Below are 57671 nucleotides of genomic sequence, written 5' to 3'. Positions count from 1 at the left end.
GTCTCCTTATATACAGAACACCTTTGTATCAAATGATTAAAAAATATCAAGTAATAAATTTTGTTTTAGATAACTTTATCTTTCAACCATACACTTATTTCGTGTAACGCCTTACTGAAACCACTATAAGTTGACGCAGAAGGAATTGCTCGTAACGAACCATCCATTGATGACATGGCAATTAATTTAGAGTCTTTTCTTGGGCTGAAAATATCGTCTTCCCAATACACAGAATGCATGGGTACTGTACAGCGACGCCCCAGCAAACCTTGTTTTTTTAACGAATAACAACTCATTTCTGAGCGCAGACTCTCTTCATCGACATGAAAAATCCCCAAGCGGCTGGCAAGTACATCGATATACATTGACGGGATTTTCTGCTGCAATTTCTCATTATGCAGTAATTCATGCACAACCGGGCCTACCACCGATACCCCTTTAATGAGTTTTGGCTCCAGATAAGCAAGGCGGACAGCGATATTCGCACCAAAACGAAAACCAAACACGCCTATACGGGTATGGTCGATCCACGGTACGCTGTTCAATTGTTGCAGCACTTGTTGATGAAGCGAGCAAGTATCCTGCGTTAATGTGAATTTAGCAGAGTAACCAACAGAAGGCGCGTCAACGGTTAACATGGCAAAACCAAGAGGCGCAAGATACTCACGGAATAAACGCCAGCAATCGCTCTGTACACTATCAAGACTGGTACAGACTAATATCGTTGGATAAGGACCCTGAACATGGGAAGGAAGATGTAATAACCCAGTAACGCTTTTACCTCCTTCCAACTGAAATTCCAGTTTTTTCAATTCATAGTCGGAAAAACGTGCCGCTTTTTCATAGGCTTTATTGGCCAGAGCAGAGGCCTGATCGGCCAACTCATCACCGCGCAAATGAGGATAAGCCGCAATACTGTATAGCGTTGCCGCTTTTAACCAATATGCTCCGGCTTTCTCGGTCTCTTCAGTATGCAATGCTTTCTGCTGCCAATGCATAGCCTGCTGCGACCACTCAAATGCCCAGTTTCCTTTACGATAGCCGACCACAGTATCCAACAAATGGTCAGAACTGCGCTCGGCATCTGTCACGGCAATCCGGCTGAGAACATCTTGGATTTCCAGCGGATTTATTCCCCTCCAGATCCAAGTGAGCCAATTAATCATTCGATACCAATGCTCACGACGCTTCCCACCCAACATATTATCACTGGCAGCGATGGATTGCGGGCAGGTATATTTTACCAGCGTAGAGGTTTCCCGTTGTTTAAACTGGGGCTTAAACAACGATTCTGAAAGGTTTTTTTTAGTCATGACAAAAGAAAAATCTTACTGCTTATCACAAATAGGTGGAACAAACATTACGCCCATATCCCACGGCTGTTCAATCCATGTATTTTGCGGAATATCGACAACATAATCATCCACAAGAGGACGACCAGCGGGTTTTGCGAAAATTGTTACGAAATGGGCTTTTGGATACATTTCACGGATTGCCTGCGCAGTGCCTCCGGTATCAACCAGATCATCGACAACGATAAAACCTTCACCGTCCCCTTCTGCTTTTTTCAATACTGTCAGTTCGCGCTGATTATTGTGATCATAGCTGGAAATACAAACAGTATCGACATGGCGAATTCCCAATTCACGTGCCAATAATGCTCCCGGCACAAGACCACCACGGCTAACGGCGATAATGCCTTTCCACTGCTCTACGGGAAACAAACGTTGTGCCAATTTACGGGTATGTATTTGTAACATATCCCACGTAACAACATATTTTTCACTCATAAAATTTGATCCTGGAAACTTAGAAGACTTCAGAAAAGCGTTTTTGCGGAAAAAAGGTTGCGCAGGATTATAGTGATTTGAACAGACAAAAACCAGCAAAAACAAGGTAAGACCTCATTCAGACTGCACATTACGGATAATAAAATGGTATCCTCAAGCATGGCATGGGCATTGGGATAACGCTAGATGACAAAAGCGTCCCAATGCGTCAAACATTACCATTTTCATCTCACCAAGATGTCGTTACAGGAGATTCGCCGTGTCCGGATTATCAACATTATCCCCTCAGCCCCTATGGGATATTTTTGCCCAAATTTGTTCCATTCCTCATCCGTCCTATCACGAAGAAGCACTGGCATCTCATATCATTGAGTGGGCCAAAAACAAAGAATTCCATGTAGAACAAGATGAAGTCGGCAATATTCTGATCAGAAAACCGGCTTCAAAAGGTATGGAAAATCGTAAGGCCGTCGTACTTCAGGCGCACCTTGATATGGTTCCACAGAAAAACAATGATACCCAACACGATTTCACAAAAGATCCTATCCGTCCTTATATTGACGGTGACTGGGTTACTGCTGATGGCACAACTCTGGGTTCTGATAACGGTATCGGCATGGCTTCCGCCCTGGCAGTATTGGCCGATGAATCCGTTAAACATGGTCCATTGGAAGTTTTATTGACCATGACCGAAGAAGCAGGAATGGATGGCGCATTCGGGCTGAAATCCGGTTGGTTGCAAGCCGATATTCTGATTAATACCGATTCAGAAGAAGAGGGTGAAATCTATATGGGTTGTGCGGGTGGCATTGATTTTGTCACAACTTTGTCGCTTTCTCGCGAAGCCCTGCCAACTGGCTACAAAACGTTGCAGCTCACCATCAAGGGATTAAAAGGTGGTCACTCCGGTGGCGATATCCATCTGGGATTGGGCAATGCCAACAAATTATTGGCTCGTTTTCTGACTGTACATGCCGATGACCTGAACCTGAAATTGATTCATCTTCAGGGCGGAACTCTGCGTAATGCCATCCCTCGTGAAGGCTCTGCCATAATTGCAGTACCTGCTGATAAACTCGAAAAACTGCATCAACTGACAGATAGTTATCTGGAAACACTGAAAAACGAATATGCTGTCGTTGAAACCAATCTTACCCTTTCACTGGATGGAGTCGAGACATCATTGCAGGCGTTAACAGAAGATTGCCAAACTCGTTTCCTGTCCATGCTCAATACTATGCCTAACGGCGTTATCCGTATGAGTGATGTAGCCAAGGGTGTTGTTGAAACTTCGCTGAATGTCGGCGTAGTAACGATGAATGAAGAGAAAGTCGAAGTTATTTGCCTGATTCGCTCACTGATCGAAAGCGGCAAGACTTATGTTGTTGAAATGCTGCATTCCCTGGCAAAACTGTCTGGTGCAGAAATAGTAGCCAGTGGCAGCTATCCCGGCTGGCAGCCTGATGCCGATTCTCCTGTTATGCATTTAGTGCGTGAAACTTATCATCAACTCTTCGATAAAACACCAAATATCATGGTGATCCACGCAGGCTTAGAGTGCGGTCTGTTCAAAAAACCGTATCCTGATATGGACATGGTTTCCATCGGCCCGACTATCCGTGGTGCTCACTCCCCTGATGAAAAAGTTCACATTAAGAGTGTTGGTCAGTATTGGCAGTTACTCACCGCAATTCTGAAAGCTATTCCGGTGAAAGAATAAAAATAAAAAGCGAAATAAAGCACTATCCTCCCCTGCCATCCAACGTGGGGGAGATATTACCACTCCAATAAAAGCTGACGTTCTAGCTGTGGGTTTTGTAATGTTACATGCAGCCCAACCAACCGGACGCCCCGCCCTTCCCTGCGCATATCCCACGCTTGTTTTGCGACTTGAATCAGATCGGATTTATCCAATACCGGATGAATATGTTCCTGTGTCGTCAATTGAAAATCATCAAACTTCAATTTGATACCCTGACGGGCAATGCGAAGATCAGGTTTAACTTTTTCCAGCCTTTTTTCCAGCTCAGGGTAAAGTTTTTCAATAATTTCCTCACATTCGTGCCATTTATCAATATCATGAGCCAAAGTTTTTTCCACTCCAACTGATTTACGCAAACGCTCAGGCGTGATTTGTCGTTCATCAATACCGTGGCTGCGTTCCCAAAGCGACAGACCAAATTTGCCCAAATTTTTTATTAGCGCCAACTTATCGTAGTGCTGAACATCAGAACAGGTTTCCAATCCCATATCTGACAAACGTTTTGCCGTGACTTTTCCAACGCCGGGAATTTTGCGTAACGGTAGAGATTTGACAAAACTTTCTACATTTTCAGGGGAAATAACATATTGGCCGTTGGGTTTATTAATATCAGACGCAATTTTGGCCAAGAACCTGACAGATGCAATCCCAGCAGAAGCGGTCAATTGCAACTCATCAAAAATCACCTGACGAATTTCTTGGGCAATCAGTGTGGCTGAGCCGTGACAATGATGGCAATTCGTCACATCCAGATAAGCCTCATCCAACGAGAGAGGTTCAATCAATTCAGTGTAACGGGAAAAAATCTGCCGGATATGGCGGGACACTTCTTTATAAGCTGCCATTCGGCCAGGGATTACTTTTAATTGAGGACAAAGCTTTAACGCCATTGCCGTAGACATCGCACTATGTACCCCAAAACGACGGGCGGGATAATTAGCTGTACTGATTACTCCTCGTCGATCAGCACTCCCTCCCACTGCAATAGGAAGATCGCGGAGTGATGGATTATCCCGCATTTCAATGGCGGCAAAAAAGCAGTCCATATCAATATGAATAATTTTGCGCATCAGATCTCCCCATGCAAAGTACTGTATGAATATACATAAAGAGATCAGGAAACTCTAGTTAATTTTTCAGCAAAATTTCAATGAGATGATTTCCCTGAATGCAAACGTGCATCCACCAAAACCGGCACTAACGCTATCATACCAAGCAGTGCTCCGACCCAACCTATAGACGATAAACCGTACCCTGCCCCTATCGCAAACCCTCCCAATAGAGGCGCCAGAGTAATCCCCAGTTGAAATGCGGATACATTGGTTGCACCAGCCAAAGTAGGGGCATCCGCTGCTATGGTATAAACCCGGTTCATAACCGCTGGGTTAACAACAAATCCAAACAGGCCAAGCAAAAATACCAGACAAATGGTAGCAATCGCGTGTTCAGCCCAAAAAACCAGTGCGACAGAAATAATAATCATGCCAAGAATTCCGGCAAATAGTGTTTTGAATGGATATTTATCTGCTGTACGGCCGCCAATGCTCAGTCCAATAAAAGCGCCTATGCCAAACAGTGCCAAAACAGCAGGAACCCAGTTAACAGCCAGCTTACTGACATCAATCAGCAATGCACCCAGATAACCGAACGTTGCCATATAAGCTGCTGTTGTCAGTATTGTCGTCGTATAGGCAACCCATAGTTTCGGTTGTTTCATAACTTTCAATTCAGCGCCTAACACAGATACATCATCGTGATTCTGCGGCATCTCAGGCAGCATAAACCACAGGGCTACCGCCACGACCGATGTGGCTGCCGCCACAGCCCAAAATCCTGCGCGCCATCCAGCTATATCACTGATAACTGTCCCTAATGGCCCGCCTACTACCATCGCCATACTCAATCCACTCACCACAACCGCTAATGCTCTTGCGGTGCGATCCTGTGTCACCAGACTCACCGCCGTAGTAGCAGCAACAGCCCAGAATCCGGCATAAGCCACTCCACTGACAACTCGTGCAATCAACAATGGCCAGTATCCCGGAGAAAGCATACCAATGGCTGTCGCCGCAACAAAAAGAACCTGACTCACCAACAAAGTTGCCCGTCGCGGCCAGCGCAATGTCGCCACTGCCAATGGTGGAGCGCCAAACAAAACCCCAATAGCAAACGCGGAAATCAACATGCCAGCCGATGGCAAAGATACTTGCAGATCAACCGCAATCTTTGGCAACACCCCCGCGATCAAGAACTCCGAACTTCCCATCGCAAACAGACTTAAACCCAGCAAATATACCGAAATAGGTATTTTTGATTGCACGATATTTGAAACAGACATGGGTGAACTCCCAATTTCTAATCCATTGGTTATATAAGTAAATTACAACACAGTTAATCAATAAATCAATTGATTGTTTTTTTTGAGTAAAAGTGCCAGTAAAAAATATTGCGATAAACAACACACTTAAATTAAGCAGCATAAAATTTCTTTCTATTATTATTTTTTAGTTAAATATTCTATAGATTTTACAAAACACCAATGCAATCTATCAATAAGTTACACTATAAAAGTGACATAAATACATTTCACCTGTACCATTATAAAAATTTATCAATAAACACATTATTAATAAAAATAAGGGTAGTAATGAAAAATAATATTTCATTTTATTTATATCAAATATCCGATATTTTATTTACATCATCTACAAGAGCATTTGCCATGCTATTTTCATGGTGGATGATTGAAGTACTGAATCTAGACTTTCAACTTGGATGGTTCATTTTTTCATCTTGGGCACTCCAAGTCTTATTTTTGGTATTTATGAGTAACATTGGAGATAAATTCAACAAGAAAAAGATAGTACTACTTTGTATATTCCCCTCAATTTTACTTTTCATTCTTTCCAATTTCATTGATAGAAACCTATACATACCATTAGGAATCATATACATATTCGCTTCTATTTCTGCCATACTCATTCAGCCCATTGGTACAAGCATCCTTCCAGAAATAAGTGATAAAAATAAATTAGAATCAGCATTTAAGTTCAGGGGAATTGTGAATTCAGTCAATATCATCCTCGGCCCGGCAATATCCGGTATCGTAATCCATTATCTGAACATTGATGGCGCTTTGGTTTTCATATCGTTGATGTCTGTTTCATCCATCATTGGATTTTACTTTATAAAAAACCAGCATAAAGAAAAGCCATTACAACATCAAAAGAGTAGTATAGGAAGCATCAGAATTATTACTAAAAACCCGACAGAAGCTAGTTTGGTTATTGTTTCTTCCTTTTTCAACTTTACGATAGTTCCACTGGTAACCTATATCACTCCACTTATTATTATAAATGAATTCAAACTAAGTGCCTTACAGGTGGGTATAGCTGAAGCAACCTTTGGGTTAGGTATGATGATTGGCAGTGTCATTATTATTAGATACATGAACAGAATATTCTGCAAAGCACATGGTGCATTTATTGCAGCATTCACTATCGCTCTCTGTATCGCCGGAATATCCACTGCAACATCATTAACCGGATTATGTATTTATATGTTAATTAGCGGTATGGGCGTTATTATTTACAATATCAATACTACTTCGATTAGATGCCTTGCGACACCGGAAAATCATCGTAACACGATGGAATCTAAATTCCTTGCCATCTGCATTATATCCATACCGCTGGGAATGCTATCTGCAACCTATATTGTAGAAAGTTATGATATAAGAATTTTGTTATTAGTATTTTCTGCTTTAATGGGATTGATGTCCTTTTTTGTTCTATTTTCACCAAGATATATTGAAATATCAAAAATGACCGAATCTGAATTGAATGGTCATTACGGTAAAATATACCCTGATGCTTATCATTCATAACGTGGATAAATAAGCAGCATAATTAATTTTCTGTTTTGATAAAAAACCGCCTGCTATCTCATATGATGCAGGCGGTTTTTTCATCACCTGATTTTATCCTCCGCTCGGAAAAATCAATGTTTGCCCCGGAGCTTCACGGTTCAAGTGAATAAAATTCAGATGTTTTTCATAGTGATCAAGAATGTCACTGATGATTTGCTCTTTCGTGTACCCCATCAAATCATTACCCTGAGTTCCTTCCATCAGAAACGTCTCCAGCCGATAATAGTAAGACTTGCCTGATCTTGCCCGATAAGTGAATCCGGGTACGGAATAACGTTGGGGCCAAATCTGATAGACAAAGTTCTGTTCATCGCCCAAATCAACAACCAGCTCAAGTGGGTTAAGGCGTCTGTCATCTTTCGGGGGCAGAGTATTAAACTGGACTTTTGCTCCACGCATTACCAGTTCATTAGCAACTTCCAACATGGCAGGACGGCATACCCTATCTAGCATCCGTTGCGTATTTTTCGTGCCGGGAAAGTGCATCATGCGACTCAGACGCTGCTTCCAGTTCAATGAACCATTGTCATGAACGAGAGTGGGAGAGGTATTTTGCAACGAACTGGCTTTACGAAAATCTTCTACACGCAATGACTTATACAACCCAGCCATAACAAAGAAGATCACAAAGCTAAAAGGCAGTCCCATTATGACTGTGGTATTTTGCAAAGCAGAGATACCATTAGTCATGAGTATGCCTAATGTTAATACCCCAATCGCCACAGACCAGAAAACCCGCAGCCAATTCGGAGCATCATTGTTGATGTCACTGAGGTTAGACGTGAAATTCCCTAAAACCAGAGAACCAGAATCCGCCGATGTTACATAAAACAGCAGGCCGGTAATTGTGGCAACAGAAGCACTGAACGTGAAAGCGGGATAAAGTGCCAACAAACCATAAAAACCTTGTTCTGGGTGTTGTAGTACTGTTTCAGCTAATTGTCGATTGCCATGAAGGATTTCATATAACACACTGTTACCAAAAACCGATAACCATATCAGTGTGAAAACAAACGGAATGACTAATGTTCCCATAACGAACTGACGAATCGTTCTGCCACGGGAAATGCGCGCCAAGAATAAACCTACAAATGGCGACCATGCTACCCACCATGCCCAGAAAAATAGCGTCCAGCTATTCATCCACTCCGTCGGACGTTCAAATGCAAAACTGTTCAGCGTCATGCCCATGAAACGACTGATATAATCCCCGACATTCTGTACTAATCCATTAAGCAGAAATTCTGTATTGCCCACAAACAAGACAAACAAAACCAGACCCAATGCCAACAACACATTCAGTTCGGATAAAAATCGGATTCCTTTGTTCACTCCAGAGGTCACAGAAATGACTGCCATCACAACAGACAGCAGAATCAGGCCTCCCTGAACTATCAAACCTTGCGGTAAGCCAAAAAGTACTTTCAGGCCATAATTTAATTGTACTACCCCGATACCCAGAGTCGTCGCAATTCCAAAAATTGTCCCAATCACGGCTGCAATATCTACGGCATGCCCGATCGGGCCTTTTATCCGATTACCAAAGATAGGATAAAGTGCAGAACGAATAGTCAAAGGCAGGTTGTAACGATAGCTAAAATACCCCAATGCAATTCCCATCAAGGCATACATAGACCAGCCCGTCAGGCCATAGTGGAACAAAGTCCACACCATCGCCTGACGGGCTGCTTCAATCGTTTCCCCTTGACCCGTTGGTGGCTGCATATACTGCGTTACGGGTTCTGCCACCGAAAAAAACATCAAATCAATACCTATTCCGGCAGCAAACAACATCGAAGCCCAACTGAGCAGACTGAATTCAGGTTTGGATTGCTCTGGCCCCAATTTGATGGAACCAAAACGAGAAGTCGCAACAAAAATAACAAATACGATGTAAAGCGTAGCGGCAAGTAAATAGTACCATCCAAAAGTTTTGGAAACCCAATTCAGTGTGTTTTTTATCCAGATATTTGTTGCATCAGTAAAAAAGATCGTGAACAAAGAAAAAATGATAATCAATCCGGCAGAGACGAAAAAAACGACAGAGTTCAGTGTATCCTTCTGAGTGTTTTTTGGACTGTCTGGTGTGTTCATAGGCAGTTCCTGAAATTAATAAGTGTAGAAAGAAGAAAAAGAAAAATACCAATAAGATATTGAATTAAAAGTAAAATAAAAATTTAGACGAGTATTTTTCCTTACGAATTGTAAAAATATTGTAATAAAACATATTTAATTTTGATTGAACATTCAATTAAAAAAAAGTTTAATACTCGCCGAATGATTGATTTTCTGAGCATAAAATCATGCCAAAAATTGGAATGCAGTCGATAAGAAAACAGCAACTCATTGATGCAACATTAAGTGTCGTCAATGAAGTTGGAATGCAGGACGCAAGTATTGCGCAAATCGCCCGAAAAGCCGGTGTATCCAACGGTATTATCAGCCACTATTTCAAAGATAAAAACGGACTGCTGGAAGCCACCATGCGTTACTTATTGCAGCAACTAGGAATGGCTGTAGCACGTCGATTACGACTGCTCGACCACGCAACACCGTCTCAAAGGCTTAAGGCCATTGTTGAAGGAAATTTTGATCCCAGCCAAATCAGCAGCGCAGCAATGAAAACTTGGTTGGCATTCTGGGCAAGCAGTATTCATCAGCCTAACCTGTATCGGTTACAACAAGTCAATGAACGCCGTTTGTATTCCAATATCTGTGTCGAATTTAGGCGTGTACTGCCTAAAACAGAAGCACGACTGGCGGCACAAGGGCTTGCTGCATTGATTGACGGTATTTGGCTGAGAAGTGCATTGAGTAGTAACCCTTTTGATATAGAAAGTGCGTTAAAAATCACTATCGATTACATCGAACAGAAACTCGGGGCATCTGAGATCACCTGAGTTCTAATCGATAGATATCCTATATACCCGATGGATTTCTGGCCACAGATTGAGAGACAACGGGTATATACCGGCTCTTAAGGAGAATCCATGACCCATTTCGGATTACAGAAACTTTATATCCACGGTGCTTATGTTGATAGCACCAATCCCGATAAAAAAATTTTTGACGCAATTAATCCCGCCAATGGTGAGGTTATTGCTCAATTTCAATCCGCAACAGAGCAGGATGTTGATCTGGCCGTCGAAAGTGCTCAGCAAGGTCAAAAAATCTGGGCAGCAATGACAGCCACAGAACGCTCGCGGATTTTACACAAAACAGTCAATATCCTGCGCGAACGTAATGATGAACTCGCAGAATTAGAAACTCTGGATACCGGCAAACCACTTTCTGAAACCCAACAGGTTGATATTGTCACTGGCGCAGATGTACTGGAATATTATGCTGGTTTAATCCCTGCCCTTGAGGGCCAACAAATTCCACTACGGGAATCCTCTTTTGTCTATACACGTCGTGAGCCATTAGGTGTTGTGGCGGGTATCGGGGCATGGAACTATCCCATTCAGATTGCCCTCTGGAAATCAGCACCCGCTTTGGCCGCTGGCAATGCAATGATTTTCAAACCCAGTGAAGTCACTTCCCTCACCGCCCTGAAATTAGCCGAAATTTATACCGAAGCCGGTGTGCCTGATGGCGTATTTAACGTATTGACCGGGGCCGGACATGAGGTAGGACATTATCTGGCAATCCATCCTGATATCGCCAAAATGTCTTTTACCGGTGGCATTGTCACAGGCAAAAAAGTGATGGCCAATGCGTCTGGCTCAACGTTAAAAGAAGTCACAATGGAATTAGGGGGGAAATCTCCGCTAATCATATTTGATGATGCTGATCTGGATCGCGCCGCAGATATTGCCATGATGGCAAACTTTTTCAGCTCAGGTCAGGTGTGTACCAATGGAACACGGGTCTTTGTACCCAAAGATCTGCTCTCACAATTTGAAGCCAGAATTCTTGAGCGTGTTAAACGCATCCGCATCGGTTTGCCTCTCGATTCCAACACTAATTTTGGCCCTCTGGTCAGTTTTCCGCATATGGAATCTGTTTTGCGCTATATCGAAAGCGGTAAAAACAGTCATGCGCGCTTGCTTTGTGGCGGAGAACGCTTACAGGAAGGTGAATTGGCAAAAGGCGCATTTGTCGCACCAACGGTATTCAGCGATTGTACCGACGACATGCTGATCGTGCGGGAAGAAATCTTTGGCCCTGTGATGAGTATCCTGACTTATGAAACGGAAGAGGAAGTCATTGCCCGTGCCAATAACACAGATTACGGCTTGGGTGCAGGATTAGTAACAAAAGATCTTTCCCGTGCCCACCGTGTAATCCACCAACTGGAAGCCGGGATCTGCTGGATTAACACATGGGGAGAATCTCCGGCGGCCATGCCGGTCGGTGGTTATAAACATTCAGGAGTTGGCCGGGAAAATGGGCTGGTTACACTCCAACATTACACCCAAACCAAATCAATACAGGTGGAACTGGGCAATTTTGAGTCCCTATTTTAATCCATGACTGAAACAGAGGAGATAACAATGGTATTCGATTACATTATTATCGGTGCTGGTTCAGCGGGTAACGTACTTGCAACCCGTTTGACGGAAACCCCCGATATTACTGTCCTGCTACTGGAAGCTGGTGGGCCAGATTACCGATTCGACTTCCGTACCCAAATGCCAGCAGCGCTGGCATATCCCCTACAGGGAACCCGTTACAACTGGGCGTATGAAACCGATCCTGAACCCCATATGAATAACCGACGCATGGAATGTGGCCGCGGTAAAGGGCTGGGAGGTTCTTCACTCATTAACGGCATGTGCTATATCCGTGGCAATGCGATGGATTTTGATCATTGGGCAACACAGCCGGGTCTGGAAGACTGGACTTACCTTGATTGTCTGCCCTATTTTCGTAAAGCAGAGTCACGGGATATCGGTGCCAATGAGTATCATGGTGATAGTGGGCCTGTCAGTGTCACAACCCCCAAAGCAGGAAATAATGAACTCTTTCACGCGATGGTGGAAGCAGGAGTTCAAGCGGGCTACCCCCGTACAGAGGATCTGAATGGATATCAGCAAGAAGGCTTTGGCCCGATGGATCGTACTGTCACTCCCAAAGGGCGTCGGGCCAGCACAGCCCGGGGCTATCTGGATCAAGCCAGATCGCGTCCTAATCTCACCATCATTACCCATGCATTGACCGATATCATCAAATTTGAAGGAAAGAGCGCAGTTGGTGTCAGTTTCTATCAAAGGAATAGCTCGACTTTGACACACGCAAAAGCACGCAAAGAAATTTTGCTCTGTGCAGGGGCAATTGCTTCCCCACAGATTTTGCAGCGTTCTGGCATCGGCCCTGAAGAAGTCCTGCATGAGCTTGGCATTCCAGCTGTACAGGTGTTATCTGGCGTTGGTCAAAATCTGCAAGATCACCTTGAAATGTATTTACAATACGAATGCCTCAAACCCATCTCTCTTTATCCCGCCTTAAAATGGTATAACCAACCTCAAATCGGGGCTGAATGGTTATTCAAAGGCACAGGCATTGGCGCCAGTAATCAATTTGAAGCTGGTGGGTTTATTCGTACCAGTGAAAAATTTGCCTGGCCAAATATTCAATTTCATTTCCTGCCCGTTGCCATTAATTACAACGGCAGCAATCCCGTCAATCAACATGGTTTTCAGGCTCATGTTGGCTCCATGCGGTCTCCAAGCCGTGGTAGGGTGAAAATTAAATCACGGGATCCACGTCAGCATCCCAGTATTTTGTTTAACTATATGTCAGCAGAACAGGATTGGCAGGAGTTCCGCGATGCCATCCGCATTACACGGGAAATTATGACGCAACCCGCATTGGCTCCGTATTGTGGACGTGAAATCAGTCCTGGGGCTGAAATTCAGACTGATGAGCAGCTTGATGACTTTATTCGTCAACATGCCGAAACTGCATTCCATCCATCATGCAGTTGCAAAATGGGGACAGATGAAATGGCTGTCGTAGATGGTCAAGGCCGTGTGCACGGCATTAATCATTTACGTGTCATTGACGCGTCCATTATGCCGGGAATTATCACCGGTAATTTGAATGCCACGACCATTATGATGGCAGAAAAAATTGCTGATAAAATTCGGGGAATTAAACCGTTACCGCGTAGTCAGGCAAAATATTATGTCGCCAATGACAGACCTGTTCGTCAGTTGAAACAAAATAACTAATCAATAACTTAATATATATCCTATGGATTTCAAGATGCAGCCAACAAAGCTGCATCTTGAAATCCATAGGATATAGAAACAGACTAAAGCATCAATATGGGAAAATTAAAACATCTATGCAATATTATTAGTAAAGGAATTTACCCTTATTGATATTTAATATGGTAATAATTATCGTTTTATTACATCAAACTATTTTGGCTTTACCGAAAAAATGATTACACCAAATCCAATGTCATAAAAATATGTTCTGCCCCCTCTTCCAAATAAATTTCCCCCTGAGCTTGGTATCCCAAGCTTTCATAAAATGATTGGGCATGACATTGTGAAGATAGTTCTATCGTTGTGATATTATTTTTTCGACCATAATCTTCAATGTACTCCATGACCTTACGACCAACGCCTCGACCACGATAGTCTTTCAATACTGCAACACGCCCGACTTTGATTATATTGCTGTCTTTCACGATAACCCGTAGTACTCCAATGGGTTTTTCGCCATCAAATACCACTACATGCAGGGCTATATCATCATACTCATCAATATCCATTTCAGCAGAAAATCCTTGTTCATCCGCAAATACCTGTTTACGAATTTCAAATGCCTGCTGAATTAACTCTGGATTTTTTCTGCCTAAGCTGTGTTTTATTTTCATTATTATACCCTGAACATTATTTATAAAATCATCCTAAACTACTTTTAAACAGATTATTAAGTCAAGACAGAAAAGTAGAAAGATCATTTTATTATAATAGTATGAAAAACAAGGGTGATCATTTTCAGATCACCCTAAGACATTAATCAATTTTCAAACTGACAGGATATCAAATCAATACATTAACCTTCCTCTTTTTTATCACTATCACCTTTAAGGCTCTTGATTAAGTCATCCGTTTTTTTATCCGCTTCAGATTTCATATCTTCCGTCTTCGACTTCATGTCATCTGAAAGTTGATTGATCTTGTCAGTGGCCTGATGCTGTATATCTTCCGTTTTCGCTTTCATATTATCCATTACATCATTCGCTGTCTTAGTGGCATCATTCTGTACATCTGCCATCTTGGACTTTACTTGATCAGCGACATCACCAAAGGAATTACTGACCTGACCTTGCACTTCCTTGGATTTATCAATCATGCCATGACTTTCATTCAGAACGTTTTCCTTCATCTCCTGTGATTTTTCTTTTGCACTGTCCATCATCTCTGTGGCTTTCTTATCAGCATCAGTCTTCATTTGTACTGCGCTGTCTTTAGTTTGCTGTGCTGCATCTTCCGCTTTTTTAGAAGCATCATCACAACCAGCAATCAGTGCCACGATACCTGCCAATATCAAAGAACTCAGGATCTTTTTCTTCATTGACTAACCCCTTTGCAATTAAGGAAATTGCACTTACGGAAATGACTTCGCCGATGAGTGTTCTGGTCATTCTGTACAACAACCTATGCCACAACATCCCATAAACACGTTGATCTCATTGCTGACATGATCAGCAGTTGAGAAGGCTCTCATTTTGATTTGCCCGATTTCCTTTCTCAGGTGACTTATAACAATGAAAATATTTACTTGATCATAATTCAGGACATTTATGGCAAATAATAGTCAAAAATTAGAAAAACGCCCAATCGTAACCGTAATTCAAAAAATTTTAAGTCACACAGTTTCAGGATCATTAGTGCTGGGGGCCGCATTCTCCGGCACTGTTTACGCGACCGAAAATCCAACGGGGCAAAAATCTGAAAAGAAAAATGAGGTGGTAAAATTATCCGGGCTTTCTGTTGTCGGGAGTTTACACAACAGCACCAGTGCGGGCAGTTCTGTACTCAAAAAGGAAGATATTGACCGGACTCAGGCCGATAACATTGCTCAATTGCTCGATCAACTGCCGGGTGTTTCGATGTCGGGATCTCCGCGTCCCGGTGGGCAAACACTCAATATTTGGGGGATGGGGGCAAATGAAGATGTAAAAGTCACGCTGGATGATTCTCCAAAAGGTTTCCAAAAATATCGTCAGGGTTCTATCTTTATTGAACCTGAGTTAATTAAGCGCATAGATATTGATAAAGGGCCACACAATTTACTGAATGGTAATGGCGGATTTGGTGGCTCCGTCAAAGTTGTAACCAAAGATGCCAATGATTTACTTCGTCCCGATGAAAATTGGGGAGGATTGATTAAACAGAGCTATCACACCAATAACAGACAATGGATCAATAGTGGCGCCCTGTTTGGCAGAGATCCTGATGGTTTTGCAGATGGGTTACTCTACGTGAGTAAGCGCGATGGCCATAATATAAAACGCCCCGATGGTACACGTTTTGAGTTTTCACAAAACAATCAAACGTCTTTTTTATTAAAAACCAATGTGTATCCCAATGACACGCATACATTGAGCTTTTCAGCCATGCACTCCGAATCCGATGGCTGGCAGCCGTGGGCGGCTAGACGGGGTAAGATGGAGGTTCCGTCAATCAGCGATGTAAAACAACATGGCTGGGATGGAGCATGGAAGAGAAAACTTGTCTTTCGTAATCAAGTCGACCAAAATTATACGGCCAAATGGAATATCGCGCCCGAAGACAATCCATGGCTAAATCTGACGATGACTTATGCGTATTCCAAAACCAAACAAGACGATAGTCGCCCGGAAAATGCTGCTAATGTTTTCGGCGGATTAATGGGCAATAAAAGCTGGGTTGACTACATCGATAATACCGCGGATATCAAGAATAAAAGTATCTTCTCAACAGGCATAATCAAGCATGAATTATTGGTGGGAACGCGTTGGCATAAAAAGGATAGCGACGTTTTAATCTTCGATAAAAGTAAGAAAAAAAATGCCGAGTATAATTATGGTTATCATCAACCTAGCTATATGCCAGCCGGTAGTCAACAAACTTACAGCATATATATTCAAGACTCCTTGAAACTGGGCAATGTTACCGTAACTCCGGGTGTCCGCTACGACCATATCAAAAATGTTGGTGAAGAGAATAAGGCACCGAGATTTAACAACAAATCACCTGAAGCAAACCATGACTACCGCAGTGTAACTTATACTGGCTGGTCGCCCCATTTGGGCGTGATGTGGCAAGCCAGCAAAAACCTTTCCCTGTTTGCGGATATCAGCCGTACATGGCGAGCACCATTGGTTGATGAGCAATATGAGGTTCAATCAGTTTTCACCAGCCTCTCAGGCTCCAGCCGTAATCTTGATGTTGAAAGGATGGCAGGAGTACGACTCGGCGCGGTTCTCGATTTCGATAATCTGATGTTTGAAGATGACAGTCTGCAAATTCGTACCACCTTGTTCCGCAATCGTGGTAAAGATGAAATTTTCAAAAGACGTGGGATTTATTGTGAAGCTCAAGTTGAAAGTGGTTCTAGCAGTGCATGTGGAAAATCACTGGCAAACTACCGCAACCTGCCGGGATATACCATCGAAGGTCTGGAAATTGAAACCTTCTACGACAGCAGAACGCTATTCGGTAAATTCTCTTTCTCTACTATACGCGGTCAGCGTGATACTTCTATGAGAGATCCATGGATAGGCCATAAAACCTGGTTTACGGAAATTCCGCCGACTTCTGCACATGTCATGTTAGGTTTCAAGATCCCACAATGGCAGATGAAGATGGGATGGAAAGGAGACTTTATCCGCAAACAAGATCGTTCACCTGTGGATGATGATCCAATGGCTGGATATTGGTCATTACCTAAAAGTAAAGGTTATGCCTTGCACGGCCTGTTTGCTAGCTGGCGTCCTCCTTATATGAAAGGCTTCGAAGCCCGCATCACTGTCGATAACCTGTTTAACCGTGCTTACTATCCTTACTTAGGGGAAAAGGTTTCGGGTATTGGCCGTAACTACAAGTTCAGTATTTCACAGCAATTCTAACTGACATTTAATCACTCACTTTTTAACCCTCTTAATTTTTAAGGGGGTTAAGCCTAAAATTCTACATTGACTTTCCCCAACAAATACAAATAATAATCATTATCGTATTTATCCTACCTCATTTAGGTAATATCATCATGGCGGTGCAAAAAAGCACATTTGGGCACAATGAAATCGCCCATAAACTCTATTTCGACCACCACCGTTGGTTATGCTGCTGGATCAGACAAAACAGTGCCTTTCCGAACCATGCTGAAGATCTCACCCATGAGATCTTTATCAAACTGATGCAGTCTTCGGACCTTGCAGATATCCGCCAGCCAAAAGCCTTTTTGATGACGATAGCCCGAAGAACCATCGCTAATTACTACCGCAGGAAAAAACTTGAGGACAGTTATCTGGAATATGTCCGTACAGCGCCGAAAATTTCATCAAATTCTTCTGAATATCAGTTTTTGCTGTTAGAACAGTTAGACAGGATAGATAAAACTCTCGATGAGCTTCCGACAAAATCCCGACAGGCATTTTTGCTGACACAACTGCAAGGGATGCGCTATAAAGATGTGGCGGAAAACCTTGGTGTTTCAATGAGTTCGGTAAAAAGCTACTTACAGCAAGCTCATAAGAAGTGCTCTCTCCTTTCTCCCCTGTAATAAATCAATGTTCCACCAGCAGATCATCTTACAAAGACTATTTTTCAGCCAAGAGCTGGCCTTTTTCCGGAGGGGTGCTGGTGAATGGTTATTCAAATCCTGCTAGAATTCGCGGCGTGAAATAAACATTATCGTAGTGAGTTGACAAAAAATAATACCAACAGGTTACTTAAATGGAAAGTATGTGCCAGAAACTGAATGTTCTGCGTAAAGCTGATAACTTATTAATGGCTCATAAGCCTAATAACAGCTCAGGTATTAAGCGATTTATTTTAGAATTTCTTTTCTTTGGATTGATTAATGCGCGCTCGTGCTTATTTGCCGGTTTCTTTTTTTTGGCTTTATTTTTGGTTCCGGCAAAAGGCGTCATAGGCATACCGCGTTATGATGTGCTATTAGTATTTGCAGTGGCCTTTCAAGCATTACTGATATGGTCAAAACTCGAAACATGGGATGAACTGAAAGCGATCTGCGTCTTCCATTTAGTCGGTTTCATCATGGAGCTATTTAAAACATCAGCATCGATTAGTTCATGGCAATATCCTGATGCCGCGTTTACTAAACTTTGGGGAGTCCCACTATTTACAGGTTTTATGTACGCGGCCGTGGGAAGCTTCATTATACAGTCATGGCGCTTTTTTAAGGTACGTATTGAGCATTACCCACCGTATTGGATGGCAACACTGGTGGCACTGGCAATTTATATCAACTTCTTTAGTCATCATTATATTGATGATTATCGCTGGTACTTAACTGCTTTTATTTTCGGGTTATATGCACGTGGTACTGTTTTTTATACGCCGTTGGATAAAGAACGCAGAATGCCACTATTACTTGCTTTTATACTGATTGGTTTTTTTATTTGGCTGGCGGAAAACTTCGGGACTTTCTTTGGGATCTGGCAATATCCACATCAATTAGGCGCTTGGTCTGTTGTTCATGCAGGAAAATGGGGGGCATGGTCATTATTGGTGGTTGTTACCTTTACGATTGTCGTTCACCTTAAACATATCAAAGCGAATGTAGCAGTTTCCCGTTAATTTAGTAATGTCTCTTTTTCATGCATAACAGTATGAAACGATATTATCCTAGAAAAATCATAGGATTATTTATTGGCAGTGGAAGATATAATCAGCCGACACTGGCAGACGAAGTCAACGCACAATTGCAAACTATGCGTTAGCCCTAATGTCTGTATGGTTCCTCATTCTGTAAAAACCCGCTGCTTTTTCTAACAACGGGTTATACTCAAATACTATTTCTTAGCTGATTACTCATTTTTTAATAATAGACTTGTTATTAAAAAATGCGATTTTTCCCCAGCTGGGCAAGACGAGCTGCTTCCCTTGCCTCACGCTTTTTACGGGCATCACAGGGTTCAGGGCAATCACACACTTTTTCTACACCGATGCTTCCCAGACCGCCACAGCTTCCCTGAATGCTCTTGCGCTTAAAGATGTAACCCAGCGCCATTCCCGCAAAAGCCAGCAGGAAAAAGATAAAAGTAGCAATAAAGACTTCCATAACTTCTTCCTCTCTTATTTCTTCTGTAAGAATGGCTTAAAAGCCGCGCTGTAACGCTCTTCAAAACCATCTTTCGTTTTGACAATCATAAAGACAGGAATATTCAGCTTCTCAGCGACTTCCATTCCTTTCTCCGGCCCCAATACATCCAGCCCTGTAGAGAAACCATCCGCACTCATGCATGTCGGTGCTATCACCGTAATGGAAACCAAATTATGACTGATCGGCTTGCCTGTCTTAGGGTTAATAGTGTGAGAATAGCGTACACCATTTTGTTCAAAGTAATTGCGGTAATCCCCCGATGTTGCCACAGACATATTACCGGGTTCAATGATCTCCTGAGCACTCTGTTCCATGCCTGTATCTGATGGTTTTTCAATCGCTATCCGCCACGGATTTCCTTTACCATTGTTACCCGAGGTGCGAACTTCACCACCAATATCAACCATGTAATTTTTGATGTTCTGAGATTCCAGATACTCAGCGACAGCATCAACGCCATACCCCTTAGCAATAGAAGAGAGGTCAACATAAAGTTCAGGAATGGATTTAATCAGATTATTGCCTTCAACAGACAAGTGATCGATCCCCGTCCAAGCACGGCGAGTCGCTAATTCTTCATCCGTAGGTGCTTTGGTAATTCGCCCTTCAGGCCCGAATCCCCACAAATTCACCAATGGGCCAACAGTGACATCCAGTGCCCCTTCTGTCAGCTTATTGATTCGAATGGCTTCCTTAACAACTTTTGCCGTAGCGGCGGAGACAGGAAAAGGCTTATTCACTTCCCGGCTTTGATTAAAACGACTCAATTCAGAATTTGGCCGGTAAGTGGACATTTGATCGTTCACTTCTTCCAGTAGCCGATCAATCTCTTTTTGCAGGTTTTCCGGGGCAGGTACAGACGAGTCAGCAACATATTTAACGGAGTAATACGTTCCCATTGTCTGCCCATTCAGGTTTTTCTGCTCAGGGCCACCACATGCTGCCAGCAGCATAACTGCAAACAACAATGCTCCCCAGTTGATAATCTTTTTACTCAACATAACTTACTCTTTCTGAATCGTCAGCGCCCACTAATGTGGGCGCTTGTCGTTAAATCCATTGGGTATACAACCATCAGCCGCCGAAATCATCCAGCATGATGTTTTCATCTTCTACGCCAAGATCTTTCAGCATCTTGATGACCGCAGCGTTCATGACCGGAGGTCCACACATGTAGAATTCACAATCTTCTGGTGCCGGATGATCTTTCAGGTAGTTTTCATACAGGACATTATGAATAAAGCCGGTATAACCCTCCCAATTATCTTCCGGCAAAGCATCAGACAGTGCCACATGCCATGTGAAGTTCTCATTTTCTGCCGCCAACTGGTCGAAATCTTCGGTATAGAACATTTCACGCTTGGAACGTGCCCCATACCAGAAGGTAATCTTACGCTTGGAACTCAAACGATTGAGCTGATCGAAGATGTGAGAACGCATTGGCGCCATACCTGCCCCACCACCGATGAAGATCATTTCTGCATCAGTGTCTTTCGCAAAGAACTCACCGAATGGGCCAGAAATAGTCACCTTATCACCGGCTTTCAGTGACCAGATGTAAGAAGACATGATACCCGGAGTAACATCCGGATTCCTCGGTGGTGGCGTAGCGATACGCACGTTCAGCATGATAATGCCGTGCTCTTCCGGATAGTTTGCCATTGAATAAGCACGAACTGTCGGCTCACTGACTTCAGAGACATAACGGAACAGATTGAATTTATCCCAATCTTCGCGGTATTCCTCTGGAACATCATAGTCAGCATAACGGGCAACATGTGGCGGACACTCAATCTGAATGTAACCACCTGCACGGAATGGCACGACTTCGCCATCAGGAATTTTCAGTTTCAATTCTTTAATGAAAGTCGCTTTGTTATCATTAGAGATAACTTCACACTCCCATTTCTTAACGCCGAAAATTTCCTCTGGCAATTCGATTTTCAGGTCTTGCTTAACATTGACCTGACATGCCAGACGGCAGCCTTCTTTCGCCTCACGCTTATTAATGTGGGAAAGCTCAGTCGGCAGGATATCACCACCACCGTCCTTGATTTTCACACGGCACTGACCACAAGAGCCGCCGCCACCACACGCAGAGGAGACAAAAATCCCCTGATTGGAAAGCATGTTCAATAACTTGTCACCAGCGGGAGCAGAGAAACTTTTGTCCTCATCGCCATTGACTTCAACTTTAATATCCCCGGTGTTCACTAACTTAGATTTTGCGAACAAAATCATTGCCGTCAGTACCAACACAATCAGGGTAAACATTACTACGCCTAAAATGATTATATCCATGAATTCTTCTCGCCCTTAGAGCTGCACACCGGAGAAGGACATAAAGCCCAATGCCATCAAGCCAGTAGTGACAAAGGTGATGCCCAATCCTTTCAGGCCTGCCGGAACATCCGCATATTTCATTTTTTCACGGATAGCAGCCATCAGAACAATCGCCAGCATCCAGCCCATACCTGAACCGAAACCGTATACGATAGACTCACTGAAGTTATAGTCACGCTGTGCCATGAAAGAAACGCCACCGAAAATCGCACAGTTCACCGTAATCAACGGCAGGAAAATCCCCAACGCGTTGTAAAGTGCCGGAACATAACGGTCTAAGATCATTTCCAGAATCTGTACCAGTGCAGCAATCACCCCGATAAAGGTAATGAAGTTCAGGAAGCTCAAATCAACCCCATCCATCAAGGCTCCATCACGGAGTACCAGATTGTAGACAAGGTTATTGGCAGGAACAGAAATTCCCAATACAACAGTTACGGCAACACCCAGGCCGAAAGCTGTCTTCACGTTCTTTGATACCGCCAGAAACGTACACATACCGAGAAAGAAAGATAACGCCATATTCTCGATAAAGACTGCGCGGACAAACAAACTAATATAGTGTTCCATTTTGTTTGTTACTCCTTCTCAACCTGCGCAGGTTTCAGAGTCCGCAGACCCCAAATCAGCATACCAATAATGAAGAATGCACTCGGTGCCAGCAGGAACAGGCCATTCGGCTGATACCAGCCGCCATTTTTAACAGATTCCAGCACTGTAATACCGAATAATTTTCCGGAACCAAACAGTTCACGCAGGAATCCAACCAGCAACAGAATAACGCCGTAACCTAAGCCGTTACCGATACCATCCATGAAACTTTCAACAGGAGGCGATTTCATGGCGTAGGCTTCAGCGCGCCCCATTACGATACAGTTCGTGATGATAAGACCAACAAACACCGATAACTGTTTGGATATTTCGTAAGCATAAGCCTGCAAAATCTGATCTACCACAATAACCAGTGATGCGATGATTGCCATCTGTACAATGATTCGCACACTGCCGGGAATGTAGTTACGAATCAATGAAATGAAAAAGTTAGAAAACGCTGTAACCAGTGTCACAGCAATCGTCATAACCAACGCAGTTTCCAGTTTGGTGGTCACAGCCAACGCTGAACAAACCCCCAAAACTTGCAATGCAATCGGGTTATTATCAAACAACGGCCCAAGAAGGACGCGTTTTATCTCTTTACTGTCAGCCATCTTTCAAGGCTCCCTCACGTACTTTTTTCAGGAACGGGCCAAAACCGTTATCACCCAGCCAGAAATCAAACATATGCTGAACACCGTTGGAAGTCAGGGTCGCTCCGGACAGGCCATCTACACCGTAAGGATTATCATTTGCGCCACCACGGACGATCTTAAGTGCAGGAACACCTTGTGGGTTATAAAGCTTTTTGCCCACCCACTGCTTGCGCCATTGGGGGTTATCAACTTCACCACCCAAACCCGGGGTTTCACCATGAGAATAATAACTGATGCCACGAGATGTTACGCCGTCTACATCAATGGAAATAAAGGCATACATCATTGACCATAAACCAGATCCATAGATAGGCAGAACCAGTTCAGTCGTTTTGCCGTTCTCATCTTTCACCAGATAAATTTCGGCCATATTGGCGCGGCGGCGGATTTTTGCCAGATCCTGCTCTGGTGGCAAAGCAATACTGCTTTCATCACTGTGCAGAGCATTCTTCAGATCAAAATCGCCATGACTTTTTTCCCGCGTTGCTGTTTTCAAATCAAGCAATTCAGGCTGAATACGGCTGGCATAAATCTCGTTGATTTCCGCAGTCGTCATGCCGGGTTGCAATAAACCCGCTACATCCAGAATATTACGCTGTTTATCCAGCAGCTTCTGCTCCTGTTGCTGCGCTTTTAAACCTACTGCTGCACCGGCAACAACAATCGAACAGACAAGACACAGCACAAAAACAACGAGAAACGTTCTGCCAATGCTGTCATTGTTTTTTGGTTTATCATTAGCCACGGGCTTTTCTCCGCTTAATATTGGCCTGCACGACCAGATAATCGAACAGTGGCGCGAACAGATTAGCGAACAGAATCGCCAACATCATCCCTTCCGGGTAAGCCGGGTTTACGACTCTGATCAGAACACACATAGCACCAATCAGAATACCGTATGCCCATTTCCCTTTATCCGTAAATGCAGCGGATACAGGATCTGTAGCCATAAAGATCATACCAAAAGCAAAGCCACCCAGAACCAGATGCCAATACCACTCCATAGAAAACATTGGATTAGTGGTAGAGCCAATCAGGTTAAACAGGTAAGAAGTCGCAATCATACCGAGCATGACACCCGCAACAATGCGCCATGAAGCGATACGGGCAAACAGAATAATGGCACCACCGATGAGGATCATCAGCGTGGAAACTTCACCGACTGAACCCGGGATGTTACCAATGAAAGCATCCAGCCATGTGACTGGCTGTCCGGTAATGGTATTGACCAGACCGTGGCTACCCGCTGTTGCCCATTGAGACAGGGGAGTTGCACCAGAAAAACCATCAGCCGCAGTCCAAACCAAATCCCCTGAAATCTGAGCCGGATAAGCAAAGAACAGGAAAGCACGGCCCGCCAGTGCAGGGTTAAGGAAGTTACGGCCTGTACCGCCGAAGATTTCCTTCGCAACCACAACACCAAAGGTAATCCCTACTGCTGCCTGCCATAATGGCAAGGTTGGCGGTACAATCAGCGCAAACAGGATAGAACTGACAAAGAAACCTTCGTTGATTTCATGTTTGCGGATAATGGCGAACAGAACTTCCCAGAAACCACCCACCACAAAAACAACGGCATAAATTGGCAGGAAGTAGGTCGCTCCCAGCAATGTTTTGCTGACCCAGCCTGCATCCGGTGTCAGTGATGCACCAAGATACTGGGCAAGCACGTAATGCCAGTCAGACGCCAGAACCTGCTGTAATGCATCTCCGCTGTATAAATGGGTCAGAGCCGGGATTGCCTGATTACCAACGTTATACATTCCCCAGAACATTGCCGGAAAAACAGACATCCATACCAAGATCATCATACGTTTGAGATCGATGGCATCACGAACGTGGGCACGTCCTTTTGTCACTGTACCCGGAGTATAGAAAACGGTGCTCACTGCCTCATAGAGAGGATAATATTTTTCCAGTTTGCCACCGGCCTCAAAGTGGTGTTCTACTTTTTCAAATAAATTTTTCAGGCCCATGAATTACCCTTCCAGCTCAATCTTAGTCAGCACGTCACGCAATACCGGACCGTACTCATATTTGCCGGGGCAAACATAGGTACACAATGCCAAGTCTTCTTCATCCAGCTCCAGACAACCCAGTGTCTGAGAACCGTCAGTATCGCCTGCAAGCAAGTCACGCAGCAGATGTGTTGCCATGATGTCCAGCGGCATCACACGCTCATAGTTGCCAATTGGCACCATAGAGCGCTCCCCACCATTTGTTGTGGTTGAGAAAGCGAAACGTTTATTTTTCAGGAAGTGACCAATTGTGGTACGAGTAATGGAGAACTTGTTAATTCCCGGCGCAATCCAGCCGAACAACTCTTTTTCACGGCCTTCAGCAAGAACTGAAACCAACGTATGGAAACGACCAAGATAATGAAGAGCATCATCTGATTTTGTACCACACAGCACAGAACCAGAAACAATCCGGTTCTCACCCTCTTTCAGCTGGTCTTGTGTCAATTCCAGCAAATCAGCACCTAATTGAGTGCGAACTAAACGGGGTGATTTAACCTGAGGGCCAGCCAGAGATACGACGCGATCAGTATAAAGCTCACCTGTGGTAAATAGCTTACCAATGGTAATGACATCCTGATAACCCAGATGCCATACTGTTTTTTTCGCACTGACAGGTTCAATGAAATGGATATGGGTACCAACCAGCCCTGCGGGATGTGGGCCCATAAACTGGTTATATGTGATTTGAGTGTTGTTTCCTGCTGTTGGAATCTTTCCAGCGCCGTGGCAGACGTGAATTTTTCCCTCTGTCAATTTAGACAGAACATTCAGGCCATCAACAAAAGCCTCTTCCTGAGTCGCGATAACAACTAATGGATCAGCAGCCAATGGCTGAGTATCCATTGCCGTGACGAAGATTGCCTTTGGTGTGGAACCGGGAGCAGGAGAACGACTGAAAGGGCGTGTACGCAATGCCGTCCACAATCCTGACGCAAGCAGGTTTTTTTCTGCCTGTTCACGGCTCAGACCAGAAAGTTCTGCGCGATCATAACGATCAAACTCCACTTTCTCATCACCATTTACTTCAATCACTACGGATTGCAGGACTCGGCGCTCACCACGCCCGATGGTTACAACTTTCCCGCTTGCTGGACTGGTGAAAACAACCCCTGGATTCTTCTTATCTTCAAAAAGAATTTGACCTTTTTTGACATGCTCACCTTCCTTCACAAGCATAGAAGGACGCATTCCAACATATTCTTCGCCTAATAAAGCGACATGGCGAATTGTCGGACCGTCTTCTATAACTTGGGCAGGTGCTCCCGCTATCGGGAGGTTGAGTCCTTTTTTAATTTTAATCATAAGATTTGCACAAGTTTATCAGTTAAATCATATGCTACAAATTACCCTACGGTATTCTCTTGGGTAACGTAGCGACTTCAGTAATAAAAAACACCTTGAGCGACATATGTCTCAAGTTATTCACTCCGATAATCGTTACAATTTTCTCTTAAGTTTCGTCGGCGGTAATTCTAACATCTCCCCCCCTGACTGTCTGATTAATCGAGTGACTTAGCTCAAGCAAATAAGAATAATTTCTCTGCTGAACCGTTAACCATTCGAGAAAGACGAAACAAATACTCACCTTTCCCTACAAAAGAGCAATTTTCAACCTAAAAGTAACTTCTCAAAGCTTGGGTATCACTGCTATCTTTCACTCAATATTTCGTCAAAAAATAGCAATTCTAAACCCAATATTTCATCAATCTGTTACCCATTCACACGGTTATGTTATGAAAAAAATGGCGCTTTCTCTTTCAGTTAGCTTATTTCTATTCCATGTGCCTTTTTCTGTCATGGCACGTTCATCCATATCAGCACCTGCCATTACACAAAATACGCTATCATGGCTCAAGCTATCGTCCGAAAAGCCCCCCTTGGAACAAATTGGTACCGAAGTTTTCATCCAAATATTCAAAGAAGAAAGAATTCTTGAACTTTATACAAAAGGCAACACAGGCCGTTATCAATTAACCCGAAGCTACCCTATCTGTAATTACTCTGGTGGGCTTGGTCCCAAAACACTGGCAGGTGATTTCAAAAGCCCTGAAGGGTTTTATCATGTCAGCCTTAAACAGTTAAAGCCGAATAGCCGCTATTACCGGGCTATTAATCTGGGTTTTCCAAATGAATTTGATAAATCCAAAGGCTATTCTGGTAATAACTTAATGATTCATGGTGAGTGTAAGTCTATTGGCTGTTATGCCATGACTAATCGCTATATGGATGAAATATACCAATACGCAGAAAGTGCATTTTATCACGGACAGCATGAAATAAAGATCAATATTTATCCCTTCAGGATGACACCACAGAATATGAGACTACACAAAAATAACGACAATAATCCGTTTTGGAAACAATTAATGCCCGCCTATATCTATTTTGCCAAGAATGGAATGCCTGCCACTGTCAGCGTAATAGACGGGCAATATGTGGTTAATGAAAAACCTGAAAATCCGCCATCCTTTTTGGATGCTGAATCAAACTATTCTCTCACCGAGATGAAATAACACATAATCACCCGATTCAATGCGGTGCCAGGCTTCATTTCCGGTTAAAGGTTGGGTAGCTATCACTGATACGACATCCCCGGGCTGGGTATGCTGATGAAAATCAATTTCAACATCCTGATCAAGCAATTTAGCCCTGCCAAAAGGAGCACGACGGGTAATCCAATGCAATTGAGTCGAACAATACGCCATGACAAATTGCCCGTCTGATAACAGCATATTGAAAACCCCTTTCTCTCTCAGTTCTCCGGCCAGCGATGCAATGAACTTAAATACCGCAGGCCAATTGGAAGGACGTTTGGGGTACTTCAGAGATAATTGATGCAATATCCAGCAAAACGCCGATTCACTGTCTGTTTCACCGACTGGACGATAGTTACCGGTTTTCAGGTTTTGGTATCCCTTCAATTGTCCATTATGGGCATAAGTCCAATATTTTCCCCATAACTCACGGGTAAAAGGATGGGTATTTACCAGAGAAACATTCCCGCGATTTGCCTGACGAATATGGGCCACAATGACTTCTGACTTGATTGGACAGCCCTGTACAAATTGAGCCACTGGTGAATGACAACTGGCTTGGTGATCTTTAAACGTCCTGTATCCCAAACCTTCATAGAAGGTAATTCCCCAGCCATCTTTGTGAGGACCTGTATGCCCCCCACGCTGAAATAAACCACTCAGACTGAAAACGATATCTGTCGGCACATTGGCACTCATGCCAAGTAATTCACACATTACCCACCCCTAACGACTACTCCTGACGCCTATTCCCAATGGACAGCAATCAGGCTTTTACCATTTCTTTTTCAATCAATTGAATCAAGATATGAATGACCTTGATATGGATCTCCTGAATACGATCAGCATAGCCAAAATGAGGTACCCGGATTTCAACATCTGCTGTTCCCGCCATTTTGCCGCCATCTTTACCTGTCAGAGTAATGACTTTCATTCCCTTGGCACGGGCAGCTTCAATCGCCTTGATGATATTGCCGGAATTTCCTGAAGTCGAAATACCCAGCAATACGTCACCTTTCTGACCCACTGCCTCAATATAGCGGGAAAATACATAATCGTAACCAAAATCATTGCTTACACAGGATAAATGACTCGGATCGGAAATCGCAATGCCCGGATATCCCGGACGGTTTTCACGGTAACGACCTGTCAATTCTTCCGCAAAATGCATGGCATCACAATGCGAACCACCATTACCGCAGGAGAGTACTTTTCCTCCTGTTTTAAATGAACCAGCCAGTAAAACAGCCGCTTTTTGAATGGCGTCAATATTTGCATCATCGTTGAGGAATTTAGCCAGAGTATCTGCGGCTTCAGATAATTCACTGCGAATCAGATCTTGATACATGGGACTCGTACTCCTGAAAGGTCTTCGGGATTAATAATATCTGCCACTCAGTGTAACGGATTCCCCCTCTTGAAAGAAGATACCATCACATCTCTGTGAAATTATCGCGCATAAAACTTAAATGACTTTGTGAGCTAGATTGTAATTAAGATGTAAATGTATTGATAAAAGCGTTTTCCTCATCTAAAACAGAAGAACATCACAACAGGTCAGACCTCTGACAACTCAACCTGAGATTTACAGGAGTTTTACTATGACCGCTCTCAGCATTATTTTGTTTTTAGTCTTGATTGGCGGACTTTGTTACCGCAAAGTCAGCTTAACTATCAGTAGTTTACTGCTTGTTGCCTACACATTAGTGATGGGCATCACCAGCCTTTGGAGCTACTGGTTGTTGTTACCACTGGCCATTATCCTATTCCCTCTTGTCTTTGCTCCAACACGTATCTCTTTATTTTCTGCGCCTGGCTTAAAAGCTTTCCGTAAAGTCATGCCCAGCATGTCCACAACAGAAAAAGAAGCCATTGATGCAGGAACAACATGGTGGGAAGGCGATCTGTTCCGGGGTAACCCTGATTGGCAAAAGCTGCATAATTATCCAAAACCACAGTTAACTGCTGAAGAACAAGCATTTATTGATGGTCCAGTAGAAGAAGCCTGCCGCATGGCAAATGATTTCCAAATCTCCCATGAACTGGCTGACTTACCTCCGGAGCTTTGGACTTACCTGAAAGAAAATCGTTTCTTCGCCATGATCATCAAGAAAGAATATGGTGGTCTGGAATTCTCTGCTTATGCTCAATCTCAGGTACTGCAAAAACTGGCGGGTGTATCAGGTATTCTGGCGATTACTGTCGGTGTACCTAACTCTTTGGGGCCCGGTGAGTTATTGCAACACTATGGCACTGAGGAACAGAAAAAACATTATCTCCCCGGTCTTGCGAGCGGAGATGAAATTCCGTGCTTTGCTTTGACCAGCCCTGAAGCTGGCTCAGATGCAGGGGCTATCCCTGATACTGGTGTCGTCTGCATGGATGAATGGCAAGGCGAGCAAGTTCTCGGTATACGCCTGAACTGGAATAAGCGTTATATCACTCTGGCTCCTATCGCCACTGTTCTGGGATTGGCATTCAAACTGTACGACCCTGATCATCTGCTGGGTGATACCGAATCATTGGGTATTACTTGTGCCTTGATCCCAACCAATACCCCGGGGGTTGAAATTGGTCGTCGCCACTTCCCTCTGAATATTCCATTCCAGAACGGTCCAACCCGTGGCAAAGATATTTTCGTTCCTATCGATTACATCATTGGCGGGCCAAAAATGGCAGGACAAGGCTGGCGTATGCTGGTTGAATGCTTGTCTGTTGGTCGTGGCATTACCCTGCCATCCAACGCGACAGGTGGATTAAAAAGTGCGGCGATGGGAATTGGTGCTTACTCCTATATTCGCCGTCAGTTCAAAATGCCTATCGGCAAAATGGAAGGTATCGAAGAGCCATTGGCCCGCATCGCTGGCAACTCTTACCTGATGGATGCGGCTGCAACCATAATTACCAGCGGCATCATGCAGGGCGAAAAACCCGCAGTCCTGTCTGCTATCGTGAAATACCACTGTACTCACAGAGGTCAGCGTTCCATCATTGATGCGATGGACATCGCTGGTGGTAAAGGTATCTGTCTTGGGCCATCCAACTTCCTTGCCCGTGCTTATCAGGGAGCTCCAATTGCCATTACCGTGGAAGGTGCAAATATCCTGACCCGCAGCATGATCATCTTTGGTCAAGGTGCAATTCGCTGCCATCCTTATGTACTGGCTGAAATTGCCGCAGCAGAAAGCAATGATGTGAAAGCCTTCGATAAAGCCCTATTTGGTCACTTGGGACATGTGACCAGCCACACCCTGCGCAGTCTGTGGCTCGGCATTGCCAAGGGTAGAACCAGCAGCTCACCAGTAAGTGATGCTACGCGTCGTTACTACCAGCACATTAACCGCCTGAGTGCCAACCTTGCCCTGCTCTCTGATGTTTCAATGGGAGTATTAGGCGGTAGCCTGAAACGCCGTGAACGCATTTCAGCTCGTCTCGGAGACATCCTGAGTCAAATATTCCTGGCTTCTGCTGCCTTAAAACGCTATGACGACGAAGGCCGTCAGAAAGAAGATTTACCATTGGTACAATGGGCGGTAGAAGATACTTTGCATCAGGCAGAGCTGGCAATGGACGATTTACTGCGCAATTTCCCTAATCGTTTGGTTGCTGGTTTAATGCGTGTGATTGTCTTCCCATTAGGCCGTTCACATACAGCACCGTCCGATAAGCTGGATCACAAACTGGCTCAGATATTACAGACTCCTTCTGCAACCCGTAGCCGTATCGGACGTGGTCAATATCTGACACCAAGCGAATACAACCCTCATGGGTTACTGGAAGAAGCACTGCACGATATCATCGCCGCAGAGCCAATCCATGCTCGCTTAAGCCGTGAAGCAGGCAAAAATCTGAGCTTCACTCGTCTGGATAAACTGGCTGAAAAAGCATTGTCAGAGCATAAAATCACTCAGGAAGAGGCTGATATTCTGAAACGTGCCGAAAACAGCCGACTGCGTTCAATCAATGTCGATGAGTTTGAGGCGGATGCTTTTGCTGTACCACATTCAGCAAAAAAGCCTGAAAGTCAGCGTCAAACTAAAGCTGCCTGATGCTGACTGAAAAATATGAGTAACAACAAATACGGGGACAAAAAAGTCCCCGTATTTTATTTTAAATGGATTCCAAAGATAACAACTCTTCTATCGTCTGGCGGCGCCGAACCAGACGAGCTTTCCCTTCGGTAAACAAAATTTCGGGAAGCAGAGGGCGGCTATTATAATTTGAAGACATTGATGCCCCGTAAGCCCCTGTATCGTGGAAAATAAGATAATCTCCGACCCGGACACGAGGCAGCATACGCGGTATAACCTCCCCTCCTTCCAACTGGGTAAAAACATCCCCAGATTCGCATAACGGCCCAGCAACCAATGTTTCCCGTACAGTTGCTTCATGGATAGTTGCTTCATGGACAGTTGCTTCATGGACAATGGTTTCCTGTAAATCAGCATCGTCAGCATGATTATTCACTGGCAAAACGGAAATATGGTGATAACAGCCATACATTGCTGGACGCATCAAATCATTGAACCCGGCATCCACCAGCACATAATTGCGGTTACCCATGGATTTTACCGCCCGCACTTCTGCCATTAAGATACCTGACTGAGCAACTAAAAAACGACCCGGCTCAATTTCCAGCTCAACATGATGCCCCAAATGCTGCTCAATACGCTGGCGGGCCTCATGCCACAAACTATAATAATGTTCGGTATCTACCGTTTCCTCACCTGTTTTATAGGGGATTGATAACCCGCCTCCTGCTGAAATGGCCTGAATATCCTCACCGCACAACATGACCTGCTCCACCATCGCATTACATACATTGGCGAGATGCTGATAATCCACACCTGAACCGATATGCATATGCAGACCCACCAATTTCAATCCGTGCTGGTGGATTTTTTCAATCGCGGAAGAAAGTGCCTGATACCAAATTCCATGTTTGCTATTTTCACCACCTGTATTGGTTTTTTGGCTATGTCCATGCCCAAATCCGGGGTTAATGCGTAACCAAACAGGATGACCAGACTGACGCTTCCCAATCTGCTCCAGCATATCAATGGAGCCGACGTTGACAGGAATATCCAACTCAATAACACGATTCAGTGTGGTTTCATCAATCACATCCGCAGTAAACACAATTTCTGATTTATCACGACCGGGCTGAAAACCAGCATAAAGTGCCCGCTCAATTTCCCCCAGCGACACTGCATCCACTTTCACACCCTGCTCTCTCATCAAACGCAGAATATGAGTATTTGAACACGCTTTCTGTGCAAACCGGATAACATCAAACTGTTTTAGTTTTTTGATTTGTTTGATGATGTTATCACCATCATAAAGCCACAATGGGGTTCCGTACTGAACAGGTAAACGGAGTAAATTCTCAGGAGTGAAATGCATCCCTAAATCGCCAGAAAAAATTGATGTTGTCATCGATGAGCCTCACAAAAGCAGTAGTGCTTTATTATCAACAACAATAAGACAGGAAGAAAAATATCCATTTAGCTATAGTCTATTCATTTATGATATCGTTTTGCTTGTTTTATAAACATAACTTTAGCAACACGGCCTTAGCAACGTGAGGAAAAATAAATGCATTCCTGTTCATGGCGACATATTGAAATTTTTCACGCAGTAATGACAACTAAAAACCTGACTGATGCTGCCACGTTATTGAAAACATCCCAGCCGACAGTTAGCCGTGAACTCGCTCGTCTCGAACAATTACTGAAATTCAAATTATTTGATCGGATTAAAGGGCGTTTATTTCCCACTGCGCAGGGGCTACGGTTATTTGAGGAAGTGCAGCGCTCTTATTATGGATTGGAAAGAATAATCAACGCGGCTGACAGTATCCGCCAATTTGACCACGCACAACTATCCATCGCCTGCCTGCCGATGTTCTCTCAATCTCTGTTACCAAAAGCCTGTAACAGCTTTATCCAAAGCTATCCTGAGGCAAAACTGACTATCATTCCGCAAGAATCACCATTATTGGAAGAATGGCTCTCGGCACAGCGCCATGATCTTGGCCTGACAGAACATTTACAGACACCTGCAGGCACTGAACAAGAAACATTGATGACATTAAATGAAGTTTGTGTTTTACCTGCCAGTCATCCACTCTGTCAAAAACCACAACTAACACCAGAAGATTTTAGCGGGGAAAAGTTTATCAGCCTGTCGATCACTGACAGCTACAGGCAACTGATTGATACAATCTTTGCTGAACATCATATAAATCGCAATATGGTGATAGAAACCCACAGTGCCGCTTCAATTTGTGCCATGATCACCGAAGGCATTGGATTGTCTATTGTAAACCCGCTAACCGCACTGGATTATTCAGAGAACAACGCAAATATCTGCCTTAGACCATTCAGTATCGACATTCCGTTCACAGTGAGTTTAATTAAACCGATACATCGGCCATCCTCAGAACCCGTCGAAACCTTTATTACTCATCTGAAACAACAGGCCGCCCTATTCCCTGCAAAATTAGCCGCCGCTTTTCAACATTAACGATTGCCAGTGAGAAGATGTTGAAAACCAACCCACCAGAAAATCTAATAATGCCCGCAGTGTTACAGGCATATTCTGACGGCTGGTATAAATGCCATAAATACCCATTGCTTGTGGCTGGTAATCAGGTAGTAGTGCAACCAACTGCCCGGATTTCAAATAAGAAGAAACAGAATAATAAGGCTGCATTGCTATTCCTGCTCCCTGTAAAGCCGCTTCCATTAACACAGTCGATTCATTAGCACTTAACGTACCGCTTACCGGGACTGAATACTGTTCATGTTGTTTTTCAAACAACCATAAACTTTTGCCGAAAAAATTATAAGTGAGACAAGTATGTGATGCCAAATCCGCAGGATTTTGCGGAGTTGATTTTCCGGCTAAATAAGAAGGAGCGGCACAGACAACGGAGTGACAAGTTGATAATGGACGAGCAATCAAATTCGGTTCCAGATTATTGGTAATACGGATTGCTAAATCAATCCGCTCCTCAATTAAATTAATCGCTTTATTATTAATTTGCAGATTAACGGAAATATGTGGATACATTCGCATAAATTCTGGAATTGCAACTGACAACGCACTGATACCCAACGATTGAGAACAGCTGACGCGCAACAACCCCCTCAAGGTTTGTGCTTCCAGAGATTGTTGTACGGGCATTGCTTCTGCTAACTCCATCAGCTTAAGGCTACGTTGGTAAGCACTCTCACCTGCCGAAGTTAAGCTGATCTTACGTGTTGTGCGATGCAATAAACGAACCCCCGCCCACTTTTCCATCTCAGCCAAATACCGCGACACCATCGCTCTCGACATATCCAAGCGTTCTGCCGCCGCAATCAGACTTCCCTGCTCAACAATCGTAACAAATACTTGTGCTGCTGTGACTCTATCCATTTCAGCCGACTCATTCCCCGCTCTAATTAGTTCGATATATGCAACAAATAGTTGCTGATTATGTGGTTTTTAAATCGAAATATGCAACCTATTATATAGGCCATTAAAGCAAATACGCATTTTGATATAGGAATTCTATGATGACTCGCAAAACAACATTAAATATCGCTCTGGCGGCGACCCTCTCTTTAGGAATGGCATCACTGGCTCAAGCAGGCGATCTCAAGTTGGATATCTACAATCCGGGTGAAAAAGGCATTTTCCCAGTTTCTTCTGAGGTCATCAGCGGCGATCATGAAGTTGTTCTGATCGATGCTCAGTTTAAGAAAAGCGATGCACAAGAACTGATAAAAATGATCCAGCAGACAGGTAAAAAACTGACAACGATCTATATCAGCCAATCCGATCCTGATTTTTACTTTGGCCTTGATGTAATCACTGAAGCTTTCCCTGAAGCTAAAGTCATCGCATCACCAGAAACCATCAAAGCGATCAACGAAACCAAAGACGGCAAATTAGCCTATTGGGGTGGAATTCTGGCTAATCAGGCACCTAAAAAGATCATCGTACCAGAACCACTGAAAGGAAATTCCTTCACTGTTGATGGTGAAAAACTGATTGTCGAAGGTTTGGATGGCCCTGCCGCAGATCGCACTTTTGTCTGGATCCCTAAACTGAAAGCGGTTGTCGGTGGCGTTACTGTTTCTGACAATATTCATGTATGGATTGCGGATACCCAGACCAAAGGATCACGCCAACACTGGGAACAAACACTGGAGCGCATCAAAAACCTGAAACCAGCAACTGTTGTGCCAGGCCATTATCTGGGAAACCCGTCAATGACGTTGGATTCAGTGACTTTCACGCAGAATTATCTGACCACATTGGAAAAAGAATTACCTAAAGCAAAAGATTCCGATGCGCTGATTTCAGCCATGAAGAAACACTATCCAGACCTTGCCGACGAATCCAGCCTTGAGCTGAGTGCCAAGGTATTGAAAGGCGAAATGAAGTGGCCTCAGTAAGTTAAAATAAGAGGACGTTGCAGATAGCAACGTCCTCTTGGATATAACCTCAACCAAGCTCAATAGATTGCCCGGTAGAAAGATTTTTTGCATTTGGTAGCCATAACCTTCCCCACGCGCCACTACAATGACACGCATAAACATGTTGTATATTCTCTTTTTTAATGAATTTCCTGATTGTCAGCAATTTAAATGGTGAAGCATAGCGTAAATGCAAGCCTCCAATAACTGCATATACTTTTTTAACTCCGGTAATTTTCTTGGCATATTCGATGATATCAATTACGCCACGATGACCACATCCGATGAATATAATTAACCCATACTCAGACTTATAGATCAAAACCCCTTCATCCTTGACAAAATCTGGTGAAAATCTTTCTTCTTGGTTTTTATTTCCAATAACATTATGGTTTTTAATAACTCCATACCGTTTGTTTTTATCTTTTCTTATCTCACCAGAGTATAAAAACTCATCATTAATATACACTTCATCTTTTGATAAAAAAGCATCAAATTTTTCTAATTCAACTTGTCTGGATAATTTTTTAAATGTCAGTGCAGTATTCTTAGTTATCACCCAACCATAATATCTCTCATCTTTGATATCAGGATGAGAAATCAACTTAGCATCACTAGAAAAAAAAGATAATCCACCACAATGATCAAAATGCCCATGCGATATCACCACAGTGGAAACTGAAGATAAATCAATATTTAATTTGTTTGCATTATCAATAAAGCTCCCATCTGGCCCAGTGTCAAACAGAATTGTGGTTTTTTGATCCTGAATTAACAAGCTCAAACCAGCTTTAGCTGTTAAAACACCTTTATAAGGTGAAAAAACCTGATTCTCCAATAAAGCCGTTATTTTTAATGTCATAATAGAGCTCATCTCCTCTATGAACGTAATGAGAGAATGAACTTTTTACGATAAATCTGCAAGTTATGTCGTGATAGACAGCAATAATTGTTGCTTGATTAACTATACTGAAAATGAAAAACTGAAAATGAAAATCTATTGGGTGTCAATAATATTACTCAGGCAAAACCCCATCAAGACTATCGCTGATACACACAAATAAGGCCCGAATGCGATAAAATCAGGATAGGATTTTCTTTTCAGCCTCATAATCACAAATCCAAACAGCCCTGATAATGAAGCCATCAGCATCAATATTGGTATCATTTCCACACCTAACCATGCACCGATTGCTGCGGTTAATTTAAGATCGCCATACCCTACCCCCTCCTTCTTTAAAGTAAACCAACATAACCAATATAAAAACCATAAAAACAGATACCCTGATATGGCGCCGTATATCGCACTTTTTATCGGCACTAAATTACCATCAATATTAAATAAAATTCCAAACCATAATAAAGGCAGAGTGATAACATCCGGCAAACAAAACGTTTTAATATCGATAATGGATAACAACAGCAAAGTACTACAAAAAAACATAATTATTATATAATTTGTTTCATTTAAAATAACCAACCACCTTTTGCTTTACCCAGAAAATACTGAGCTATATTTATTTATAAATGACATCCTTGTCACCATCTTATTTCCTTATTTTCTGACCGCAATCAGAACACAAACAATATTAATTTATCATGCTATTTATTGGCAACAAAAATTCAGTGAAAATAGCAATTACAAAATAAATATGCGAGCCAGCTCGCAAGGATATACAGGGTATTACCACAGCCAAAAGATAGCTTGATCACGCAAACAACGCTCATTTATCATGATAATGAATCAACTTTATCATATGGCTGTCTATGTCATGCCGGAAGTCATATGGCTGTTTATGCCATACCGGAAAAAGAAGGAAAGAAGAAATATGCGAATTCCCCGCATCTATCACCCTGAAACGCTCACTGTCGGGACTGAAATTTACCTGAGTGACGATGCTGCCAATCATGTTGGCCGAGTACTCAGAATGAGTAACGGACAGGCATTACAACTTTTTGATGGCAGCAATCAGGTTTTTGATGCAGAAATCACTGAGGCCAGTAAAAAAACAGTCAAAGTGCGTATCCTTGATAGCAAATTATCTGACCATGAATCGCCGCTGACTCTGCATGTTGGGCAGGTCATGTCTCGCGGCGAAAAAATGGAGTTCACAATCCAAAAATCCGTGGAACTGGGAGTCAGCACTATCACGCCGCTACTTTCTGAACGTTGTGGTGTAAAACTGGATACGGAAAGATTGGAAAAAAAATTGCAGCAATGGAAAAAAATTGTCATTTCTGCCTGTGAACAGTGCGGACGTAACCGTATTCCTGAGATCCGTCCAGTCATATCACTTGAAGCATGGTGCAAAGAAAATGATGACAGCCTAAAATTGAATCTGCATCCTCGTGCCAGCCAGAGCATCAATACTCTCCCACTTCCTGTGGAAAAAGTGCGTCTGCTGATTGGGCCTGAAGGAGGATTGTCTGCTGAAGAAATTGAAATGACGGCAAAATATCAATTTACTGATATCCTGTTGGGTCCTCGCATCCTGAGGACAGAAACAACGGCTCTCACCGCAATTACCGCACTGCAAGTACGTTTCGGTGATCTAGGCTAAGGAGAAAAAATGATCAAGCTCGGTATAGTGATGGACCCTATTTCGTCCATCAACATAAAAAAAGACACCAGTTTTGCCATGCTGTTGGAAGCGCAAAAACGTGGGTGGGAAATTCATTACATGGAGATGAATGATCTTTATCTGCATCAAGGTGAAGCCCGTGCCCGTACTCGTTTGCTCACGGTAGAAGAAAATCCACAACAATGGTATCAATTTGGCAGTGAACAAGAGATAGCTCTCGATACCCTGCAAGTTATCCTGATGCGCAAAGATCCACCTTTTGATACTGAGTACATTTATGCTACCTACATTCTGGAAAGAGCAGAAGTCAAAGGCAGCCTGATTGTCAACAAACCTCAAAGCCTGCGCGACTGCAATGAAAAACTGTTTACAGCTTGGTTCCCTGAGTTAACTCCCGATACGCTCGTGACCCGCAACGCAAAAAATTTGCGCGAATTTCACCAAAAGCATGGCGATGTTATCTTTAAGCCGCTGGATGGCATGGGAGGCGCTTCCATCTTTCGTCTGAAACAAGATGATGCGAATGTCGGTGTCATTATTGAAACCCTGACTGAGCATGGCAGCCGTTACTGTATGGCACAAAACTTCCTGCCAGCCATTAAAGAGGGAGATAAGCGGGTATTGGTCATTGATGGCGAGCCTGTACCTTATTGCCTTGCCCGTATACCAGCACAAGGAGAAACCCGTGGTAACCTTGCGGCAGGTGGACGCGGAGAAGCCCGCCCATTGTCAGAAAGCGATTGGGCAATCGCCCGCGCCGTTGCTCCGGTACTAAAAGAGAAAGGCTTAATCTTTGTCGGGCTTGATATCATTGGCGACCGTTTAACTGAAATCAACGTCACCAGCCCAACCTGTGCGCGTGAAATAGAAGCTGCATTCCCTGAAGTTTCCGTTACTGGCATGCTGATGGATGCCATCGAAAAACGATTGGGAAAAAAAGTAGCTTAATTGCCTAAATCGCTTCCGTTTCCTGACAACATTTGCCATTTATAATAAGTGCCCACATACTGGTGGGCCAAATCACTCTTAACATTGCCAGAATAATTATCAGAAAACCCATGAACCTACAGCACCACTTTCTTATTGCCATGCCTTCGCTCTCTGATCCTTATTTCAACCGTTCTGTAGTTTACATCTGCGAACATGATCAAAACGGGGCAATGGGGTTAGTTATCAATAAACCGATAGCCCAGGTTTCTATCCAAAGCATCTTACAGAAGTTGGATATCGCTCCTGAAGATAGAGACAACGATATCAACCTGAATAAACCAGTGATGACAGGCGGACCTTTGTCTGAAGAACATGGTTTCATTTTGCATACACCACAGTCAGGTTTCAGTTCCAGCATCCAGATCTCTGATCAAACTATGATCACAACATCTAAAGACATGCTGGAAGCTCTGGGGACACCTCGTCAGCCGAAAAACGTGTTGATGACTCTCGGATATTCTAGCTGGGAAACAGGCCAGTTAGAAAAAGAGATTATGGAAAATAGCTGGCTTACCGTCAGCGCTGATCCTTCGATAATTTTTAATACTCCCATTTCTGAACGCTGGCGTGAAGCCGCGTCTTTACTGGGGATCAATATATACAATCTCGCATCACAAGCAGGACATGCCTGATGAAAAACCGCACAATCATTGCTTTCGATTTTGGCACCCGCAGTATCGGTGCAGCTATCGGACAAGAAATCACAGGCACAGCCAGAGCGTTATCCGCCTTCAAAGCTAATGAAGGCTCCCCAAATTGGGAACTCATCGGAAAATTGCTCAAAGAGTGGCAGCCAGATCTGGTCATTGTTGGCCTGCCACTCAATATGGATGGCACTGAGCAACCAGTCACCGCACAAGCCCGAAAATTTGCCAACCGCCTGCATGGACGCTTTGGGGCTCAGGTTGAACTGCACGATGAACGATTAACCACAGTGGAAGCCCGCTCTCACTTATTCGACCACGGTGGTTATAAGGCCCTGAATAAAGGCAACGTTGATGCAGCTTCTGCTGTTATCATTCTGGAAAGCTGGTTTGAACAGCAATATTAATCATAACCATGCTTAGCGCCTTTCTATTCTGCCAATAATCCTAACAATTTGCGCTGTTGCCGGCTTTGTTCATAAGTCTGCATACCACAAGCAGCGCCGGTCTGCATTAATGTGGCTATCTGATGATTCTTGCCTTCCCTGATCAAATGGCTGACGGCCTGATTGACGATCAGAACCTCATGGATAGCCACCCTGCCCCCCTTTTTATCAGGCAGCAGTTGTTGGGAAATAACCGCTTTTAAACTTCCGGCCAGTTGGCTGCAAATCCAGCCTTTTTCTTCTGCGGAGAAAACATCAATCAGTCGATCTATCGCCGGGATCGCACCACGGGTATGCAGTGTTGATAAAACCAGATGCCCCGTTTCAGCCGCTGTCAGGGCCAACCGGATTGTTTCTTTATCGCGTAATTCGCCCAGTAAAATCACATCTGGATCTTGCCGTAATGCCCCTTTCAACGCTGTTTGATAATCCGGTGTATCTTTACTCACCTGCCTTTGCTGTATCAGACAATTTCGACTTTGATGAACAAATTCTATCGGGTCTTCCAGCATGATGATGTGTTTACTGCTATGGCTATTAAGCGCATTAATCATGGCTGACAGCGTGGTGGATTTCCCACTCCCCGTCGCTCCTGTCACTAATATCAGTCCGCTGACCTCCTGCAAGATAAGGCGCTGAATAATGTCAGGTGCATATAACTGTTCCAGAGTCGGGCATTTATCTGTAATCAATCTCAATACCAATGACAAATGAGACTGTTGATAGAACAGATTTCCCCTGAGCCGCTGTTCATCCGGCATTACCAGCACAAAATCGACATGGCCATGCTCTTGTAATTGCTGTTTCTGAACATCCGATAATATTTCTTTGCTCCAGTCCCCAATAGTATCGGATTGAATTTTATCCAGTTGTATCTGTGGATATAACACACCATTGATGCGCAAAACAGGAACCTTCCCGACACAAAGATGCAGATCGGAAGCATTATGCTTTACACTAAGGGACACTAATTTTTCCATATTCACTTTTTAATCTCCTGAGTCACTTATGAACAATATTGAACAAAATCTTCACGATGTCAGGAACCGCATTACTGTTGCTGCTCAAAAATGCGGGCGTTCTCCAGAAGAAATTACCTTACTTGCAGTCAGTAAAACCAAACCTGCGAATGCCATCGCACAAGCCATAACCGCAGGTCAGCGGGAATTTGGTGAAAATTACGTTCAGGAAGGGGTTGAAAAAATTCAGCACTTTAGTAACCGCGACGATTTGGTGTGGCACTTTATTGGCCCGCTACAGTCCAATAAGAGTCGGCTGGTGGCAGAAAATTTTGATTGGTGTCATACCATTGATAGATTAAAAATAGCCCAGCGTTTAAGTGAGCAACGTCCTGACAACATGGCACCACTTAATGTACTGATTCAAATTAATATCAGTGGTGAAGGCAGTAAATCAGGGATTTTGTTGGAAGCGTTAACCGAGTTGGCTGTAACTATTAATGAACTGCCTAATCTGGTATTACGCGGATTGATGGCAATACCTGCCCCGGAAAGTAATTTCGAACACCAAATAATGGTTTTCAGCCAAATGGAACAGGCATTTACCGAGCTGAAAGCGCAGTATCCACAAGTTGATACACTGTCAATGGGCATGACGGATGATATGGACGCCGCCATTACCCGTGGTTCTACGTTGGTTCGGATTGGGACGGCAATATTCGGTGCCCGTCAGTATAATTCTTAGACTAAGCCTGAATTTAAATCTTAACTTAGAAAAATACCCGATTCGGTTCCCAAACTAAATTGATTAATATGCGAGATTGTTTAATGAAAAATCGTAAAATCACCTTTATTGGCGCAGGAAATATGGCTAATGCCATTATTGCCGGTCTGATCAGGAAAGGTTATCCGGCCGAACTCATCACAGTCTGCTCGCCAAACACAACCCGCCGTGATGTGTTGGCAAAAGAATATGGCATTCACAGCCAAAGTGATAATGTTCGTTACGCTCAGGAAGCCGATGTGATTGTGTTGGCTGTTAAACCTCAGATGATGGCAGAAATTTGTAATTCTCTGCACTCTCAGGTCGATTTCAGTCAAAAACTGGTTCTTTCCATTGCTGCCGGTATTCCGATTGCCCGTTTTTATGCGCTTTTGCAGGATAATCTCAATATCATCCGTATCATGCCAAATACCCCTTCGCTTGTCGGAGAAGGCGTCAGCGGACTGTTTGCCCCTGAATATGTTTCTCAACCTGATCGCGAGGTTGCGGCATCATTGATGAGCAGTGTTGGTAAAGTCTGCTGGGTAGATGATGAAAGCAGCATCAACGATATTATTGCCATTGCTGGCAGTGCCCCTGCTTACTTCTTCCTGTTCATGGAGTCTATGCAACAAGAAGCAGAGCGTCTGGGATTCAATAGCGAAACAGCCAGAGAGCTTGTCCTGCAAGCCGCAATGGGTTCAGCTAAACTTGCTGAAACGCAAAAAGATCTTCCTTTTGCTATCCTGCGTGAGCAGGTAACATCTAAAGGTGGTACTACGGCTGAAGCACTGCGCATTTTTTATGAGGGCAATCTGCCTGAAACTGTGTCCCGTGCCATGCAGGGAGCAATCCGCCGAGCGCAAGAAATGGAAAAATTATTTTAATTCAATTGGTTTAATTCAATCAGGGCTGCTACATGCAATTCTTAAACTTCATCTTTTTCACAGTTCTGGATTTATATATTGCCGTTTTACTGCTCCGCGTCTGGATGCAGTGGGGACGTTGTGATTTCTATAATCCATTCTCACAATTTATTGTTAAAGTAACCCAACCAGTGGTACGTCCATTACGTAAGGTGATCCCTTCTGCTGGCCCCATAGATACAGCATCAGTTCTGTTTGCTTACCTGCTGGTGCTCATTAAAATAGAGTTACCTGTGTGGTTAGCAACCGGACAATTTTTAATACCTTTTAGCTTATTATTCCCTGTTGGGATCATTGAATTGCTGACCGCAGCCGGAAAGCTCATATTCTGGTTGGTGATCGCCCGTGCGTTATTGAGCTGGATCAGTCAAGGACGCAATCCCGTTGATTACGTTCTGCTTCAATTGACGGAACCATTAATGGCTCCTATCCGCCGTATCATCCCTTCTATGGGTGGCCTTGATTTCTCTGCCATGATTGTGATCCTTATCCTTTATGCATTGAATGCCCTGCGTTATGACGTGATGGGATGGCTGGCTTCAATGCTCGCAGGTTAATGCGATACATTATTAATTAGCTGAATAAATAGGTTAATTGAATAAACAGGTTAACTGGATAAATAGGTTCATTGAGTAAATGGCAATGCAAAAAGTTGTTCTCGCCACCGGAAATGCTGGCAAAGTACGTGAATTGGCTGATTTATTGGCTGACTTTGGTTTAGATATTGTGGCTCAAACCGAATTAGGTGTTGATTCCGCTGATGAAACGGGCCTCACTTTCATTGAAAATGCGATCATCAAAGCTCGCCATGCCGCAGCAGTCACTGGATTACCGGCTATTGCAGATGATTCAGGACTATCTGTTGATGCATTAGGGGGTGCTCCGGGTATTTATTCTGCCCGCTATGCAGGCAGTGATGCTTCCGATCAGGAAAATCTGGAAAAACTGTTGGAAGCTATGCGTGATGTTCCTGATGAGCAACGTCAGGCGCAATTCAATTGTGTTTTGGTCTTCTTACGCCATGCCGAAGATCCGACGCCCCTGGTATTTCATGGTCGCTGGTCAGGAGTTATTACCCATGAACCTGCCGGAGAAGGCGGCTTTGGTTATGATCCTGTTTTTTATGCGCCAGAGTTTGGTTGTACGGCAGCTCAACTGAGCCGCGGGCAAAAAAATGCAGTTTCTCACCGTGGGAAGGCATTGGAAATGTTGTTGGAAGCCATGCGTAATGCTTAAGTTACCACCCCTGAGTCTATATATTCATATTCCTTGGTGTGTGCAGAAGTGCCCTTACTGTGATTTCAATTCGCATGCATTAAAGGGAGATGTGCCACATCAGGAATATGTTGATCATCTATTGGCAGATCTGTCCGCCGATCTGCCAATGATTGGTGATCGAGAGGTATCAACGATTTTTATCGGCGGAGGCACTCCAAGCCTGCTAAGCGCAGAGGGAATGCAGCGATTGCTTGATGGCGTAAGATCTTCGCTTCGGCTCTCCCCGCAAGCAGAAATTACGATGGAGGCCAATCCCGGAACAGTCGAAGCCGACCGTTTCAGTGCCTACCAGAAAGCTGGCATCAACCGTATTTCCATCGGTGTACAGAGTTTCGGTTCAGATAAATTGATCCGTCTGGGGCGCATTCACGGCCCGGAAGAGGCCAAACGAGCAGCAAAATTGGCTGATGGACTAGGGTTACGTAGTTTTAATCTGGATTTGATGCATGGGTTGCCTAACCAGACTCTCAGCGAAGCATTGAATGATTTACGTCAAGCGATTGAGCTATCTCCACCGCATCTGTCTTGGTATCAATTAACAATTGAACCCAATACCAGTTTCGGCTCTCGTCCGCCGGTTCTGCCTGATGATGACGCGCTATGGGATATTTTTTCCCAAGGTCATCAGTTACTGACCGAAGCAGGCTATCAGCAATATGAAACTTCTGCATATGCCAAACCGGGTTTTCAGTGTCAGCATAACCTCAATTACTGGCGTTTTGGTGATTACTTAGGCATTGGCTGTGGCGCACACGGGAAAATTTCGTTTGAAGATGGCCGCATTCTTCGTACTGTGAAAACCAAGCATCCACGCGGTTATATGCAGGGGCGTTATTTGGATCAACAAAATCAGGTGGATAATGAAGATCGTCCATTTGAATTTTTCATGAACCGCTTTCGCTTGTTGGAATCCATGCCACGCCAGGATTTCAGTGATTTCACCGGATTACCAGAAAGCATTATTCGCCCGCAACTTGATGAAGCATTGGCTAAAGGCTATATCACTGAAAGTAACACGCACTGGCAAATCACTAAGCATGGGAAACTATTCCTGAATTCGTTATTGGAACTGTTTCTCTGATAAAATAAACTGCACCTGAAAATTAAAGGGTGCAGTTTATTTTCAGCAAATATAAATAGTTACTTAATTCTTCCTGTTGCCCGTGCATAAGAAAACAGCCCGCCAGCAGAGACAATATTGGCAAGTTCACCAATAGGGTCAGTTTGATATTTCTCACCGCCTTTCAATAACGTCACTATCTGGTTTTCAACATCAATCTCAACACTATCGCCTGTGGCTAATTTGTCACACAAACGCTCTTGTGCTGCAATCGGCAATAACTCACCAGTTGATACACAATTCCGGAAGAATATGCGGGCATAAGATTGAGCAAGAACAACTTTTACACCTGAAGCGCCCAATGCAGCAACAGCATGTTCACGCGAAGAGCCACAACCAAAATTCTGGCCTGCCACAATAATCGGATATTTCGCCTTGCCTTCGTTTTCATCAATGAAAGGCAATGACCCTTCCGGTAATCCACACATCGCCAGTGAAGCCAATTGCGCATATCCTTCAGGCGTAGAAGGGTTTACCTTGAGATATTCCGCTGAGAGAATTTGGTCAGTATCAATATTATCGGTCAATACATAAACCTCACCCCGAATGATATTTTCCTTTAATTCATTCATAAAAACTCCTCAGGATTTGTAATTTGGCCAGTAATCGCTGCCGCTGCAACGGAATAAGGAGAAGCGAGATAAATATTGGCGCGTTTATGCCCCATTCTGCCGACGAAATTACGATTGGTTGTAGATATAACGGAGATTGGATCGTTGACCCGTCCGAAAGTATCAGGCGGGCCACCACAGCAGGCTGCACAACCTGATTCAGAAGAAAGCTTCACTCCTGCATCGCTCAAAATTTGATAGACAGAAACACCCTCAATCTGAGTCGTTATTGTCTTATGGAAAACCTCTTTTGTTGCCGGTACTGCGTAAGTCGGAATTTTAACTTTATGCCCTTTTATGACACGAGCTGCCGCGACAAAATCCTCCAGTTTGCCACCCGTACAGGACCCGATATATGCCTGAGAAATAGCAACATTAGCGACTTTTTCAATAGAAACCACATTATCTGGGGAATGAGGTTTAGCAATCTTTGGCTGCATATCAGTAACATCGATATTCAATACACGACTATACTGAGCATCTTCATCAGGATAGAAAATCTCAAAAGGGAGATGATTTCGTTCAGCCAAATAATCCAGCGTCGCCTGATTAGGAACCATAATGCCGTTTTTCGCCCCACACTCAACGACCATATTACAAATCGTCATGCGCTCTTCGACCGATAACTCATCAATGACATGACCACCAAACTCTATGGCCTGATAGGTCGCACCATCAACAGTTAATTCTGACAGGACTGACAAAATCATATCCTTCGCCAAAACATGAGCAGGCTTGGTTCCGCTAAAATTGACCCGGATAGTAGTAGGAACTTTGAGAGGAATTTCACCCGTCCCTAATGCATATGCGGCGTCGGTAATCCCTAACCCAATAGCAAATGCACCAAAAGCACCGGCGGTCACAGTATGGGAATCCGTGCCCAATAACACTTCTCCGGGGCGGGTGTGTCCCCCTTCTGCAAGCCCTATATGGCAAACACCTTTATAATTTGGTGTCCCCACGTCATAAAAATATTTTATATTCTGTTCGGCGGCAAATTCACGCATCACCCGAATGTTCTGATTAGCTTGCGAGTCAGCCGAATAGACAAAATGATCAGGGATCAGAATAAAGCGCTCAGGGTCCCATATCCGTGCATCTTGACCGAACTCTTTTTTAAATACGCTGGCTACACCCGGTGTGCAGGGGTCGTGAGACATTAGAATATCCACTTTCGCCCAAACCACTTCACCCGGAGTGACTTGTTCACGCCCACTTGCCCGTGCAAGAATTTTTTGTGTAATAGTTTGGCTCATCTCACATTACCCCCGAAAGATTAAAAATAGATTGTCATCCTAACAAGATTACTACGCCTGATCGTAAGGAAATACGACTTCAGGCTCACTGTTTCCATTATGGGACAGTCGTTCGAAAAATGGGAAATTCCGGCTCCTTGAATCTATTCCTATTTTTGTTGCACATTGGTCAGCCTCAACAGGATATGTGGTATGTTATGCGCTGATTCCCCCGGATAACTCATCAGGTTACTTCATGAATAATATTGAGAATCTTACTTCAATGGTGGTCTTTGCCCGCGTGGTAGAAACTCTGAGTTTTACTGAAGCAGCAAAATCATTAAGACTGTCCAAATCTTCCGTCAGTCGGGAGATTGCACAGTTAGAGGTAAGATTAGGTACCCAGTTACTCAACCGCACCACGCGCAAAATTCAGGTGACAGAAGTTGGAATGAGTTATTACCAATATTGCCACCGCATTCTTGCTGAAGCCCAAAATGCCGAACATTTTATCCGTAATTTTCATGAGGAACCGATAGGAAGCTTACGCCTGATCGCTCCGGTGTCTTTTGGCAGTCAATGTATTGTCCCGGCTCTGAATAACTTTATTGCCGGTAACATTCACATCAGTGTTGATTTGGAACTGACCGACAGAACGATCAATATGGACGAGGATCAATGTGATATTGCCATCGTCATAGGACGTGAAACACCGCATCATCCGCTCGTGATGCCTCTGATTGAAATTACCTGGGGACTTTACGCCACACCAGACTATATCCGTCAGTTTTCACCAATAAATAAACCTGAAGATCTTCCTCGTTACGATTACCTGCTATTCCGAGGCCCTGCGCATACTATTTCCCTCCCGTTCCGTAAAGAAAGACATAAGCTGGATATTGATGTACGCAGCCGATTCCGTATCAACAATAGTGTGGCATTAATGAGTTCTGCGCTGGCCGGAGCGGGCATCGCCTATCTGCCGGATTATGTGGCCCATGAGGCTGTAACAGAAGGAAAATTAGTACGGCTTCTTCCTGAATGGAATATGGATATTTATCAAGCCTGGATACTGTTTAAGTCAGAAGACACCCTATCTTCACGTGTACAACAGTTTGCAAACTCTCTGCAACAGAAGCTGAAATAAGATGAATTCATGCGGGTACAACAGCACCCGCAAAAAATACAATATGTAGAAGATACTGTAAAAGATATCAATAGTAATTACCGTGTCGGTAATCCCAGGTCGTGAATATATCAGCCATTATCACCATGATCTTATTCACATCCAGTCCCTTACGAATCAATACCGGGCACGGAGTAATATCTCGCTGACCATTTTGCAGCGGCACTAATTTACCATTTTCATCTACCATAGAAACCATAACACCTTGTTCATAACGAGTCTGCTCAGTTTCATTAGGTTGGATAGATTTAACATAGTCATTGGCGGAGATAATCAGATCAGCACGCTCTTCAATTCGCTCACCGATGCATTCAACCAATCCACGGTTACCTTTACCTGACGGGTTAGCAGAGCTGGCAAAAGAAAACTTGCCATGTTTTTCCCAAAGCTCTTTCGCCAAAATTTCGCCGGGTTTACCAAATTTAATGACAAAACAACTCGTACCACGCTGATCCATCATCAGTTCTTTGGAACCATCATCTGGAATACGGGCTATCGCTTCCTCTTTCCAAGGCAGGATACAACCCAGCAATACATCCTGATCCCAATGTCTTTGATAAAGTTCTTCAATTTCCGCATTAAGCTGAGCCAACTCTTTCAACTGTTCCAGAGATCCGCATAAAACAACACCGGGCTTGTTGCGATTACGCAGCTTAGCTTCAAATTTACGCTCCAGTCCTTGTGCATCGGACGTCATAATAATGTACCCAACTTTAGTTGGGCAGACGATCATTCCACCATCATTAGAGAGGATCTCTACCGCTTCCGGCTGTACCCCATTATTCCATTGAATTTTTGTGCTGCTCATATTGATCCCCTTTACTGGAAACGGAAGAATTATTAATCAATTAATTAACGCTGGTAGTAGCCGGTAATAGTGGCTGTTGCCAAGGTATTGGCCTGAATCATAAAACGCGCAATAGCGTTCGTTGTTTCAGAATCAACACCCAGTTTTTCTACCGATAAAGCATGTACTGTGAAAATATATCGGTGTGCTTTATCACCCTCAGGCGGGCAAGGACCATCGAAACCGGGCAAACCATAATCATTTTTGCTTTGGATAGTACCGACGGGCAATTTACTGCCATCGCCTTGCCCTGCATTTGCTGTCAAGGCCCGAATTTCCACTGGAATATCAAAAGCAACCCAGTGCCAGAAGCCACTGCCTGTTGGTGCATCAGGATCATAGACAGTAATGGCAAAGCTTTTTGTTTCAGCGGGTGCATCTATCCAAGTCAGTTCAGGTGAACGATTATCACCATGACTACCAAATTCATTAAATGCATGTTCTTTCTGCAAAAAATCATTATTCTTAAATTCAGTTGAACTGATAATCATGATTATGTCCCCATCATTGAATGCCTTTTAAAACATCCTAACGCAGTTTTTTTATACTGCAAGATGAGGTTATGATTCTGCTTGATTGTTTCAATTTGGGAACAATAAGTGAGTTACCGGATACTTTTGCAAGACGTGGAATTGTGTGGAATATAGGTATTTAAAATAAAATTTTATCCCGAAACCTGACTATTCAGATTTCGGGATTTATTCAGAAAAAGATTCAGGAAAAGGTAACTATCAATCTATAAAATTACAACGCTTCAGCAATGGCATTAACCTGTCGCGTCATACTATCCAAGCCGCCGCCAGACAAATACCAAAGATCAGATTGCAGATAAACTATTTTACCATTTTTATAGGCATGGGTTGATTTGACTTGATCATTTTCAAACTGATCTTTTGTCAGTTTATCCGCACCAATCGCTTCACTGCGATCAATAATAAAAATTACATCAGGATTCGCCTGTGCAATCATATCTGCCGTGACAACGCGACTTTTGTCGTTATCTGATTTAGCTGGCAATACAGAGCGTGGAGCTTTAATTACATCATAAACAATGGTCTGATTATTGGGGTATAATTCACCAGCATTGTGCAGCAACACCAGTACTTTGCTGTTTGCTGTTTTTGCTTTTTCCTGAGCAGAAGCGATGGTTTTTTCTAAAGCAGCAAACTGTGTTTTAACCGCATCTTGTTTATCAAATAATCCACCTAATAACTTAATATTATTATCTACGGATGGCAGATAATTTTTATTGTCTGTACTTAAATCAACCGTTGGCGCTATTTGTGACAAGCGCTCATAAGAAGAACCCTGACGGCCTGTGATCACAATCAGATCTGGTTTTATTTCCGCCAATTTTTCCAAATCAGGTGATTTCATTCCACCTGCATTATGCATATTCGCAGGCACATCACTACGCACATACTCAGGCAAGCTATCGAGAGGTAATGCAATAACGCGCTCGGACAAACCTAATTTCGCCATCGAATCATATGTTCCGAAATCAAACAGAACGACCCGCTTTGGATTTTTTTTGACCTGAGTTTCACCGGAAAGGTGTTTTATCGTGACATAATCACCAGACTGGGCTGTTACTGAGTTTGGTGTAAATGATGATGGCTGACTGAATGCAGAGTAGCTAGTGACGGAAAGTAGTGATGCAATAACAATTGGCAGGATCTTTTTCATTGTTACACCTGAATTAAGTATATTGGTACATCAATATAATGGTAAGCCAATATAATAGTAAGAAGTACCCCGCATTCTAGGTGGCAACGTTAATATGTCAACCAAATAAGAATCAATTTCATATTGATTCTTATTTGTATAAATATATTGTGATTTACTTAATAGAATTCATCAGAGCTGTGCGTTGTTGTTCCAATTTACTGGCTTTACTACAGACTTCTACTTTCAAAAGCTTCAACGCTTTCTCCTGTTTTTTCAATTCTTCATCAAACCCATTTTGCATCCCGCCCAATCCGCCAAGAAGAGACATTAGCATCTGTTTGCCGTCACCATTTTGATCACTTTTTTTACGGCTTATTTCATTAATACTATCCTGCAAGATGCCACCAAGACTCTGTTCAACGAGCTTCTGGCCTTCAGCTTCTACTTGCTTAACTTCCTGATGATTGAATGCAAAACCATTAACGCGGGTTTCAATCACTTTATCAATTTGCTGGTTAAGACCAGATTCCAATTGAGATAAACGATGACGAATATTACTTTCCTTGCCCATCGTATCAACAATCACTTTATCCAGAGACTGGCGGGCACTTGCCAAATGACTGATTGCCTCTTTCTTGACCCACGGTAAATCCTGACGGATAGTCTGCTGATATTGCAGGGCCTTGCGACGTTGCTCTGTATTTAATGACAGAGCCTTACCATCACGGGTTATGGAGCCATCAGGCAATATCTTCAAGTTTCCACTAGCCCCAACAATTTGGACAGACTTTGGCGTAACAATAATGTCATCATTAAGTGTTGCCTGACATTCAGAACTTGCCTGAGCGACAATAACCTGAGATGCAAATAATAATGATGCAGCCATCGTGATTCTGCGTAACATATATTCTCCTAATTTCTTTTGCTTGATGACTTCCCATCAGCCCGGACAAGGTTAAAAAATAGAGCGTCCAATACGCCCAGCCAATTTTTCCAATGCCGCACAACCTGCCAATGAGTTACCCGCTTTATCCAGTTCAGGAGACCATACTGTAACGGTGAACTCTCCCGGAACAACACAGACAATTCCGCCACCAACCCCCGATTTTCCCGGCATACCAATCCTGAAAGCAAACTCACCAGAACCATCGTACATCCCACAAGTCAGCATCAGTGCATTAATCTGTCTTGTTTGTCGATGGCTCAAAATTTGCTGGCCGGAACCAATCATTCGTCCTTTGTTAGCTAAATAAATAAAACATTGGGACAGTTCAACACAATTCATTTTCAAGGCGCAATATTGAAAATAGGATTTCAAAACCGTCAAGACATCGTTTTCAAAATTACCGAAGGACTTCATGAGATAAGCAATTGAAGCATTACGACTTGAATGATCCATCTCTGAACGAGCAACGGCATCATCATAACAAATATCTTTTTGCCCTGTGAGGCTACGGACAAACTCCAGCATTCTATGCTTAGGCGCACTCAAACGTGATTGCAGCATGTCACTGATAATTAATGCCCCAGCATTAATAAAAGGATTCCGGGGTATCCCTTTTTCCAGCTCTAACTGAACTAATGAGTTAAAAGGCTGCCCGGAAGGCTCCGTGCCGACTCGCTGCCAAATGTTATGCTCTTGATAACGCGTCATGGCTAGTGTCAAGCTCAGTACCTTGGAAATGGACTGTATGGAAAAGCGCTTTTCTGCATCTCCCGCTTGGAAAATTTGTCCATCAACTGTACAAATGGCCATTCCCAGATTATTTACCGGAACTTCTGCCAGAGCGGGAATGTAATCTGCCACTTTCCCTTGGCCAATCAAAGGGCGTACTTCATCTAAGATATCTGCCAATAACGAATTAGAGAACCTTACCTTCACCACTTTCTCTCCAGATAGACAAGGGCTCCAAAGGAGCCCCTGCATACAGCGCTATTTCTGTATCTACTCTTTTCAGTTACTGGTTGGTTAACGGCAACTTGAAATCTATATTGAGTATCAAAACGCTAATTTTTTATGCAACAGCAAATCAATCCCACCAAACATCAAACAGTTCTGATGTGACAACATCTTCCATGCCGCGATCTTTCAGCCATTTATCCACTAACTGGCTGTGTTCTTCGGTACATTTGCCGATTTTTTGCAGACAGATCAAACCTTCCCACTGCAAATAACCACTAGCATCCAAAGCCAAACCATTTGGTTCAATCACTTCTTCAATCAAGGCATCAACTGAACTGTCAACAACATCAATGGATGTATTCGCCGGGAAACTCCACTTTACTGAAAATCCTAATTCTTGGAATTCATCAATATGCATTTTTTTACGCAGACGACGACTACGGTTTTTAGCCATTATTTTACCCTCTCAAACATTAGATCCCATACGCCATGCCCTAACCGATGACCGCGCATCTCGAATTTCGTAATTGGACGTGAATCAGGACGCGGCACATAGTCACCGTTTTCCGATAAATTGCGATACCCTTCGGCTTCGCTCATCACTTCCAGCATATGTTCAGCATATGGCTGCCAGTCCGTTGCCATATGGAAGACACCACCGATTTTCAGCTTACTTCTAATCAGTTGAGCAAATTCAGGTTGTACAATCCGGCGCTTATTATGGCGGGCTTTATGCCATGGATCAGGAAAGAAAAGCTGAACCATCTCCAGACTCTGCTCCGGGAGCATATTATTCAGTACTTCAATGGCATCATGGCACATAACACGCAGATTACTGAGGTTTTCCTCTTGTGCGGAAGCCAGACATGCGCCTACTCCCGGTGCATGAACTTCGATTCCAAAAAAATTTTTCTCGGAATTCTGGCTTGCCATCGTAACCAGAGATGTGCCCATACCGAAACCAATTTCCAGTACAACCGGAGCTTCACGATCAAAAAGCGCCACCATATCGGACATTTCAGGTTGATAATCCACACCCATCATCGGCCACACATTATCAAGTGCTTGCTGCTGACGACTTGTTAATCGTCCCTGCCGACGCACAAAACTGCGGACACGGCGCAAAGCCCTGCCATTTTCATCATATTCCGGTGAAATTACGTTATTTATCATGATACTTTCTATCAGTTTTAAAGGCATTTGCTCAGGCGTCTGGGGCTTAATATACCGCAGGATTGCCCAGATAGAGCGCAATTATGCAAAGATGGCTGAGTTTATCAAGTTCAGTGTCCATAAGCACAACTTTAATGTTAATTTGCAGGGCTCTTCGAAACAAAGTTCGGGTTTACACTGAGGTTACACTATGTTGCAATCCTGTTCACGAAACAATTATCCGATATAAAGACAATTATTCTAATGATGGAAGCTGAGCAATTTTCACCGGTGGTATTGGAATGGTATCATCGTTATGGTCGCAAGACTCTGCCGTGGCAGTTGGAAAAAACGTCCTATCACGTCTGGCTTTCAGAGGTGATGCTACAACAAACACAGGTCGCTACTGTCATTCCTTATTTCCAAAAGTTTATTTCACGTTTTCCCGATGTTGCCTCTTTGGCTGCTGCACCATTGGATGAAGTTCTCCATTTGTGGACGGGTCTGGGATATTATGCACGTGCCCGTAATTTGCACAAAGCCGCACAACAGATTGTGGAATTACACAATGGAAAATTTCCGACGACATTCGATACCGTTGTTGCCCTGCCCGGTGTGGGACGCTCAACTGCCGGCGCTATCCTTTCCTTATCTCAGGGCAAACACTTTCCCATTCTTGATGGTAACGTGAAGCGTGTTTTGGCTCGCTGCTATGCCATCGATGGCTGGCCGGGTAAAAAAGAAGTTGAGAACCAATTGTGGGATATCAGCACGCGAGTCACTCCCGGACAAGGCGTCGAATACTTTAATCAGGCAATGATGGATCTGGGTGCGATGGTCTGCACTCGTAGCAAACCTAAATGTGAAATTTGTCCCCTCAATGCTGGCTGTATCGCTTACGCCAATCATAGTTGGACAAACTATCCGGGGAAGAAACCGAAACAAAGCATTCCGGAAAAAACATCATACTTTCTATTAATGCAGCATGGTGATACGGTTTGGCTGGAACAGCGCCCACTGTCTGGTATTTGGGGTGGCCTGTTTGCCTTTCCGCAATTTACTGATCAGACATCGCTGGAGCAATGGCTGCAAGATTCGGGTATTTCTCACAGCAAACCTGAGCAACTGACAGCATTTCGCCACACATTCAGTCATTTTCATTTAGATATCGTCCCTATTAGAATTGATATCTTATCTTTTGATTCCTGCATGGATGAAAGCAAAGGACTTTGGTATAACTTACGCCAGCCAGCGACTATTGGATTGGCAGCTCCCGTTGAGTACCTTTTGCAACAACTGGGTTAATTTACCCTTTATTTTGAGGATTGATTATGAGCAGAACTATTTTTTGTACTTTTTTGCAACGAGAAACCGAAGGCCAAGATTTTCAGCTCTATCCAGGGGAGTTAGGCAAGCGTATTTTCAATGAGATTTCTAAAGAAGCGTGGCAACAATGGATGAGCAAACAAACCATGCTCATTAATGAAAAAAAATTAAATACCATGAATCCTGAAGATCGCAAACTGCTTGAGCAAGAGATGGTAAAATTCCTGTTCGAAGGACATGACATCCAAATCGACGGTTACACACCACCAGAACAATAATATTACTATGCCATTGGCATAATCAGAGCCATTTCGCATGGCTCTAAATACTGATGGCATTCCAATATCCAACGGCACTATAAAATGAAAAAACTGCTGGCTCTGACTCTTCTCGCACCACTCCTGATTTCCTGCTCTAGCAAAAAAGATATTGAATACGATGAAAAATATGTCAAAGACACCAATGGATTCGATATTTTAATGGGGCAATTTGCCCATAACATTGAAAATATCTGGGGATTACAAGAAGTCTTAATCGCGGGCCAAAAAGATTATGTGAAATATACAGATCAATACCAAACCCGCAGTCATATCAATTTTGAGGCCGGAAGCATCACGATTGAAACTTTATCTCCGATTGATCCCACTGAACACTTACGCAAAGCGATTGTGACTACTTTGCTGATGGGAGATGATCCGGGATCAGTTGATCTTTATTCAGACTCCAATGATATTAAGATCAGTAAAGAACCCTTCCTGTATGGGCAGGTTTTGGATAATGGTGGAGAGGCAATTCGTTGGGAGTGGCGAGCCCGTCATTTTGCCAATTACCTGATTCAGAACAAATTACAGAAACGCCAGTCAGGTCTGCATGTCATTTGGTCAGTCACCATCCAATTGGTTCCTAACCATTTGGATAAACGCGCCCATAAATATCTGCCTATTATTCGCAAAGCATCCATTAAATATGGTGTTGAAGAATCCCTAATCCTTGCCATCATGCAGACTGAATCCAGCTTTAACCCCTATGCCGTCAGCCGTTCTGATGCCCTGGGTCTTATGCAAGTCATGCAGCATACCGCTGGAAAAGATGTTTTCAGAATGCAGGGAAAGTCAGGTCATCCTAGCCGCAGTTATCTCTTCGAACCTGAAAATAACATTGACGCCGGAACAGCCTATCTATCAATATTGCAAAATATTTACTTAGGCGAAATCAAAAACACCACTTCACGCCGATATGCCGTTATCACAGCCTACAACGGCGGAGCCGGAAGTGTATTGCGCGTATTTTCCGGTGATAGGAAAAAAGCGGCTCAAATTATCAACACCATGGAACCAGGCGATGTTTATGAAACCCTGACAAGCAAACATCCATCTGCCGAATCACGCCGTTATTTGATGAAAGTAAACAATACACAGAAAAGTTATCGCAGATAATCGATAACAAAATAGTTGATAGCAAAGAAGTAATAAAGAATGGAGAGGTGGTTATCTCTCCATTTTGTTTGGATTTATAGCTTGTTGGATAATTTAAAAGCATACAGATAAAATTATGCAAAAAGTGTTTGACGGATTAGGCTGAATACGGTTTAATGCGCCCCGTTGCCCGGATAGCTCAGTCGGTAGAGCAGGGGATTGAAAATCCC

The 57671-nt window shown here is 43.5% G+C and carries 56 protein-coding genes; 25 read left to right on the top strand and 31 right to left on the bottom strand.

Going from position 1 to position 57671, the window contains the following annotated elements; all coding sequences use genetic code 11:
- Positions 1 to 65: 65 nt before the first annotated feature.
- Positions 66 to 1313: an esterase FrsA gene (gene frsA, locus FE394_RS08410; protein WP_319925947.1), complete on the bottom strand. Its 1248-nt coding sequence runs from the start codon at positions 1311 to 1313 to the stop codon at positions 66 to 68.
- Between the two features lie 15 nt (positions 1314 to 1328).
- A complete protein-coding gene (gene gpt / locus FE394_RS08405) occupies positions 1329 to 1790 on the bottom strand; it encodes a xanthine phosphoribosyltransferase (protein WP_319925946.1) in 462 nt (153 codons plus the stop codon).
- A 259-nt stretch (positions 1791 to 2049) separates the two neighbouring features.
- Here gpt and pepD point away from each other — a divergent pair, with 259 nt between their 5' ends.
- Positions 2050 to 3510: a beta-Ala-His dipeptidase gene (gene pepD / locus FE394_RS08400; protein WP_319925945.1), complete on the top strand. Its 1461-nt coding sequence runs from the start codon at positions 2050 to 2052 to the stop codon at positions 3508 to 3510.
- Positions 3511 to 3566: 56 nt separating this feature from the next.
- Here pepD and dinB read toward each other — a convergent pair whose 3' ends face one another.
- Together dinB and FE394_RS08390 are read right to left on the bottom strand one after the other, a co-directional pair.
- Positions 3567 to 4622, bottom strand: coding sequence for a DNA polymerase IV (dinB, locus tag FE394_RS08395; RefSeq protein ID WP_319925944.1), 1056 nt, complete (start codon positions 4620 to 4622; stop codon positions 3567 to 3569).
- 77 nt (positions 4623 to 4699) lie between these two features.
- Positions 4700 to 5890 (bottom strand): Cmx/CmrA family chloramphenicol efflux MFS transporter, encoded by a 1191-nt coding sequence (locus tag FE394_RS08390; RefSeq protein WP_319925943.1) that lies wholly within the window; start codon positions 5888 to 5890, stop codon positions 4700 to 4702.
- A gap of 309 nt (positions 5891 to 6199) precedes the next feature.
- Between FE394_RS08390 and FE394_RS08385 the strand changes: the two genes are divergently transcribed.
- Positions 6200 to 7438 (top strand): MFS transporter, encoded by a 1239-nt coding sequence (locus FE394_RS08385; protein WP_319925942.1) that lies wholly within the window; start codon positions 6200 to 6202, stop codon positions 7436 to 7438.
- A 93-nt stretch (positions 7439 to 7531) separates the two neighbouring features.
- Here FE394_RS08385 and FE394_RS08380 read toward each other — a convergent pair whose 3' ends face one another.
- Positions 7532 to 9574: a choline transporter gene (locus FE394_RS08380; RefSeq protein ID WP_319925941.1), complete on the bottom strand. Its 2043-nt coding sequence runs from the start codon at positions 9572 to 9574 to the stop codon at positions 7532 to 7534.
- Between the two features lie 209 nt (positions 9575 to 9783).
- Between FE394_RS08380 and betI the strand changes: the two genes are divergently transcribed.
- The 3 genes from betI to betA all read left to right on the top strand — a co-directional run bounded on the left by betI (position 9784) and on the right by betA (position 13656).
- Positions 9784 to 10380, top strand: a complete 597-nt coding sequence (gene betI, locus FE394_RS08375) for a transcriptional regulator BetI (protein ID WP_319925940.1) — start codon at positions 9784 to 9786, stop codon at positions 10378 to 10380.
- 90 nt (positions 10381 to 10470) lie between these two features.
- Complete coding sequence (gene betB / locus FE394_RS08370) at positions 10471 to 11949, top strand: betaine-aldehyde dehydrogenase (RefSeq protein WP_319925939.1); 1479 nt, start codon at positions 10471 to 10473, stop codon at positions 11947 to 11949.
- Between the two features lie 27 nt (positions 11950 to 11976).
- Positions 11977 to 13656, top strand: a complete 1680-nt coding sequence (gene betA / locus FE394_RS08365) for a choline dehydrogenase (protein ID WP_319925938.1) — start codon at positions 11977 to 11979, stop codon at positions 13654 to 13656.
- 218 nt (positions 13657 to 13874) lie between these two features.
- On the opposite strand, the gene FE394_RS08360 is transcribed toward betA, so the two are convergent.
- Positions 13875 to 14312: a GNAT family N-acetyltransferase gene (locus FE394_RS08360; protein ID WP_319925937.1), complete on the bottom strand. Its 438-nt coding sequence runs from the start codon at positions 14310 to 14312 to the stop codon at positions 13875 to 13877.
- Between the two features lie 182 nt (positions 14313 to 14494).
- Entirely contained in the window at positions 14495 to 15016 is a 522-nt protein-coding gene (locus FE394_RS08355; RefSeq protein WP_319925936.1) for a YtxH domain-containing protein, read from the bottom strand.
- 229 nt (positions 15017 to 15245) lie between these two features.
- Here FE394_RS08355 and FE394_RS08350 point away from each other — a divergent pair, with 229 nt between their 5' ends.
- The 3 genes from FE394_RS08350 (at position 15246) to FE394_RS08340 (ending at position 19248) form a co-directional block, all read left to right on the top strand.
- Positions 15246 to 17555, top strand: a complete 2310-nt coding sequence (locus tag FE394_RS08350) for a TonB-dependent hemoglobin/transferrin/lactoferrin family receptor (RefSeq protein WP_319925935.1) — start codon at positions 15246 to 15248, stop codon at positions 17553 to 17555.
- A 137-nt stretch (positions 17556 to 17692) separates the two neighbouring features.
- Entirely contained in the window at positions 17693 to 18208 is a 516-nt protein-coding gene (locus FE394_RS08345) for a sigma-70 family RNA polymerase sigma factor (RefSeq protein WP_319925934.1), read from the top strand.
- Between the two features lie 173 nt (positions 18209 to 18381).
- Positions 18382 to 19248 (top strand): DUF817 domain-containing protein, encoded by an 867-nt coding sequence (locus tag FE394_RS08340; protein ID WP_319925933.1) that lies wholly within the window; start codon positions 18382 to 18384, stop codon positions 19246 to 19248.
- 259 nt (positions 19249 to 19507) lie between these two features.
- Here the strand turns inward: FE394_RS08340 and nqrM are convergent, their stop codons facing one another.
- The 8 genes from nqrM to FE394_RS08300 form a co-directional block, all read right to left on the bottom strand.
- A complete protein-coding gene (gene nqrM / locus FE394_RS08335) occupies positions 19508 to 19732 on the bottom strand; it encodes a (Na+)-NQR maturation NqrM (RefSeq protein WP_319925932.1) in 225 nt (74 codons plus the stop codon).
- A 14-nt stretch (positions 19733 to 19746) separates the two neighbouring features.
- Complete coding sequence (locus FE394_RS08330; protein WP_319925931.1) at positions 19747 to 20775, bottom strand: FAD:protein FMN transferase; 1029 nt, start codon at positions 20773 to 20775, stop codon at positions 19747 to 19749.
- Between the two features lie 73 nt (positions 20776 to 20848).
- Positions 20849 to 22075 (bottom strand): NADH:ubiquinone reductase (Na(+)-transporting) subunit F, encoded by a 1227-nt coding sequence (nqrF, locus tag FE394_RS08325; protein WP_319925930.1) that lies wholly within the window; start codon positions 22073 to 22075, stop codon positions 20849 to 20851.
- 15 nt (positions 22076 to 22090) lie between these two features.
- Positions 22091 to 22687, bottom strand: a complete 597-nt coding sequence (nqrE, locus tag FE394_RS08320; RefSeq protein WP_038235359.1) for an NADH:ubiquinone reductase (Na(+)-transporting) subunit E — start codon at positions 22685 to 22687, stop codon at positions 22091 to 22093.
- 8 nt (positions 22688 to 22695) lie between these two features.
- Positions 22696 to 23325 carry an NADH:ubiquinone reductase (Na(+)-transporting) subunit D gene (locus FE394_RS08315; RefSeq protein ID WP_319925929.1) on the bottom strand — a complete coding sequence of 210 codons (630 nt, stop codon included), beginning with the start codon at positions 23323 to 23325 and terminating at the stop codon, positions 22696 to 22698.
- On the bottom strand, positions 23318 to 24112 hold the full coding sequence (locus FE394_RS08310) for a Na(+)-translocating NADH-quinone reductase subunit C (RefSeq protein ID WP_319925928.1): 795 nt from the start codon (positions 24110 to 24112) through the stop codon (positions 23318 to 23320). The genes FE394_RS08315 and FE394_RS08310 overlap by 8 nt, the downstream gene beginning before the upstream one ends.
- A complete protein-coding gene (locus FE394_RS08305; protein WP_319925927.1) occupies positions 24105 to 25343 on the bottom strand; it encodes an NADH:ubiquinone reductase (Na(+)-transporting) subunit B in 1239 nt (412 codons plus the stop codon). Before FE394_RS08305 ends, FE394_RS08310 begins: the two co-directional genes overlap by 8 nt.
- Before the next feature lie 3 nt (positions 25344 to 25346).
- Positions 25347 to 26690, bottom strand: coding sequence for a Na(+)-translocating NADH-quinone reductase subunit A (locus tag FE394_RS08300; protein WP_319925926.1), 1344 nt, complete (start codon positions 26688 to 26690; stop codon positions 25347 to 25349).
- A 431-nt stretch (positions 26691 to 27121) separates the two neighbouring features.
- On the opposite strand from FE394_RS08300, the gene FE394_RS08295 reads away from it, so the two are divergent.
- A complete protein-coding gene (locus FE394_RS08295; protein ID WP_319925925.1) occupies positions 27122 to 27901 on the top strand; it encodes a murein L,D-transpeptidase family protein in 780 nt (259 codons plus the stop codon).
- On the opposite strand, the gene FE394_RS08290 is transcribed toward FE394_RS08295, so the two are convergent.
- Positions 27872 to 28639, bottom strand: coding sequence for a class II glutamine amidotransferase (locus tag FE394_RS08290; protein ID WP_319925924.1), 768 nt, complete (start codon positions 28637 to 28639; stop codon positions 27872 to 27874). The two genes, FE394_RS08295 and FE394_RS08290, sit on opposite strands and share 30 nt — an antisense overlap.
- A gap of 49 nt (positions 28640 to 28688) precedes the next feature.
- Positions 28689 to 29270: a D-sedoheptulose 7-phosphate isomerase gene (gene lpcA / locus FE394_RS08285; protein WP_319925923.1), complete on the bottom strand. Its 582-nt coding sequence runs from the start codon at positions 29268 to 29270 to the stop codon at positions 28689 to 28691.
- A gap of 253 nt (positions 29271 to 29523) precedes the next feature.
- Here lpcA and fadE point away from each other — a divergent pair, with 253 nt between their 5' ends.
- Positions 29524 to 31971, top strand: coding sequence for an acyl-CoA dehydrogenase FadE (gene fadE, locus FE394_RS08280; RefSeq protein WP_319925922.1), 2448 nt, complete (start codon positions 29524 to 29526; stop codon positions 31969 to 31971).
- A gap of 61 nt (positions 31972 to 32032) precedes the next feature.
- Here the strand turns inward: fadE and lysA are convergent, their stop codons facing one another.
- Positions 32033 to 33358 (bottom strand): diaminopimelate decarboxylase, encoded by a 1326-nt coding sequence (gene lysA, locus FE394_RS08275; protein WP_319925921.1) that lies wholly within the window; start codon positions 33356 to 33358, stop codon positions 32033 to 32035.
- A gap of 159 nt (positions 33359 to 33517) precedes the next feature.
- Here lysA and FE394_RS08270 point away from each other — a divergent pair, with 159 nt between their 5' ends.
- Positions 33518 to 34447 carry a LysR family transcriptional regulator gene (locus FE394_RS08270; protein WP_319925920.1) on the top strand — a complete coding sequence of 310 codons (930 nt, stop codon included), beginning with the start codon at positions 33518 to 33520 and terminating at the stop codon, positions 34445 to 34447.
- Here the strand turns inward: FE394_RS08270 and FE394_RS08265 are convergent.
- Positions 34424 to 35344 carry a LysR family transcriptional regulator gene (locus FE394_RS08265; RefSeq protein WP_319925919.1) on the bottom strand — a complete coding sequence of 307 codons (921 nt, stop codon included), beginning with the start codon at positions 35342 to 35344 and terminating at the stop codon, positions 34424 to 34426. The two genes, FE394_RS08270 and FE394_RS08265, sit on opposite strands and share 24 nt — an antisense overlap.
- A 140-nt stretch (positions 35345 to 35484) precedes the next feature.
- On the opposite strand from FE394_RS08265, the gene FE394_RS08260 reads away from it, so the two are divergent.
- Positions 35485 to 36369 carry an MBL fold metallo-hydrolase gene (locus tag FE394_RS08260; protein ID WP_319925959.1) on the top strand — a complete coding sequence of 295 codons (885 nt, stop codon included), beginning with the start codon at positions 35485 to 35487 and terminating at the stop codon, positions 36367 to 36369.
- A 49-nt stretch (positions 36370 to 36418) separates the two neighbouring features.
- Here the strand turns inward: FE394_RS08260 and FE394_RS08255 are convergent, their stop codons facing one another.
- On the bottom strand, positions 36419 to 37252 hold the full coding sequence (locus FE394_RS08255) for an MBL fold metallo-hydrolase (protein WP_319925918.1): 834 nt from the start codon (positions 37250 to 37252) through the stop codon (positions 36419 to 36421).
- 135 nt (positions 37253 to 37387) lie between these two features.
- Entirely contained in the window at positions 37388 to 37870 is a 483-nt protein-coding gene (locus FE394_RS08250; RefSeq protein WP_319925917.1) for a prepilin peptidase, read from the bottom strand.
- 349 nt (positions 37871 to 38219) lie between these two features.
- Between FE394_RS08250 and rsmE the strand changes: the two genes are divergently transcribed.
- The 4 genes from rsmE (at position 38220) to ruvX (ending at position 41013) form a co-directional block, all read left to right on the top strand.
- The gene (gene rsmE / locus FE394_RS08245) at positions 38220 to 38951 is read left to right on the top strand and encodes a 16S rRNA (uracil(1498)-N(3))-methyltransferase (protein WP_319925958.1); all 732 of its coding nucleotides are present in this window, start codon (positions 38220 to 38222) and stop codon (positions 38949 to 38951) included.
- A 9-nt stretch (positions 38952 to 38960) separates the two neighbouring features.
- Positions 38961 to 39920: a glutathione synthase gene (gshB, locus tag FE394_RS08240; RefSeq protein WP_319925916.1), complete on the top strand. Its 960-nt coding sequence runs from the start codon at positions 38961 to 38963 to the stop codon at positions 39918 to 39920.
- Positions 39921 to 40030: 110 nt separating this feature from the next.
- Positions 40031 to 40594, top strand: coding sequence for a YqgE/AlgH family protein (locus FE394_RS08235; protein ID WP_319925915.1), 564 nt, complete (start codon positions 40031 to 40033; stop codon positions 40592 to 40594).
- A complete protein-coding gene (gene ruvX / locus FE394_RS08230) occupies positions 40594 to 41013 on the top strand; it encodes a Holliday junction resolvase RuvX (protein WP_319925914.1) in 420 nt (139 codons plus the stop codon). Before FE394_RS08235 ends, ruvX begins: the two co-directional genes overlap by 1 nt.
- Before the next feature lie 23 nt (positions 41014 to 41036).
- On the opposite strand, the gene FE394_RS08225 is transcribed toward ruvX, so the two are convergent.
- Positions 41037 to 42038 (bottom strand): type IV pilus twitching motility protein PilT, encoded by a 1002-nt coding sequence (locus FE394_RS08225; protein WP_319925913.1) that lies wholly within the window; start codon positions 42036 to 42038, stop codon positions 41037 to 41039.
- Positions 42039 to 42060: 22 nt separating this feature from the next.
- Between FE394_RS08225 and FE394_RS08220 the strand changes: the two genes are divergently transcribed.
- From FE394_RS08220 to hemW, 5 genes are all read left to right on the top strand, one after another.
- Positions 42061 to 42756 carry a YggS family pyridoxal phosphate-dependent enzyme gene (locus FE394_RS08220; protein WP_319925912.1) on the top strand — a complete coding sequence of 232 codons (696 nt, stop codon included), beginning with the start codon at positions 42061 to 42063 and terminating at the stop codon, positions 42754 to 42756.
- A gap of 83 nt (positions 42757 to 42839) precedes the next feature.
- Positions 42840 to 43661, top strand: coding sequence for a pyrroline-5-carboxylate reductase (proC, locus tag FE394_RS08215; RefSeq protein ID WP_319925911.1), 822 nt, complete (start codon positions 42840 to 42842; stop codon positions 43659 to 43661).
- Between the two features lie 32 nt (positions 43662 to 43693).
- Positions 43694 to 44257, top strand: a complete 564-nt coding sequence (locus FE394_RS08210) for a YggT family protein (protein WP_319925910.1) — start codon at positions 43694 to 43696, stop codon at positions 44255 to 44257.
- Positions 44258 to 44342: 85 nt separating this feature from the next.
- Complete coding sequence (locus FE394_RS08205; protein ID WP_319925957.1) at positions 44343 to 44936, top strand: XTP/dITP diphosphatase; 594 nt, start codon at positions 44343 to 44345, stop codon at positions 44934 to 44936.
- A complete protein-coding gene (hemW, locus tag FE394_RS08200; protein ID WP_319925909.1) occupies positions 44929 to 46059 on the top strand; it encodes a radical SAM family heme chaperone HemW in 1131 nt (376 codons plus the stop codon). Before FE394_RS08205 ends, hemW begins: the two co-directional genes overlap by 8 nt.
- Before the next feature lie 59 nt (positions 46060 to 46118).
- Here the strand turns inward: hemW and FE394_RS08195 are convergent, their stop codons facing one another.
- Together FE394_RS08195 and FE394_RS08190 are read right to left on the bottom strand one after the other, a co-directional pair.
- Entirely contained in the window at positions 46119 to 46670 is a 552-nt protein-coding gene (locus FE394_RS08195) for a LeuD/DmdB family oxidoreductase small subunit (RefSeq protein WP_319925908.1), read from the bottom strand.
- Positions 46667 to 47965 (bottom strand): 3-isopropylmalate dehydratase large subunit, encoded by a 1299-nt coding sequence (locus FE394_RS08190; RefSeq protein ID WP_319925907.1) that lies wholly within the window; start codon positions 47963 to 47965, stop codon positions 46667 to 46669. Before FE394_RS08190 ends, FE394_RS08195 begins: the two co-directional genes overlap by 4 nt.
- Positions 47966 to 48200: 235 nt before the next feature.
- On the opposite strand from FE394_RS08190, the gene FE394_RS08185 reads away from it, so the two are divergent.
- Positions 48201 to 49091, top strand: coding sequence for a LysR family transcriptional regulator (locus FE394_RS08185; RefSeq protein ID WP_319925906.1), 891 nt, complete (start codon positions 48201 to 48203; stop codon positions 49089 to 49091).
- A 67-nt stretch (positions 49092 to 49158) separates the two neighbouring features.
- On the opposite strand, the gene FE394_RS08180 is transcribed toward FE394_RS08185, so the two are convergent.
- The 7 genes from FE394_RS08180 to trmB all read right to left on the bottom strand — a co-directional run bounded on the left by FE394_RS08180 (position 49159) and on the right by trmB (position 54721).
- A complete protein-coding gene (locus FE394_RS08180) occupies positions 49159 to 49938 on the bottom strand; it encodes an L-threonylcarbamoyladenylate synthase (protein ID WP_319925905.1) in 780 nt (259 codons plus the stop codon).
- 44 nt (positions 49939 to 49982) lie between these two features.
- Entirely contained in the window at positions 49983 to 50468 is a 486-nt protein-coding gene (locus tag FE394_RS08175; protein WP_319925904.1) for a YbhB/YbcL family Raf kinase inhibitor-like protein, read from the bottom strand.
- 253 nt (positions 50469 to 50721) lie between these two features.
- On the bottom strand, positions 50722 to 51663 hold the full coding sequence (locus FE394_RS08170; protein ID WP_319925903.1) for a siderophore ABC transporter substrate-binding protein: 942 nt from the start codon (positions 51661 to 51663) through the stop codon (positions 50722 to 50724).
- A gap of 154 nt (positions 51664 to 51817) precedes the next feature.
- A complete protein-coding gene (locus tag FE394_RS08165) occupies positions 51818 to 52549 on the bottom strand; it encodes a DUF2884 family protein (RefSeq protein WP_319925902.1) in 732 nt (243 codons plus the stop codon).
- Between the two features lie 51 nt (positions 52550 to 52600).
- Positions 52601 to 53527 (bottom strand): glutaminase B, encoded by a 927-nt coding sequence (glsB, locus tag FE394_RS08160; RefSeq protein WP_419836318.1) that lies wholly within the window; start codon positions 53525 to 53527, stop codon positions 52601 to 52603.
- Positions 53528 to 53675: 148 nt separating this feature from the next.
- Positions 53676 to 54002: a YggL family protein gene (locus tag FE394_RS08155; protein ID WP_319925900.1), complete on the bottom strand. Its 327-nt coding sequence runs from the start codon at positions 54000 to 54002 to the stop codon at positions 53676 to 53678.
- The gene (trmB, locus tag FE394_RS08150; protein ID WP_319925899.1) at positions 54002 to 54721 is read right to left on the bottom strand and encodes a tRNA (guanosine(46)-N7)-methyltransferase TrmB; all 720 of its coding nucleotides are present in this window, start codon (positions 54719 to 54721) and stop codon (positions 54002 to 54004) included. Before trmB ends, FE394_RS08155 begins: the two co-directional genes overlap by 1 nt.
- A gap of 243 nt (positions 54722 to 54964) precedes the next feature.
- On the opposite strand from trmB, the gene mutY reads away from it, so the two are divergent.
- The 3 genes from mutY (at position 54965) to mltC (ending at position 57462) form a co-directional block, all read left to right on the top strand.
- The gene (gene mutY, locus FE394_RS08145) at positions 54965 to 56005 is read left to right on the top strand and encodes an A/G-specific adenine glycosylase (protein ID WP_319925898.1); all 1041 of its coding nucleotides are present in this window, start codon (positions 54965 to 54967) and stop codon (positions 56003 to 56005) included.
- Between the two features lie 26 nt (positions 56006 to 56031).
- The gene (locus FE394_RS08140; RefSeq protein WP_047962309.1) at positions 56032 to 56304 is read left to right on the top strand and encodes an oxidative damage protection protein; all 273 of its coding nucleotides are present in this window, start codon (positions 56032 to 56034) and stop codon (positions 56302 to 56304) included.
- Between the two features lie 84 nt (positions 56305 to 56388).
- On the top strand, positions 56389 to 57462 hold the full coding sequence (gene mltC / locus FE394_RS08135) for a membrane-bound lytic murein transglycosylase MltC (protein WP_319925897.1): 1074 nt from the start codon (positions 56389 to 56391) through the stop codon (positions 57460 to 57462).
- The last annotated feature ends 209 nt before the right edge of the window (positions 57463 to 57671 follow it).

Source organism: Xenorhabdus littoralis (genome assembly GCF_033949345.1).
In the GTDB taxonomy this organism is placed as follows: domain Bacteria; phylum Pseudomonadota; class Gammaproteobacteria; order Enterobacterales; family Enterobacteriaceae; genus Xenorhabdus; species Xenorhabdus littoralis.
This window is presented reverse-complemented; position numbering and strand designations above follow the sequence as displayed.

Coding starts and splice junctions, on each gene's coding strand:
- FE394_RS08300 (WP_319925926.1), bottom strand. CDS start 26,690: ATGATTAAAATTAAAAAAGGACTCAACCTCCCGATAGCGGGAGCACCT.
- mltC (WP_319925897.1), top strand. CDS start 56,389: ATGAAAAAACTGCTGGCTCTGACTCTTCTCGCACCACTCCTGATTTCC.
- trmB (WP_319925899.1), bottom strand. CDS start 54,721: ATGATAAATAACGTAATTTCACCGGAATATGATGAAAATGGCAGGGCT.
- FE394_RS08315 (WP_319925929.1), bottom strand. CDS start 23,325: ATGGCTGACAGTAAAGAGATAAAACGCGTCCTTCTTGGGCCGTTGTTT.
- nqrF (WP_319925930.1), bottom strand. CDS start 22,075: ATGGATATAATCATTTTAGGCGTAGTAATGTTTACCCTGATTGTGTTG.
- FE394_RS08175 (WP_319925904.1), bottom strand. CDS start 50,468: ATGATTATCAGTTCAACTGAATTTAAGAATAATGATTTTTTGCAGAAA.
- FE394_RS08190 (WP_319925907.1), bottom strand. CDS start 47,965: ATGAGCCAAACTATTACACAAAAAATTCTTGCACGGGCAAGTGGGCGT.
- nqrM (WP_319925932.1), bottom strand. CDS start 19,732: ATGGAAGTCTTTATTGCTACTTTTATCTTTTTCCTGCTGGCTTTTGCG.
- gpt (WP_319925946.1), bottom strand. CDS start 1,790: ATGAGTGAAAAATATGTTGTTACGTGGGATATGTTACAAATACATACC.
- hemW (WP_319925909.1), top strand. CDS start 44,929: ATGCTTAAGTTACCACCCCTGAGTCTATATATTCATATTCCTTGGTGT.
- betB (WP_319925939.1), top strand. CDS start 10,471: ATGACCCATTTCGGATTACAGAAACTTTATATCCACGGTGCTTATGTT.
- frsA (WP_319925947.1), bottom strand. CDS start 1,313: ATGACTAAAAAAAACCTTTCAGAATCGTTGTTTAAGCCCCAGTTTAAA.
- proC (WP_319925911.1), top strand. CDS start 42,840: ATGAAAAATCGTAAAATCACCTTTATTGGCGCAGGAAATATGGCTAAT.
- dinB (WP_319925944.1), bottom strand. CDS start 4,622: ATGCGCAAAATTATTCATATTGATATGGACTGCTTTTTTGCCGCCATT.
- FE394_RS08340 (WP_319925933.1), top strand. CDS start 18,382: ATGGAAAGTATGTGCCAGAAACTGAATGTTCTGCGTAAAGCTGATAAC.
- FE394_RS08235 (WP_319925915.1), top strand. CDS start 40,031: ATGAACCTACAGCACCACTTTCTTATTGCCATGCCTTCGCTCTCTGAT.
- FE394_RS08330 (WP_319925931.1), bottom strand. CDS start 20,775: ATGTTGAGTAAAAAGATTATCAACTGGGGAGCATTGTTGTTTGCAGTT.
- FE394_RS08205 (WP_319925957.1), top strand. CDS start 44,343: ATGCAAAAAGTTGTTCTCGCCACCGGAAATGCTGGCAAAGTACGTGAA.
- FE394_RS08345 (WP_319925934.1), top strand. CDS start 17,693: ATGGCGGTGCAAAAAAGCACATTTGGGCACAATGAAATCGCCCATAAA.
- lysA (WP_319925921.1), bottom strand. CDS start 33,358: ATGACAACATCAATTTTTTCTGGCGATTTAGGGATGCATTTCACTCCT.
- FE394_RS08210 (WP_319925910.1), top strand. CDS start 43,694: ATGCAATTCTTAAACTTCATCTTTTTCACAGTTCTGGATTTATATATT.
- FE394_RS08185 (WP_319925906.1), top strand. CDS start 48,201: ATGAATAATATTGAGAATCTTACTTCAATGGTGGTCTTTGCCCGCGTG.
- rsmE (WP_319925958.1), top strand. CDS start 38,220: ATGCGAATTCCCCGCATCTATCACCCTGAAACGCTCACTGTCGGGACT.
- mutY (WP_319925898.1), top strand. CDS start 54,965: ATGATGGAAGCTGAGCAATTTTCACCGGTGGTATTGGAATGGTATCAT.
- betA (WP_319925938.1), top strand. CDS start 11,977: ATGGTATTCGATTACATTATTATCGGTGCTGGTTCAGCGGGTAACGTA.
- FE394_RS08265 (WP_319925919.1), bottom strand. CDS start 35,344: ATGGATAGAGTCACAGCAGCACAAGTATTTGTTACGATTGTTGAGCAG.
- FE394_RS08260 (WP_319925959.1), top strand. CDS start 35,485: ATGACTCGCAAAACAACATTAAATATCGCTCTGGCGGCGACCCTCTCT.
- lpcA (WP_319925923.1), bottom strand. CDS start 29,270: ATGTATCAAGATCTGATTCGCAGTGAATTATCTGAAGCCGCAGATACT.
- FE394_RS08270 (WP_319925920.1), top strand. CDS start 33,518: ATGCATTCCTGTTCATGGCGACATATTGAAATTTTTCACGCAGTAATG.
- FE394_RS08220 (WP_319925912.1), top strand. CDS start 42,061: ATGAACAATATTGAACAAAATCTTCACGATGTCAGGAACCGCATTACT.
- FE394_RS08255 (WP_319925918.1), bottom strand. CDS start 37,252: ATGACATTAAAAATAACGGCTTTATTGGAGAATCAGGTTTTTTCACCT.
- FE394_RS08385 (WP_319925942.1), top strand. CDS start 6,200: ATGAAAAATAATATTTCATTTTATTTATATCAAATATCCGATATTTTA.
- FE394_RS08180 (WP_319925905.1), bottom strand. CDS start 49,938: ATGAGCAGCACAAAAATTCAATGGAATAATGGGGTACAGCCGGAAGCG.
- FE394_RS08305 (WP_319925927.1), bottom strand. CDS start 25,343: ATGGGCCTGAAAAATTTATTTGAAAAAGTAGAACACCACTTTGAGGCC.
- fadE (WP_319925922.1), top strand. CDS start 29,524: ATGACCGCTCTCAGCATTATTTTGTTTTTAGTCTTGATTGGCGGACTT.
- FE394_RS08195 (WP_319925908.1), bottom strand. CDS start 46,670: ATGAATGAATTAAAGGAAAATATCATTCGGGGTGAGGTTTATGTATTG.
- FE394_RS08170 (WP_319925903.1), bottom strand. CDS start 51,663: ATGAAAAAGATCCTGCCAATTGTTATTGCATCACTACTTTCCGTCACT.
- gshB (WP_319925916.1), top strand. CDS start 38,961: ATGATCAAGCTCGGTATAGTGATGGACCCTATTTCGTCCATCAACATA.
- FE394_RS08355 (WP_319925936.1), bottom strand. CDS start 15,016: ATGAAGAAAAAGATCCTGAGTTCTTTGATATTGGCAGGTATCGTGGCA.
- nqrE (WP_038235359.1), bottom strand. CDS start 22,687: ATGGAACACTATATTAGTTTGTTTGTCCGCGCAGTCTTTATCGAGAAT.
- FE394_RS08290 (WP_319925924.1), bottom strand. CDS start 28,639: ATGTGTGAATTACTTGGCATGAGTGCCAATGTGCCGACAGATATCGTT.
- FE394_RS08390 (WP_319925943.1), bottom strand. CDS start 5,890: ATGTCTGTTTCAAATATCGTGCAATCAAAAATACCTATTTCGGTATAT.
- FE394_RS08155 (WP_319925900.1), bottom strand. CDS start 54,002: ATGGCTAAAAACCGTAGTCGTCGTCTGCGTAAAAAAATGCATATTGAT.
- FE394_RS08350 (WP_319925935.1), top strand. CDS start 15,246: ATGGCAAATAATAGTCAAAAATTAGAAAAACGCCCAATCGTAACCGTA.
- ruvX (WP_319925914.1), top strand. CDS start 40,594: ATGAAAAACCGCACAATCATTGCTTTCGATTTTGGCACCCGCAGTATC.
- FE394_RS08360 (WP_319925937.1), bottom strand. CDS start 14,312: ATGAAAATAAAACACAGCTTAGGCAGAAAAAATCCAGAGTTAATTCAG.
- FE394_RS08140 (WP_047962309.1), top strand. CDS start 56,032: ATGAGCAGAACTATTTTTTGTACTTTTTTGCAACGAGAAACCGAAGGC.
- betI (WP_319925940.1), top strand. CDS start 9,784: ATGCCAAAAATTGGAATGCAGTCGATAAGAAAACAGCAACTCATTGAT.
- FE394_RS08165 (WP_319925902.1), bottom strand. CDS start 52,549: ATGTTACGCAGAATCACGATGGCTGCATCATTATTATTTGCATCTCAG.
- FE394_RS08295 (WP_319925925.1), top strand. CDS start 27,122: ATGAAAAAAATGGCGCTTTCTCTTTCAGTTAGCTTATTTCTATTCCAT.
- FE394_RS08380 (WP_319925941.1), bottom strand. CDS start 9,574: ATGAACACACCAGACAGTCCAAAAAACACTCAGAAGGATACACTGAAC.